Annotated in this window: 42 protein-coding genes, 3 tRNA genes, 1 pseudogene and 1 other annotated feature (2 of these 47 only partly in view); of the genes and pseudogenes, 17 read left to right on the top strand and 29 right to left on the bottom strand. The window is 35.2% G+C overall.

All coding sequences use genetic code 11. The features are described from left to right. On the top strand, nucleotides 1-1,231 hold the 3' portion of the coding sequence (locus Bccel_RS10965) for a peptide chain release factor 3 (RefSeq protein WP_036941842.1). It extends 374 nt beyond the left edge of the window; 1,231 of the gene's 1,605 nt are visible here — the last part of the coding sequence; the start codon falls outside the window, past its left edge; it ends in the stop codon at nucleotides 1,229-1,231. A gap of 121 nt (nucleotides 1,232-1,352) precedes the next feature. Here Bccel_RS10965 and Bccel_RS10970 read toward each other — a convergent pair whose 3' ends face one another. The 5 genes from Bccel_RS10970 to Bccel_RS10995 form a co-directional block, all read right to left on the bottom strand. After that, on the bottom strand, nucleotides 1,353-2,255 hold the full coding sequence (locus tag Bccel_RS10970; protein WP_036941839.1) for a DUF1186 domain-containing protein: 903 nt from the start codon (nucleotides 2,253-2,255) through the stop codon (nucleotides 1,353-1,355). Nucleotides 2,256-2,363: 108 nt separating this feature from the next. After that, nucleotides 2,364-2,436: transfer RNA gene (locus Bccel_RS10975), tRNA-Lys, on the bottom strand. Between the two features lie 3 nt (nucleotides 2,437-2,439). After that, nucleotides 2,440-2,516, bottom strand: a tRNA-Gln gene (locus Bccel_RS10980). A gap of 61 nt (nucleotides 2,517-2,577) precedes the next feature. Next, nucleotides 2,578-2,654, bottom strand: a tRNA-His gene (locus Bccel_RS10985). A gap of 765 nt (nucleotides 2,655-3,419) precedes the next feature. Then, nucleotides 3,420-5,345: an NAD(+) synthase gene (locus Bccel_RS10995; RefSeq protein ID WP_036941833.1), complete on the bottom strand. Its 1,926-nt coding sequence runs from the start codon at nucleotides 5,343-5,345 to the stop codon at nucleotides 3,420-3,422. Between the two features lie 447 nt (nucleotides 5,346-5,792). Between Bccel_RS10995 and Bccel_RS11000 the strand changes: the two genes are divergently transcribed. The 5 genes from Bccel_RS11000 to Bccel_RS11020 all read left to right on the top strand — a co-directional run bounded on the left by Bccel_RS11000 (nucleotide 5,793) and on the right by Bccel_RS11020 (nucleotide 14,364). Beyond that, on the top strand, nucleotides 5,793-7,400 hold the full coding sequence (locus Bccel_RS11000; protein WP_036941830.1) for a peptide ABC transporter substrate-binding protein: 1,608 nt from the start codon (nucleotides 5,793-5,795) through the stop codon (nucleotides 7,398-7,400). A 22-nt stretch (nucleotides 7,401-7,422) separates the two neighbouring features. Then, nucleotides 7,423-9,033 (top strand): sensor histidine kinase, encoded by a 1,611-nt coding sequence (locus tag Bccel_RS11005; RefSeq protein WP_036941827.1) that lies wholly within the window; start codon nucleotides 7,423-7,425, stop codon nucleotides 9,031-9,033. Next, nucleotides 9,026-9,673 carry a response regulator gene (locus tag Bccel_RS11010; protein ID WP_036941824.1) on the top strand — a complete coding sequence of 216 codons (648 nt, stop codon included), beginning with the start codon at nucleotides 9,026-9,028 and terminating at the stop codon, nucleotides 9,671-9,673. Before Bccel_RS11005 ends, Bccel_RS11010 begins: the two co-directional genes overlap by 8 nt. A 260-nt stretch (nucleotides 9,674-9,933) precedes the next feature. After that, on the top strand, nucleotides 9,934-11,343 hold the full coding sequence (locus tag Bccel_RS30920) for a peptidoglycan DD-metalloendopeptidase family protein (RefSeq protein ID WP_036941820.1): 1,410 nt from the start codon (nucleotides 9,934-9,936) through the stop codon (nucleotides 11,341-11,343). A 198-nt stretch (nucleotides 11,344-11,541) separates the two neighbouring features. Beyond that, nucleotides 11,542-14,364 (top strand): hypothetical protein, encoded by a 2,823-nt coding sequence (locus Bccel_RS11020; protein WP_036941818.1) that lies wholly within the window; start codon nucleotides 11,542-11,544, stop codon nucleotides 14,362-14,364. A 164-nt stretch (nucleotides 14,365-14,528) separates the two neighbouring features. Here the strand turns inward: Bccel_RS11020 and Bccel_RS11025 are convergent, their stop codons facing one another. From Bccel_RS11025 to Bccel_RS28850, 5 genes and pseudogenes are all read right to left on the bottom strand, one after another. Next, entirely contained in the window at nucleotides 14,529-15,311 is a 783-nt protein-coding gene (locus Bccel_RS11025) for a radical SAM protein (protein WP_036941815.1), read from the bottom strand. Between the two features lie 325 nt (nucleotides 15,312-15,636). Then, entirely contained in the window at nucleotides 15,637-17,400 is a 1,764-nt protein-coding gene (locus Bccel_RS11030; protein WP_420848044.1) for an MMPL/RND family transporter, read from the bottom strand. Between the two features lie 186 nt (nucleotides 17,401-17,586). Beyond that, a pseudogene (locus tag Bccel_RS32550) lies at nucleotides 17,587-18,686 on the bottom strand (MMPL family transporter); the annotation flags it as partial. A gap of 233 nt (nucleotides 18,687-18,919) precedes the next feature. Beyond that, nucleotides 18,920-21,574, bottom strand: coding sequence for a valine--tRNA ligase (locus Bccel_RS11040; protein WP_036941810.1), 2,655 nt, complete (start codon nucleotides 21,572-21,574; stop codon nucleotides 18,920-18,922). An 88-nt stretch (nucleotides 21,575-21,662) separates the two neighbouring features. Beyond that, nucleotides 21,663-21,908, bottom strand: coding sequence for a hypothetical protein (locus tag Bccel_RS28850; protein WP_036941917.1), 246 nt, complete (start codon nucleotides 21,906-21,908; stop codon nucleotides 21,663-21,665). Nucleotides 21,909-21,996: 88 nt separating this feature from the next. Then, nucleotides 21,997-22,222 (bottom strand) — a binding site (T-box leader). A gap of 534 nt (nucleotides 22,223-22,756) precedes the next feature. Here Bccel_RS28850 and Bccel_RS11050 point away from each other — a divergent pair. Then, nucleotides 22,757-22,969 carry a hypothetical protein gene (locus Bccel_RS11050; protein WP_036941808.1) on the top strand — a complete coding sequence of 71 codons (213 nt, stop codon included), beginning with the start codon at nucleotides 22,757-22,759 and terminating at the stop codon, nucleotides 22,967-22,969. Between the two features lie 9 nt (nucleotides 22,970-22,978). Beyond that, on the top strand, nucleotides 22,979-25,117 hold the full coding sequence (locus Bccel_RS11055) for a serine/threonine-protein kinase (RefSeq protein ID WP_050753377.1): 2,139 nt from the start codon (nucleotides 22,979-22,981) through the stop codon (nucleotides 25,115-25,117). 10 nt (nucleotides 25,118-25,127) lie between these two features. On the opposite strand, the gene Bccel_RS11060 is transcribed toward Bccel_RS11055, so the two are convergent. Beyond that, the gene (locus Bccel_RS11060; protein WP_036941805.1) at nucleotides 25,128-25,859 is read right to left on the bottom strand and encodes an FHA domain-containing protein; all 732 of its coding nucleotides are present in this window, start codon (nucleotides 25,857-25,859) and stop codon (nucleotides 25,128-25,130) included. Nucleotides 25,860-26,115: 256 nt separating this feature from the next. Here Bccel_RS11060 and Bccel_RS11065 point away from each other — a divergent pair, with 256 nt between their 5' ends. From Bccel_RS11065 to Bccel_RS11075, 3 genes are all read left to right on the top strand, one after another. Further along, on the top strand, nucleotides 26,116-26,775 hold the full coding sequence (locus tag Bccel_RS11065) for a hypothetical protein (protein WP_036941802.1): 660 nt from the start codon (nucleotides 26,116-26,118) through the stop codon (nucleotides 26,773-26,775). 175 nt (nucleotides 26,776-26,950) lie between these two features. Continuing rightward, nucleotides 26,951-28,156, top strand: a complete 1,206-nt coding sequence (gene argJ / locus Bccel_RS11070; protein WP_036941799.1) for a bifunctional glutamate N-acetyltransferase/amino-acid acetyltransferase ArgJ — start codon at nucleotides 26,951-26,953, stop codon at nucleotides 28,154-28,156. Nucleotides 28,157-28,442: 286 nt separating this feature from the next. Continuing rightward, a complete protein-coding gene (locus Bccel_RS11075; RefSeq protein WP_036941794.1) occupies nucleotides 28,443-28,904 on the top strand; it encodes a chemotaxis protein CheW in 462 nt (153 codons plus the stop codon). A gap of 15 nt (nucleotides 28,905-28,919) precedes the next feature. On the opposite strand, the gene Bccel_RS11080 is transcribed toward Bccel_RS11075, so the two are convergent. Beyond that, nucleotides 28,920-29,438: an amidase domain-containing protein gene (locus Bccel_RS11080; RefSeq protein ID WP_036941792.1), complete on the bottom strand. Its 519-nt coding sequence runs from the start codon at nucleotides 29,436-29,438 to the stop codon at nucleotides 28,920-28,922. 290 nt (nucleotides 29,439-29,728) lie between these two features. On the opposite strand from Bccel_RS11080, the gene Bccel_RS11085 reads away from it, so the two are divergent. Both Bccel_RS11085 and pnpS read left to right on the top strand, forming a co-directional pair. Continuing rightward, the gene (locus Bccel_RS11085) at nucleotides 29,729-30,442 is read left to right on the top strand and encodes a winged helix-turn-helix domain-containing protein (RefSeq protein WP_036941789.1); all 714 of its coding nucleotides are present in this window, start codon (nucleotides 29,729-29,731) and stop codon (nucleotides 30,440-30,442) included. After that, nucleotides 30,439-32,229 (top strand): two-component system histidine kinase PnpS, encoded by a 1,791-nt coding sequence (gene pnpS, locus Bccel_RS11090; protein WP_036941786.1) that lies wholly within the window; start codon nucleotides 30,439-30,441, stop codon nucleotides 32,227-32,229. Before Bccel_RS11085 ends, pnpS begins: the two co-directional genes overlap by 4 nt. A gap of 87 nt (nucleotides 32,230-32,316) precedes the next feature. On the opposite strand, the gene Bccel_RS11095 is transcribed toward pnpS, so the two are convergent. The 4 genes from Bccel_RS11095 to Bccel_RS11105 form a co-directional block, all read right to left on the bottom strand. Next, nucleotides 32,317-32,754 carry a hypothetical protein gene (locus Bccel_RS11095; protein ID WP_036941783.1) on the bottom strand — a complete coding sequence of 146 codons (438 nt, stop codon included), beginning with the start codon at nucleotides 32,752-32,754 and terminating at the stop codon, nucleotides 32,317-32,319. Beyond that, entirely contained in the window at nucleotides 32,744-32,956 is a 213-nt protein-coding gene (locus tag Bccel_RS11100; protein WP_036941781.1) for a helix-turn-helix transcriptional regulator, read from the bottom strand. Before Bccel_RS11100 ends, Bccel_RS11095 begins: the two co-directional genes overlap by 11 nt. A 463-nt stretch (nucleotides 32,957-33,419) precedes the next feature. After that, on the bottom strand, nucleotides 33,420-33,542 hold the full coding sequence (locus Bccel_RS32075; RefSeq protein ID WP_276326150.1) for a hypothetical protein: 123 nt from the start codon (nucleotides 33,540-33,542) through the stop codon (nucleotides 33,420-33,422). A gap of 187 nt (nucleotides 33,543-33,729) precedes the next feature. Further along, nucleotides 33,730-34,113 carry a response regulator gene (locus tag Bccel_RS11105; RefSeq protein WP_036941778.1) on the bottom strand — a complete coding sequence of 128 codons (384 nt, stop codon included), beginning with the start codon at nucleotides 34,111-34,113 and terminating at the stop codon, nucleotides 33,730-33,732. Nucleotides 34,114-34,327: 214 nt separating this feature from the next. On the opposite strand from Bccel_RS11105, the gene Bccel_RS11110 reads away from it, so the two are divergent. The 4 genes from Bccel_RS11110 to Bccel_RS11125 all read left to right on the top strand — a co-directional run bounded on the left by Bccel_RS11110 (nucleotide 34,328) and on the right by Bccel_RS11125 (nucleotide 38,863). After that, nucleotides 34,328-35,152 (top strand): endonuclease I family protein, encoded by an 825-nt coding sequence (locus Bccel_RS11110; protein WP_036941775.1) that lies wholly within the window; start codon nucleotides 34,328-34,330, stop codon nucleotides 35,150-35,152. 154 nt (nucleotides 35,153-35,306) lie between these two features. After that, complete coding sequence (locus tag Bccel_RS11115) at nucleotides 35,307-37,739, top strand: fibronectin type III domain-containing protein (RefSeq protein ID WP_036941772.1); 2,433 nt, start codon at nucleotides 35,307-35,309, stop codon at nucleotides 37,737-37,739. A 209-nt stretch (nucleotides 37,740-37,948) separates the two neighbouring features. Beyond that, nucleotides 37,949-38,134, top strand: coding sequence for a hypothetical protein (locus tag Bccel_RS11120; protein WP_036941770.1), 186 nt, complete (start codon nucleotides 37,949-37,951; stop codon nucleotides 38,132-38,134). A 111-nt stretch (nucleotides 38,135-38,245) separates the two neighbouring features. After that, a complete protein-coding gene (locus Bccel_RS11125) occupies nucleotides 38,246-38,863 on the top strand; it encodes a zinc dependent phospholipase C family protein (protein WP_036941767.1) in 618 nt (205 codons plus the stop codon). A gap of 433 nt (nucleotides 38,864-39,296) precedes the next feature. Here the strand turns inward: Bccel_RS11125 and Bccel_RS11130 are convergent, their stop codons facing one another. The 13 genes from Bccel_RS11130 to Bccel_RS11190 form a co-directional block, all read right to left on the bottom strand. Further along, the gene (locus Bccel_RS11130; protein ID WP_036941764.1) at nucleotides 39,297-40,514 is read right to left on the bottom strand and encodes an agmatine deiminase family protein; all 1,218 of its coding nucleotides are present in this window, start codon (nucleotides 40,512-40,514) and stop codon (nucleotides 39,297-39,299) included. A gap of 158 nt (nucleotides 40,515-40,672) precedes the next feature. Next, nucleotides 40,673-43,000 carry an ATP-dependent Clp protease ATP-binding subunit gene (locus Bccel_RS11135; RefSeq protein ID WP_036941761.1) on the bottom strand — a complete coding sequence of 776 codons (2,328 nt, stop codon included), beginning with the start codon at nucleotides 42,998-43,000 and terminating at the stop codon, nucleotides 40,673-40,675. A gap of 339 nt (nucleotides 43,001-43,339) precedes the next feature. Then, on the bottom strand, nucleotides 43,340-44,362 hold the full coding sequence (locus Bccel_RS11140) for an inorganic phosphate transporter (RefSeq protein ID WP_036941759.1): 1,023 nt from the start codon (nucleotides 44,360-44,362) through the stop codon (nucleotides 43,340-43,342). Further along, complete coding sequence (locus Bccel_RS11145) at nucleotides 44,355-44,978, bottom strand: DUF47 domain-containing protein (RefSeq protein WP_036941755.1); 624 nt, start codon at nucleotides 44,976-44,978, stop codon at nucleotides 44,355-44,357. The genes Bccel_RS11140 and Bccel_RS11145 overlap by 8 nt, the downstream gene beginning before the upstream one ends. A 237-nt stretch (nucleotides 44,979-45,215) precedes the next feature. After that, nucleotides 45,216-48,050, bottom strand: coding sequence for an excinuclease ABC subunit UvrA (gene uvrA, locus Bccel_RS11150; RefSeq protein ID WP_036941752.1), 2,835 nt, complete (start codon nucleotides 48,048-48,050; stop codon nucleotides 45,216-45,218). A 199-nt stretch (nucleotides 48,051-48,249) separates the two neighbouring features. Further along, nucleotides 48,250-50,244, bottom strand: a complete 1,995-nt coding sequence (locus Bccel_RS11155) for a hypothetical protein (RefSeq protein WP_036941748.1) — start codon at nucleotides 50,242-50,244, stop codon at nucleotides 48,250-48,252. 34 nt (nucleotides 50,245-50,278) lie between these two features. After that, complete coding sequence (locus Bccel_RS11160; protein WP_050753378.1) at nucleotides 50,279-50,923, bottom strand: copper amine oxidase N-terminal domain-containing protein; 645 nt, start codon at nucleotides 50,921-50,923, stop codon at nucleotides 50,279-50,281. A 74-nt stretch (nucleotides 50,924-50,997) separates the two neighbouring features. Continuing rightward, nucleotides 50,998-51,879 carry a hypothetical protein gene (locus Bccel_RS11165; protein WP_036941743.1) on the bottom strand — a complete coding sequence of 294 codons (882 nt, stop codon included), beginning with the start codon at nucleotides 51,877-51,879 and terminating at the stop codon, nucleotides 50,998-51,000. Between the two features lie 325 nt (nucleotides 51,880-52,204). Beyond that, nucleotides 52,205-53,485 carry a beta/gamma crystallin-related protein gene (locus tag Bccel_RS11170; RefSeq protein ID WP_050753379.1) on the bottom strand — a complete coding sequence of 427 codons (1,281 nt, stop codon included), beginning with the start codon at nucleotides 53,483-53,485 and terminating at the stop codon, nucleotides 52,205-52,207. Between the two features lie 204 nt (nucleotides 53,486-53,689). After that, the gene (locus Bccel_RS11175) at nucleotides 53,690-54,772 is read right to left on the bottom strand and encodes a hypothetical protein (protein ID WP_036941741.1); all 1,083 of its coding nucleotides are present in this window, start codon (nucleotides 54,770-54,772) and stop codon (nucleotides 53,690-53,692) included. Between the two features lie 123 nt (nucleotides 54,773-54,895). After that, complete coding sequence (locus tag Bccel_RS11180; RefSeq protein WP_036941736.1) at nucleotides 54,896-56,293, bottom strand: HAMP domain-containing sensor histidine kinase; 1,398 nt, start codon at nucleotides 56,291-56,293, stop codon at nucleotides 54,896-54,898. 6 nt (nucleotides 56,294-56,299) lie between these two features. After that, nucleotides 56,300-56,989 carry a response regulator transcription factor gene (locus Bccel_RS11185; protein WP_036941732.1) on the bottom strand — a complete coding sequence of 230 codons (690 nt, stop codon included), beginning with the start codon at nucleotides 56,987-56,989 and terminating at the stop codon, nucleotides 56,300-56,302. 41 nt (nucleotides 56,990-57,030) lie between these two features. Further along, nucleotides 57,031-57,671, bottom strand: partial view of a hypothetical protein gene (locus Bccel_RS11190; protein ID WP_152965984.1) — the 3' portion only. It continues 148 nt past the right edge of the window; only the last 641 of its 789 coding nucleotides appear in the window; its start codon lies beyond the right edge, outside the window; the stop codon is at nucleotides 57,031-57,033.

Genomic DNA, 57,671 nt, shown 5'->3' on the forward strand with positions numbered 1-57,671 from the left:
AATCAAGCTTTTCCATGTATGCAAAATGAGGGGAATACCTATTTTTACCTTCGTTAACAAAATGGACAGGGCCAGCAAAGATCCATTTGAATTGATGGAGGAAATTGAAAACGTCCTTGGAATACGTTCATATCCAATGAATTGGCCTATAGGTACCGAGGGAGATTTCAAAGGAGTATATAACAGAAGCAAAGCTCAGATAGAGCTGTTTGATGGAGGAAATCACGGACAGTCAACAGTATCATCCACAATAGGTAGTGTAAATGATAAAGTTTTCGCCGACCTTTTAGGAGAACACCATTATAATAAATTATGCGAAGAAATTGAACTTTTGAATCTTGCAGGAGACGAGTTTGATAAAAAGAAAATAATGAGTGGTGAATTGACCCCTATATTTTTCGGAAGTGCAATGACCAATTTCGGTGTACAACCATTCCTGGAAGAGTTCCTTAACCTTGCACCAAAGCCTGGCTTCAAAAAGTCTTCAATTGGTGATGTTGATCCTGAAAGCGATAAACTTACAGGATTTATTTTCAAGATTCAGGCAAACATGAATCCCACTCACAGAGACAGAATAGCATTCCTCAGAATTTGTTCCGGCAAATTTACAAAGGGAATGGGCGTTTACCATGTTCAGAGCAAAAAGGAAATACGTCTTGCACAGCCTACTCAATTTATGGCGCAGGAAAGAACCATTGTAGAAGAGGCTTATCCAGGAGATATAATCGGCCTTTTCGATCCTGGTATTTTTAATATTGGTGATACCTTGAGCGAAGGAAATTCCCAACTTAAATTCGACGGTATTCCAATATTCCCTGCAGAACATTTTGCAAGAGTCACTGCTTCCGACTCTATGAAAAGAAAACAATTCCAAAAAGGAATAATGCAGCTTTCAGAAGAAGGAGCCATTCAGACTTTCAAGCAGATTGATATAGGTATTGAAGCACTTATTATTGGTGCTGTCGGTGCATTACAGTTTGAGGTTCTTGAATACAGACTGAAATATGAGTATGGTGTTGATATAAAAATACAACATCTGCCTTTCAAACACGCAAGGTGGATAATAGGTGAAAATATTGATCCTAGGAAGCTTAACCTCACAAGCTCTACAATGATCGTAGAGGACAATGAAAAACATCATGTACTGCTATTTGAAAATGAATGGTCAATACGCTGGGCTGAGGAAAGAAATAAGGACATCAGCCTTGTTGATATAGCCACAAACTTTTAAAACGAAATTCAAAAGTATACGCTATAATTTCCAAGACATTATAAAGGAGTGCTGCCATCCTACTTTAAGTAGTATTACAGCACTCCCTTTATTTTCATCAACAAATAATGTTCATCAATAATTATCCGCAGCACTTTTTATACTTTTTCCCGCTCCCACAAGGACACAGCTGATTTGGTCCGACTTTCCCAGAATTTGCAGCCTTATCCCCTGCCTCATTGCCATCCTCGTCAAAACAGCTCCAATCCTTTATTTCTTCAATAGTATCCTCTATAAAGTTGTAATATCTATCACTTTTGGTAGCTTCAATTACTTCATCCTTGCTCTTCTTTAAGTTTTTTTCAACTGATTCAAGTTCAATAACCGATTCATCTACAAACTCTTTTTCATATGCAGCCCTGATCTCATCTATTACCTCTGCAGGATACAAATCATTACAAGCAGATACCACTTCTGCCATTACTGCCTCATTCTTATCCCAGCTATCAGAAACCAATAAGTCCTTGTAATAATTCAAAACCTCTCCCCTGTCACTGGTTCCCTGAGCAGCAAGTATTGCAATAGCTGCAACACCATGGCTTCTTATTATATCATCAATATTGTTGTCCGTAATTATAGTCTTTATTGGCTCATAATCATTCCCACACAACGACGCAAGCAATCTTCCTGTAGATTCACATAATGAATCACCAAACAATTTGTACGGTAAATCATCCGGAAGCTTTAACAGCTCAACATACATGCGATATGCTTCTGTCACTTTGAATTGTGCTAAAAGATATATGGAATAAATATGTCCAAAATAGTCTTCATCATTGGCATATCTCTTATAATTGTCATAAACCTTCTTCAAAACATCCAGCAATACCGGTACAGCTTCTTCTTTTCTTTCTATCAGATTTCTTAATACCGGTTCAGGAAAACCAACTTTATTGAATTCGATAAACTTTATAAGATCCGAAATGGAATATTTACTATAATCAACATTATTAGGCATTTTGTTTTTATTTTTATCATTTACCATAACTTATCCCCTTCGCTAATATCTTATTATCACGGATTATCATCAGTTAAAATTCCTGGACATTTAAAAATTCCGGGATCGTATAATCCCGGAATTTTTAGTTTTTAGTGAGCCATCCGCGATTCGAACGCGGGACACCATGATTAAAAGTCATGTGCTCTGCCAACTGAGCTAATGGCCCTAATGGCTGGGATGGCAGGATTCGAACCTACGAAATGCCAGAGTCAAAGTCTGGTGCCTTACCGGCTTGGCGACATCCCAATATTGAGAAGTGTGAAGTCGATTATAAACAATTGCAACTTCTCACCTCTATATGTATAAGTGGGGTGGATGATGGGAGTCGAACCCATGACCTCCAGAGCCACAATCTGGCACTCTAACCAACTGAGCTACACCCACCACATCAGTGCCTCACAGAAGGCACAAAGATATCTTAAGGCAAAAAGACCAATCTGTCAATAGAATTTTTTAAATTTTTATCATTTTTATTATTTCGACATTTTTCTTAGTATAATTAATATAAAATATATAAAAAATTTACAATAAAAGTATTTCTCTTTTTGTTGAATAATGTTAAAATATAAATGCAGCTGGCAATATTAATAGTGATAAATCTATTACATTTATCTTAAGCAAATCGCATTGAACACACATTATTTGCTACACCAAATGTAAGATTATCAACACTTTTAATATAACAAAATATATAACATAATTTTAAATACTTTAAAGCTTTGTGATTAGTCACCTTTGATTTGGCAAAAAACAAAAATTTTATACTTAAGATAAATGGTGAAAAAAATGTTACTAGCTTTTTTTGAGGGAATTACCATAGGAATTGTTACAGGGATTGTTTTAACGATTCTTTTTCTTCGCTATTTATGTATTATTAGAATAAGCGTTGTAAAAAAATCGCAGAAAAATAATCCTAAAGAAATTAAATCGCCATACAGCGACATAAATTTAATGGATACCAAATATAAAGATTGCGGTTAAAAACAATATCTAACCTATATGGTATTGTTATTGCATGCAGATTTCTATGAAATGCTTGGCTTAATAATATTTTTCATTAAAAACAACGGTATACCCTAAGAAAACATATCTTAAGGCATACTGTTGTTTTTTGATACGCCCTTAATCTATTGATCAATTAATTACCGGTTAACAACTAATGTTTTTAAGCCACAGATTTGCTTCCGCATCACTTGGCATACGCCAGTCTCCCCTTGGAGATAAGCTGATAGTTCCAACTTTAGGTCCATCAGGGAGGCATGACCGTTTAAACTGCTGAGTAAAAAATCTCTTTAAAAATGTTTTCAGCCATTTTACAATTACTTCGTCTTCATACCTTCCATTAAAGGCTTTCCTGCATAAAAACAGGATTTTGTCAGGTGATGCTCCGTATCTTATCATGTGATAAAGGAAGAAATCATGTAATTCATACGGCCCTATTATATCTTCCGTTTTCTGATTTATCTTACCCTTTTCATCAGGCGGCAGCAATTCGGGGCTTATAGGAGTACTGAGAATCTTTTTAAGGACCGTTCTGGTATTTTGCTGCGACATGTTGTCGGCAACCCATCCTACAAGGAATTTTACAAGGGTCTTTGGTATACTGCAGTTTACAGAATACATGGACATGTGGTCACCATTATATGTACACCACCCCAAAGCCAATTCCGATAAATCACCTGTTCCAATTACCACGCCGCCTATCTTGTTGGAAATATCCATAAGTATTTGGGTCCGTTCCCTTGCCTGTACATTCTCATACGTAACGTCATGAATTGCCATATCATGCCCGATATCCTTAAAATGCTGAATACATGCAGGCTTAATATCGACCTCACTTATGGTGACATTCAACGATTTCATCAAATTCAATGCATTATAATAAGTTTCATCGGTTGTACCAAATCCTGGCATAGTTATGGCATGAATATTCTCTGTAGGAATACCCAGCATATCAAATGTTTTCCATGTTACCAGCAAAGCCAGCGTTGAATCAAGTCCACCCGATATTCCAATCACTGCATTCTTCATACCCGTATGAAGAAGTCTCTTTGCGAGCCCTGCCGTTTGTATTGCAAATATCTCCTTGCACCTTTTATCAAGGCTTCCCGGATCTGAAGGAACAAACGGATGGGGATCAACAAACCTGCATAGATCATTTAGCTTTGTTTTTTTGATATTAAAGCCTATTTTCCTTGCTTTATTCTTAACATCAGCTTCCATAAAGCTGGTGTTTTTCATCCTGTCATTGTTTAACTTTGCCACATCTATTTCGCAGCACAGGAGTTGCCCCTCCATAGAAAACCTTTCGCTTTCAGAAAGCACCCCTCCGTTTTCGGCAATAAGTGCATGTCCGCCAAAAACAACATCTGTTGTTGATTCATAAATACCGCTTGATGCATATACATAGCCGGCAATACACTTTGCAGACTGCTGTTTTATAAGCTCCCTCCGGTATTCGCTCTTTCCAATAATTTCATTGCTTGCTGAAAGATTAAAAAGCATTGTTGCTCCCAACATTGCTTGATACGAGCTTGGAGGAACAGGTACCCACAGATCCTCGCATATTTCTATCCCAAAACATGCACCGTTAAAATTAGCAGCATCAAATAAAAGATCTATTCCAAAGGGAACACTTTTACCGCATAGATTTACAGAATCACTTAATGCCTTTACTCCTGATGCAAACCAGCGTTCTTCATAGAACTCCTTATAACCCGGTATATAGGTTTTGGGAACTACCCCAAGGATTTCACCTGATTGTATAACGACACCCGAATTGAAAAGCTGTGCATCAACTTTAACGGGCATTCCCAAAATTGCTACTATATCGGTATCCCTGGTATTTTCCAGTATACTGTTTAAATAGGTCATGGACTGCTCCAATAATATTTCCTGGTGAAATAAATCTCCGCATGTATATGCTGTAATAGAAAGCTCCGGAAACAGTATTATCTGACAATCCTCTTTATCAGCCTTATTTATAAATTCCACTATTTTGCCGGAATTGAATTCACAATCAGCAACTTTCAGTTCCGGAACTGCAGCCCCAACTTTTACAAAACCATAATTCATAAATATCACCCAACTTATAAAATAATTAAAATAAGTGTACCACACTTTTAATTATTAAATAAAGTTATGAATGATAATTTTTCAGGTTTTTATATTTTCAACTTTCAATATTTTATAGAAGTATGGATTTACCCCGAAATTTTTATTATGCAGCCCTTCATTTACAAAGCCTTTGAAAATTTACCTATATATGTTGCGGAAAAGATTCTACATTAGCAAATGCCAGTTGAATCGTATGCATTTGCATTATAAAAATGAATTTTTCGCAACATATGAACCAATGAAAATGCTTTGCAATAATTAAGAACGTAAAATGATTATTGCAAAACATATATAGATAAATTTATTAATACAACTACATGGGTATGTATGATAAAATTGTGGTGTTATGCTATTGATTGTATGTAAAAAACACTATTAATTATTTCTGTAAGTCATGGAGATTTTATGATATTTAGAAAAAAAGCCAGTATAATTATTATTATTTTAATAATAATAACAGCTATTTCTGGTTGTGCATATGAGCAAAGAAAAAAACAAAATCTGGTAGCAGCTTTGGAATTCGGGGTTACAACTTTAGATCCGGCATATCTCAGGCTATTAAATGAACAGTACCTCGCATGCAATCTATGGGAGGGTCTTATCAGGAAAAATGTCGATGGCTCTATTGAGCCCGGTATTGCAGAAAGGTATGATGTATCGGAAGATGGATTAAAATATACATTTTATCTGCGTAAAGGTGCAAAATGGAGCGATGGTAAACCTGTTACAGCAGGACAGTTTGAATATGCATGGAAACGTGCTTTAAATCCCAGTGTGGATTCATCTGTCGTTTTTATGATGTACTTTTTAAAAAATGGTGAGGCATACAATAAAAACAAGGCAAAAATAAATGATGTAGGCGTGAAAGCAATAGATGACCATACACTTGAAGTCACATTGGAGAAGCCTGCCCCATATTTTCTGGAAATACTCAGTTACCATACATATTACCCAGTCAGGCAGGATATCGTTGAAAAAGATCATGCTTCATGGCATAGAAAACCATATATGCTTGTAAGCAACGGTCCCTTTTATGTAGAAATGTGGAATTACAATGAGGAAATTAAAACAGTAAAAAATCCATATTATTGGGATAAGGAAAATGTAAAGCTCGATTCAATTACTTTTTTATTGGAAAAAGACGGCAACGAAATATGGCCTAAGTATTTAGCTGGAGAAATAGACTTTGGATACGTATTTGCAGACAACAGGAATAATCTGATGAACGAGATCACTACCAGAAAAAACAACGTAATTTCGGAGGTTTCCCTATCTACCTACTATTTGTACTTTAATTCAAGAAATAAGCCTTTTGATAACATAAAGGTGAGACAAGCATTCGAACTGGCACTTGACAGAAAAGGACTGGTAAAAGTGCGGCAAAAAGCAGAGAACGTTGCCACCGGCTTCGTACCTCCAGGCATGCCGGATGTAGAACCAGGTTCGGATTTTAGACTAGCCGGCGGAGAATTTATGCATAAGGAATTCTCCATTGAAAATATCAGCAAGGCCAAAATCTTGCTAAAAGAAGCAGGATACCAAAGCATGAACAACTTTCCTTCTATTGTAGTCCTTACAAAGGATACAACCGGAGTAGAATTTATAGAAAAGGAGTGGGAAAAAAATCTCGGTGTAGATATAATACTTAATAAGTGCAAAAGCGAACTTTTTTCTCAAAAAAAGTCGGAGGGTGACTATGATATAGTCATAAATAACTGGATAGCAGATTTTGCGGATCCTATAAATTTTTTAGGATTTTTGGCCAGCGAGAATTCATTTAAGGGCATACTTCCAAATGAGTATTACTTATTAGTGGAAAAATCAAATGCCGTTGCTGATAATGCTCAAAGGCTGATATTACTTCATGAAGCGGAAAAATTATTATTGGATTCCTATAGTTTGATACCTTTATTTTTTAGGAAAGATGTATATTATATAAAACCCTGTGTAAAAAACTATCTGAAAACTCCATTAGCTGAAATCTATTTTAGAAATGCATACATAGAGGAATAATGACATATTGGGGAGAGGAATTGTGCAAATAATCAGAAAGATAACCGGAAACAATTTACTGGTAAAAGTTCTGGCATTGATACTGGCGATTATACTTGTAACTATTATCTCATACAATATTTCCAGCATATCAATTGATAAGAATTATGACGCTTTGTTAACCCAAACTATAGACTACCAAGAGCTCGATGCTATTAATAATTTTTTCAGGTATCCTGAAAATATAATAAATATTTTATCTAAAAATAAGGATCTGCCAGAATACAGCGAAAATAACAGGCTATTAAAAATTAGCATACTTTCATTATTCGAATCGATTATTATTGGAGATCCCCGTATTAGTAATATTTATTATGTTTCAAACAGCGGAGAAGTTATTTGCTATAAATCTAAAGATGATATCAGTGCCAATTGCACCGGAAAGGTTTGGTATAAAACTGTTGTTGAAGCTAAACCAAAAATTAACTGGTTATCACATAAAAGTGATTTTACCGGTTCTGATGTTGTTAGCTGTTTGCATCAGGTAGCAGACACTGATGGCTCTGTCAAAGGGGTTATAGGTTTGGATATTGAACTGTTTAAGCTGTCTGAGAATATAAAGATTGGAGAAAAAGGCTATTCCATGGTATTGGATGCTGACAACAAGATAATTGCACACCCGGACTATAACTATCTTGGTCAATATATTTCCAGCGACCAGCGTATTAATATGAACAATGCATATGGCAAAAGCTTTATCATGAACATAAATAACGAAAAGTATAAATGCAAAGTATTGCCGGTTGATAAACTTCCTTCCTGGAAGTTTGTTAATGCTATTCCAGTCAGCGAAATCACCCATGACAAAATAACCTCTGTTATTTGGCCAATCCTTCTTAGTCTTGTATGTTTAACAATAGTTATTGTTATTTATTTAAGGCATAAAGAAACTCAGCTTTTAAACCAAAAGCTTACGGATGCCAATGAAAAGTTACTGCAGTATTCTTCTACTATAGAAGAGCTTGCCGTTTCAAGGGAACGGAACCGTCTGGCAAGGGATGTGCATGATACCCTCGGTCAAACACTTAGTTTACTGATTACACTATTGCAAGTATGCATTGTATCTTGTAAGAGGGACAGTGAAGAAACTGAAGCACACCTTAATAAAGCTGTAAATATTACTAAGGAAGGTTTGAAAGAAGTAAGACGTTCAATTTCAGGTTTAGTCCCGGAAAAACTGGAAAACAATAACCTATTTGATGCATTAAATGGGCTGGTCACTGATTTTGAGAGCTTGGGAATGAATATTGAGCTATCGGTAAACAAGTTTGACCAAAGCTTAGATTCCATATATTCAGAAGCAATATACAGAATTTGTCAGGAAGCTCTTACAAACTCAGTAAAACATGGTAAGGCCACAGAAGTTAGTATCATAATTAAGTTTACGGATAATGCTATTAAGCTCTTTATTTTTGATAATGGCCTTGGCTGCAAAAACATGGGCTCCGGAAGCGGATTCGGACTAAAAGGAATGAAACAAAGGATTGAAAAGTTACACGGAGATATCAAGTTTGGTTCAAGTGGTGACCAAGGTTTTAATATTCATGTTGAATTACCGCTGCAATCTCTAAGAGGAGGTATAAAAAATGATTAAGGTTTTATTAGTGGATGATCAGTTAATAATGCGAGAGGGTATTAAAATAATACTTGAGCAGGACAAAGATATAAAAGTAGTTGGTTGTGCTGAAAACGGAAAAACAGCACTTAAACTTTGTGAACGTTTGTCACCGGATGTCGTCTTGATGGATGTTTTAATGCCCGATTGTGATGGTGTTGAAGGAACCAGATTGATAAAAACCAAATTTAAAAATACAAAAGTTGTCATGCTCACCACATTTAACGATGATGAAAATATATCAAATGCATTAAACTATGGGGCTGATGGGTATATTCTAAAAGAAATTAAACCCGATGACCTGATTCTTACTGTTAAAAGTGCAGCTGCCGGGCTAAGCATCATGCATAAGGACACATATAAAAATGTTGTTAAGAAGGTGAATTCCCAAAATAAAATATCCATTATTGAAAATAGAGATTTAAAGGTTAACCTATCCGAGAGGGAATTAAGCATCATAAGGCTCATTGTTGACGGAAAGACCAACATTGAGATATCCAATTCCATAAATCTTACTGAGGGAACCGTCAGAAATGTTATTTCAGGAATATTAAAAAAACTTAATCTTAAAGACCGAACCCAATTGGCAATTTTAGCAGTAAAAAGCGATTTGGTTTAGTTTAAATTTATTATGGTATAAAATTACATCTGTCATTTTATTTTTTAATCAGTGATAAATGTAATGATTTTGATGATATTTGACATATTGTTTTAGGGCATAAAAAAAATGATAATGGTAATGGCTGAAGAACACAAACAGCTGTTACCTTTTTTTTAATTTATTACCTAAAATAAAATTGCCGGCATTTATAATTGGGTAAAGTTAAAAGTACTGTAAAAGTGATAATAAACATTTAATTTTAATGGAGGATTTTAAAAATGATAAAAATGAGTAATAAACTAATGATATGCATCACCATCTCGGTAATCGCTTGCCTGTTTTGTATGAATTTATCTACGCTTGCAGCTACTTCCACAAGTCCGAGAATAGCTGTTCAGTTAAATGACGACACCCTTGTCACAAAGGATAATTCTCTTACCTCTGTATGGACTACTCAGATTGGTGGAGTAGAAGATTACCAAATTGAAGGAAATAGAATTGTTACTAAATCTAAAGATGGTAAATTAGTAGGAAAAGATGGTGCTTCTTCCCCATGGACCACTTTGATAGGCGGCGTTGAATCATTTAAATTAGAAGGCAATAGAATTATTGCAAAATGCTCAGGTGGAAAATTGATAGCCAAAGATGGATTAAACGGTACATGGATTACCCTGATAGGCGGTATAGATTCATTTGATGCAGAAGGTGACAGAATTGCTGCTAAATACTCCGATGGCAAGCTTATAGCAAAAGACGGTATAAATGGTACATGGGTTACTTTAACAGGTGGTATAGATACATTCAAATTATCAGGCAATAAAATTGTTGCTAAAGACAAAAACGGAAAGTTAATGGCAAAAGACGGAATGTATGGTGCTTGGATTACTTTAGCAGGCGGTATAGATACATTCGACATGCAAGGGGACAGAATTATTGCTAAATACCCTAACGGTAAGCTAGTAGGAAAAGATGGAATAAATGGTACATGGGTTACTTTGATAGGCGGTATAGATACCTTCCAACTTGAAGGTGACAGAATTGCTGCTAAATGCTTAGACGGTAAATTGATAGCTAAAGACGGACTGTATGGTACATGGATTACTTTGATAGGTGGAGTAAAATCCTTTGCTCTAAACAAAAATATCATAGCAGCAATAATAACAGATGACATTTTAGTAGCTAAAGACGGTATTCAGGGTACATGGCTTACTTTAACCGGCAACGTCAAAAACGTTAAGCTTACTTCAATTACAGCTGAAATACCAGATCCACAAAATGAAAATATAACAGCGTTTAAATGGCCGGTTCCAGGAACAGACACATCTGATATTACATCAGGTTTTGGAATCCGTGTACATCCTGTAACAAAAGCAGCCGGATCAATGCATTACGGAATAGACATAGCAGCACCTGAAGGATCAGATATTGTGGCTGCCGAATCAGGAAAAGTTGTTTTTGCGGAGTCTAGCGGAAGCTATGGAAACCGAGTAATAATTGATCATGGAAACAATATAAAAACAACTTATAACCATTGCAGCCAGTTCCTAGTTCAAGTTGGATATCAAGTAAGCAAGGGCCAGGTTATAGCAAAAGTTGGATCCACAGGAAGAAGTACCGGCAATCATCTTCACTTCGAAGTAGTTAAGAACGGCAGTTGTGTCAATCCATTAGATTACAAATATAACTAATTTACATAATTATCTACGAACAAGAAGGTATAAGTCAAACAGATTTAATGTTTGATCTTATACCTTTTTAATTATACCTTGTTGACAAAATCATTCATTATTTTGTTCTATACATGCTAAATATTTCATTATATAATTAAAGCGTAAACATTGGTTAACACTAATCAAATCAATTTTATTCTAGGGGGGGTATTCATATTGAAAAAATTTTTTTGCAATTTGAGTTGTTTAATCTTATTTGTATCATTACTGGCTCTGTTATTGCCGTGTGTTTCCTATGGAGCCGGCAGCACTGCAGAAAATGCTGTAAAGCTTTTATTAAAGGATACAAGTAGTAGTCCATGTACTGTAAAGATTTTTAGTAAATACAGCATGGATAGAATGTGGCCTGTGAGTGAAAGTTTATATGAAAAAACATTGGAGAAGATGGGTAATGACACATTATTAACTGTAAAAAATCTTGATTGGAAGGATAACGATACATACGAGATATGGGTTATAGATGGCAAGTGCATGTATTCCACATTAGTTAAGGAAGAAGATTTAAATGTTACTAAAACTATGTCAACCGAATCATATGCACCATTCAAAATCAACTGCTCAGATTTAGGAAATAACATCATCATTGATGCTGTAAATATATATTATACTAATTTATCAGGATATGGCCTTAATATTGCAAATATTTTTAATGTCACAGATGGACAGATTCTTCTTCCTCCAGGAATTTATAATATCCAATTAAGTTTATATGATAACACTACAGGCGATAAATACTTAGCATTAAAGAGAAACTATGACACAGTAAAATCAAACAATAATGTTACTCTTATAAAAAGCGAATTCGCTAAAATGGGAATTCAGTTTGATAATCCAAAAAACATACCTATTAAGAGTGCAAGCTTAAAGTTACTTGATTGGGATCTATATGAAGGTGATGCGTTTCCAGTTAATTTTTCAGATATTGCAAACGCTAGCCTATATGTCACTAATCAAGGCTATCGTGGTTACTCTGTAGAACTTGATACCGGAAATAATTGTGTTATTAAATATTCGAAGCCTTCCTCCTACCTTTCTCCAAGTGATATTATCCGCATAAGTGCAAAAATAAATGCAGAATTTTCTCTTCCCTACCATTCCTTTTTACCCAACGAATATATATATAATAGACAATTTAAATTAACGGATAAATACTACAATACGGTGGAGATAATTAAGGGGAATTATATTTTGAAAGTTTCCAACGAAAGCGAATCCCATGATTTTCTATTTTCAGATAAATTTATGTTACCTGATATTTCCGGAGTCTTTGACATGAGCATTGCAATAGAGAATGTACCCTTTGAAATTACTTTAGAGAATAAGAAAATATACATAGGTTCGCCCATTCCATCCGATATTTTTGGTGAAAATAAAGTTAGTTTTCTTTTAAAAAACTGCCCACAGAATATACAAGCTGTTAAAGTTAGTTATAATCAATACGGTACTGATTCCTTCTATTGGGAAAACATACCTGCAATAGAAGAGAAAATTGGAGATGATATTCTTTATACAGTTGGGAATGTTTTTGGTGGCAAAGATAAAAAATATTTTACTGTCTGGCTCACAACTGGAAACTCACTCTATAAGTATACTCTGACACAATCTGATCTTAATAAAACAATTTCCCTGTCAAAGGAAGATAATCTAATACCATTTACAATCGATACTTCAAAGTTGGGGCAAGATGTAAGGGTCAAGTCATTAAGCCTATTAGTCAACCCTACTTCAGACTTTGACGAAGTGGGTAATTTAACAGATATACCCTATAATTCAGAGTTACCAGGCCAAAATATTTGTTTTTTACCTGAAGGCTCATACACACTTAAGCTTAATATGATTGATGCGTCTGGCAACATCTATAAAGCTGCAATACCGGATTTCCAAATTTCCAAAAGCAACAGCGTTTTAAATTTCACTCCAAAAGATTTTACAAAAATGAGCTTTGAAATAAACAATACATCATCAAACAAAATGCTTTCATATACTTATAGACTGTACGTAAAGTCTGCTGGAAGATCAGACATGGATATAGCTTATTCTTCTACAGAAACTGCAAGAGATGTTTACTTTTTAAAAACAAAAAACTATGGTTATGAGATGTACCTGGCATTTGCTGAGTACGGCGGGGAGCAGAAAATTCATTATAAAAAGCGTACACCAGCTATCATGGAGCAAAATCTTGTTATTAAGGCAGATACAAATTTCCAGGCAAAATTCAATTTGGACAAGAATATATATAAACCCGGCGAAAAGATGTTTGTCGGATTATATGATATTTATAATATATTAGTCTTTGATAGTTTCGGAAATCCTTTAGACATTCAGCCAAACCTTATTAATAACGTAATTGAGCTAGATAACGGAAATACTAGTCATAAGTATTATTTTACCCCTAACGACTGTGAAGTAATATTTCCAAATGATCCAGATGAGTATAAAATGAAATATTATATTGATGGTTTTCCACTCCCCTTTATCCCTTGTGAAACAACAGTATATATAAATAATGGCAATGCCATTTCCGGGTATATAAAGCCTGATTTTATTACGGGTAAAATAGATCCAAGAGCTATAAACGGTTTTAAAGTTGAGATTCCCGACGCACAATTCTTCACACACACTGACGATAGAGGGTATTTCGAAATAGTAACCACATCTTTAAATATCGCAAGCAAACTAAAAATAAGTAAGCCTGGATATTTGGCAAGAGAAATACCATTAACTCCATCTGAAGGAAATATTTCTGTAAGTACGGCACAATCACCAATTAGCATTTTCGCAGGTGACCTTAATATTAACGGCAAACAGGACGGCTCAATAAACATGGCAGATATAGTTAAGATGGCAACACGCTTTAATACCGTTTCAGGTAATGAAGGTTACAGTGTTGAATGCGATTTCAATATGGATAACTCCATAAATATGGCGGATGTTATCATAATAGCAAAACATTTTAACTGTACTTCATTGGACTATTAAGAACAAAACCGCTTGCGATTTTGCAACCTTGATCGTTGTCGTGAGAGATTGTGGTGTAAATACACCATAACTTCCTAGACATGAGGCAGATTAGTACGATCCATACGGATTATAGATACCGAACTGTAAAGTTATATATTAGTTCGGTATCTATATATATTTCATCAAACAAAGCTCTTTACCTCTACCCTCTTTATGATTTTTTTCAGTTCTTCCCTCATAAATGCAATCTCTGTGGGATTCGGTATTCTCAACCCCTTGAACTTTCCTCTAGGATTAAAGATAATAAGGCACATGGATTTCACGCCTAATTCCTTACACCGTGATGCTACACTAAGCAATTCCCTGTCATTTATTCCAGGAAAGTATATGGTATTTACCTTAACAGACATATCACTGTCCATACATTTTTTCATTCCATTAAACTGGCTTTCTATTATTCTTGTTGCCATAGCTTCAGAATTTACTATAATCTCATTATTAACTATAATTCTCGAGTAAAGCTTCATCAAAGCTAAATTTGATACAGCATTCAAGGAAACATTCACCTTCTGTACATTTAACTCTTTCAGCTCTTTAACCAATTCATCAAGAAGCAAACCATTAGTGCTTATACCGTATATATAATCAGGCATGCAGGAGTTAAGCCTCTTTAGCACTTCAAATGTCTGACTGTTATAAAGCGGCTCTCCCGGCCCGGAAATCCTTATTGTTTTTATCCTGCTGTTTCTCTTCGCTGAAGCATAGGCCCAGTTAACTGCCTGTCTCGGAGTCATTGCTCTGCTTAGATGTGCAGGATTGTTTCCATTATTAATACAATCTTTTTCTTTTGTACAATAATTGCACATCATATTACACAGCGGTGCTACAGGAAGCGATAATTCCTCAAACCATGTGCTCAGCTTTTCATCAGCATAACATACTTTTTGATCTGATTGGCTCAACATAAAAAAACACCCTCTTTGCAATTTTATAAATAGAATATTCAAAATACCAACAAAACCTAAAATAAAAAGCTTCCCTTTCAACAGAATAAATCTGTATCAAGAAAAGCTTCTACGCTATTTAACAACTACTTACAAGGTAGTATATAAATTTTTAATTTCTTAAGCTAAATATTAACACACACCAATTATTATTGCAAGTGCAACTTATAAAATTTCATTTTTCCATTTATTTGATTCATTAGACGAATCAATGGAAAGTTATATATCAGTTCGCCTGGAATAGCCCTTTTTCGGCGATTCCGCTCACTGTATATAACTATTCCATTTATTCATCTCTAGGCAGTATCTTTACCTTTCTTCCTGGCCACCAATTAAGCTCTCCTACCTTAACAGCTATTGCAGGCACAAACAAGGTCCTTACTATAAATGTGTCCATTAGAAGGCCTATTACCGCGGCAAAACCTATTTCAAACAAAGGCTTTATAGGGGAAGCCAGAAGTGCTCCAAAGGTACCTGCCATAATAATTCCGCAGGAGGTAATTATTCCACCCGTAGAAGCCAGTGCTCTTGCTACTCCTCCTGTCACATCTCCAGGCTTATATTCCTCCTTTACCCTTGATATCAAGAATATGTTATAATCTACACCGAGAGCAACAAGCAGACAGAAAGCAAAAAATGTAGTGGACCAACTTAGGCCCTCATACCCCATAATCAGCTGAAATACAACATAACTTACGCCCATTGTTGTTGCATAACTTATAACAATTGTAAGAAGCAAATATATAGGTGCAATTACGCTTCTTAAAAGCAGGCAAAGAACTACAAATATTCCAATCAACACAAATAACATAAGTTTTACAAAATCGTCCGCAGTAATATCTCTTACATGGTCAAAAGTTGCTGATATTCCTCCTACATGCATTTCGGAACCATCGAGATATGATTTTTTCAAGGTCTCTTCCGCTACCCTTTTTATAACCTTTGATGTATCCAACGCTTCTATTTTATACGGCGGAATAGACAGTACAACATCAATTACCATACCCTTTGAATCTTCCGAAATATATTGATTCATAGCATTTTTTAAATCCTTGAATGCAGGATCTATTTCTTCTGCATTGGCAGGTATGAAGAATGTGCTGTCGCTATCCTTGTGTGCCGCATAATATTCATCAGCGTAAAGCTTTATTTTATCGAGGCCTTGTGTTAGCTTATTAAGGTCAACCTTGCTGTTGCTTAAACTTGAAAACGCATCCTTCAAGCTGTTCATGGCATTAGTTATCTCGTCCTGTGCCAGCTTCTGTCCATCTTTTATTTGTTCTAAAGCAACCTGAACCTGATTGAGTGCCGACGATGATTTATTTAAGCCCTCACTTACCTTTGAAAGCCCATCTTTTGCAGATGATATACCAGCACTTGAAGCTGACATACCCTTTTTGATATCCTTAAGCCCAACTGATATTTTCCCCATGTTATCTGATACACCCTTAACAGTACCCAAAGCAGTCTGATAGTTTATATCCTGTATAATTTCTGGTTTATCCTTAGCCATTCCTTCAAGGCTTTTTGCTGCGTTTCCCAGTGCGGCATTTACCTTTTCTATCCCCTGAACTGTATTATCTACCCCTGAAGTTAGTTTTACAAGTCCTCCGCTTATACCTGTAAGTCCGTTCACAGCACCATTGGTACCTTCTCCCAGGCTCTCAAGCCCGTCATTAACATGGGATATACCCTGTATAGTTTGCCCAGTGGCATCAACCAGCTTGCCAAAGTCACCTTTTCCAGACATATCATCTGCCATTTTACCCAGCTCTTCCAGCTTTCCAAGACTATTCTTTGTATCATCCGACTTCTGGGAATTATCCATTTCCTTTGACACGCTGTTTAAGAAGTATGATACAGTAAGCTCATTCCTCTTATTCCCATCCGGTCTTGTAGCGGAACGAACCTTAGCTACATTGTCTATCTTTGATAAGTTATCGGAGATCTGCTCAACTACCTGCAGCGACCGATTATCCCATATGTCTTTATCAGACTTGATCACCACTTTTACAGGAAGTATATCCCCCTGCCCAAAATGTTCACTCATAACTTTGAAACCCTTGACGCAATCCGCAGAAGCAGGTAGTTCATTTAGCTGATCAAAAGAACGGTCCAAATATTTTACTGAAACAATAAATGGAATAAATACAATGAGGCATACTACAATAAACCTGCCCGGCTTTCCAGTAACCAAAATTGAAAGCTTGTGCCAGAACGTGCTTTGCTTTTTAATTTCATGTACTCTAGAAGGATGTGCTGGCCAGAATATTCTCTCGCCAAGGACTGAAACGATGGAGGGGGTCAAAGTCATTACCGCAAGCAATGTTATTGCAACCCCTATTGCCACACTAGGACCTGTTGTCTTGTAAAGCCCAAAATTAGCAAAGAACATCATTGAAAATCCTATTATTACGGTACCTGCACTGGAAATTATAGCTTCTCCTGTACTGGGAATTGAGCATTTTAAAGCTTCCACCTTATCTTTTCCCTGGGATATTTCTTCTCTGAATCTTGAAATTATGAGGAGGCAATAATCTGTTCCTGCACCAAACAGGACAGCGATGAGGAACGTCTCGGTAAAGGATGATACATTAAGGCCTAAATCTGCCAACCATGCTACAACCCCTCTGGATATAAGGAACGAAATTCCAATAGTCACCAAGGGAACCAATGGGCAATGGGTGATCTATATATGAGCAAAAGCACCACAATAAGGAGCACTATGGTAATCATAGCTGTAATTTCCATGCTCTTATTGACGATCTGGTGTTCTTCCTGCACAATTGCAGCATCACCTGTTACACTAACCGAAAGCTCATTTGAACGGACGGGCATATCCTTAATATTTTGATCTCCACTTTTTTTAAGCCCATCCCTTATAGATACGATAAGCTCATTTGACTCTTCAGTATACATTTTAACATCAAGGTTTATGATCATTAATGCTGCCATTTTATCCTTGCTGTACATAATGCTTTCATACTCTTTTTTAGATGCAGGAGATACTATGTCTGATATCTTATATTCTTTTTCATTCTTTTTAAAATAATCCTCAAGGCTTAACATATACTTCTTATCCTGATCCGATAACCCCTTTTTATTTTCAAATATAAGGGTAAGGCTGCATTTACCTCCCTCATCAGGAAATAATTCATTATAAAGTTTATTGGCCTTAATAGGATCGCTATTTTCAGGTAAAAAGCTCTCCTGATTGCTGCTTGCAACTTTGGAAAGAGAAGGTGCAAAAAGTTGTACAGCTATCACAAATACAATCCAAAATACTATGAACACCCATCTGAATTTTAAAACCAGCTCGCTCAATTTCCTTAGCATATATTAGCTCCTCCAAACATTTTGCATAGATAAAAAGTAATTATAGATAAAACACTTTAAACCTCAATTCGTTCCAACTGCTCATATGGCTAAAAGCCGGTAATATGGCAGTTGGTTATAACAATGTTTAAAGTGTTTTAACAGTAAATTTATTTTGCAGTAAATCAAAATACTGCTGTTTTTTATTTAGTAATGCCTTAGAAATAACTTTGTATCCTAGAGGTTGTTATTTCTTAGCCATTACTCAATCCCTTAATTCTCTCAACAACTTTATCGTACATTTCTTGATATTTCATTAGCTTGGACTTTTCTTCTTCTATAACCTTTTCAGGTGCCTTAGCCACAAAGCCTTGATTTGAAAGCTTTCCTTTAACTCTTTCCAATTCTTTCTCAAGGTTTATTTTTTCCTTTTCAAGCCTTTCAATTTCCTTTTCAATATCTACAAGGGCATCTAGAGGAATAAATATTTCTGCCCCGGCAATGACTGAAGATACAGCATCTTCAGAAATACCGTTTTTATCCTGCTGAACCACAACATCTGATGCACTTGCCAACTTCTCAAAGTACATTTTTCCTTCTTCAAGTATCTTCACTTCTTTAACCCCTGAAGCTACGAAGATTATTTTAGCCTTTCTTGATGGCGGAACATTCATTTCTGCCCTGATATTTCTTACACTGCGTACAGCTTCCATAATAAGCTGCATTTTAGCTTCGTCTTCCGAATAGTTATATTTTTCAATATATTCCGGCCATTTTGATACCATTATGCTCTCATCATCATTGATAAGGTGGCAGTATATCTCTTCAGTTATAAACGGCATAAATGGATGAAGCAGCTTTAATGCATTGCCCAAGGTGTAATTTAAAACATACTGGGCTTCAAGCCTGGATTCGTGTTCCTTATCGTATAGCCTTGGTTTAACCAACTCAATATACCAGTCACAGAATTCTTCCCATATAAACTCATAAACCTTTTGAAGGGCAATTCCCGCTTCAAACCTTTCCATATTTTCTGTAATTTCTTTAGAAAGGTTGTTAATTCTTGTAAGTATCCACTTGTCGGCAACTGTAAATCTCCCTTCTTTTACTTTGGAGAAATCAATATTTTCATCAAAATTCATAAGAACAAATCTTGATGCATTCCATACCTTATTTGTGAAGTTTCTGCTGGACTCAACCTTTTTATCCGAGAACCTTAAATCACTTCCCGGTGATACACCTATGGTAAGTGCAAACCTCAATGAATCAGTACCGTATTTATCTATTACCTCTAAAGGATCAATACCATTACCTAATGATTTGCTCATCTTACGGCCTTGCTCATCCCTAACTATTCCATGGATAAATACATATTTGAAAGGCTCTTTTCCCATTTGTTCCAGACCGGAGAATATCATTCTTGCAACCCAGAAGAATATTATATCATAGCCTGTAACAAGTACACTCGTTGGATAGAAGTATGCCAGTTCCTCTGTATTTTCAGGCCATCCTAATGTTGAGAAAGGCCATAATGCAGAGCTGAACCATGTATCGAGAGTGTCGGGATCCTGCAGGAATTCTGTACCGCCACAGTCAGGACATACATCGGGCATATCCGCTGCAACTATTACCTTTCCGCATTTTTTACAGTAATAAGCGGGAATTCTATGCCCCCACCACAGCTGTCTTGAAATACACCAATCCTGGATGTTTTCCATCCAGTTAAAATATATTTTGGCAAATCTCTCAGGTACAAACTTGATTGTGCCGTTTTTAACTGTTTCTATAGCAGGTTCAGCCAAAGGCTTCATATGAACAAACCACTGTTTTGATATCATAGGTTCAATAACAGTGCTGCATCTGTAGCATGTTCCAACATTGTGATTATGAGGCTGTATCTTAAGAAGCAAGTCCATATTCCTAAGATCTTCAATCATCTGCTTTCTTGCTTCATATCTATCCATTCCCTGGTATTGTCTTGCATTTTCATTCATGGTTGCATCATCGTTCATAACCTTTATCTGTGGAAGATTATGTCTTAATCCAACCTCAAAGTCATTAGGATCATGAGCTGGAGTTATCTTAACCGCACCTGTTCCGAAATCCTTATCAACATAACTGTCGGCAATAATGGGTATTTCCCTGTTAACAAGGGGCAGGATAACCATTTTACCCAAAAGGTGCTTATACCTTTCATCATCAGGATTAACTGCTACAGCAGTATCTCCCAGCATTGTCTCTGGTCTTGTTGTTGCAACAACTATAAACTCATTGGAATCTTTAACAGGATATTTAATATGCCAGAAGCTTCCTTCCTTTTCCTCATACTCAACCTCTGCATCAGAAATTGAGGTATTACACTTAGGGCACCAGTTTATAATCCTTTCACCCCTGTAAATAAGCTTCTTGTTATAAAGCCTTATGAATACTTCCTTAACCGCCTCTGAAAGGCCCTCATCCATTGTGAATCTTTCTCTTTTCCAGTCACAGGAGCTGCCGAGTTTTTTAAGCTGTTCAACAATCCTGCCTCCATAGAGTTTTTTCCATTCCCATGCTCTTTCCAAAAACTTCTCACGGCCAATAGCTTCCTTTGTAATTCCTTCTTTAGCCATAGCCTCAACAATTTTAGCCTCGGTAGCTATACTTGCATGGTCTGTGCCGGGAAGCCACAATGTGCTGTAACCCTGCATCCTCTTCCACCTTATAAGTATATCCTGAAGGGTGTTGTCAAGAGCATGACCCATATGAAGCTGACCGGTAATGTTAGGCGGAGGTATAACAATGGTGTAAGGATCTTTTTCTTTATCTATTACTGCATGAAAATAGTCATTATCCATCCACTTTTTATAAAGTCTTTCTTCAACCTGCTTTGGGTCATATGTTTTTTCAAGGTTCTTATTTTCTTCCATACTATTCGACCTGCCTCTCTTATTTATTGATTCTTATTTTTCTTTTCTTAAATTTTTATTGCTTCTGGAATTCCCAAATAGTTTTTTGTCACCCTCTTGAGATTGCCAAAAACATTATAAACCCAGGTAACGCAATAATCATCCCTAACATCTTGCACCTTACAACTGCTTTATTAAACAAATATTCTTCCAGCTCTTCCTCGCTCATTTCATTTTCAAAATCGCAAGTCATTCGGTTATTGAGTTCTAATTTCTTTACAATGGCTTTAGCACCAAAAGTGGTTATCGCTCCCATTGCGATAAAAAAAATTGCTACAATATCAATATAATTCAACCAATCATCTCCTACAAAATGTTTAAAGAACTTACTTCCCCTTATGAGCTTTAAAATTATTAAATATAATAAAAGCCCTTCATCCAAACAAATGGACGAAAGGCATATTTCCGCGGTACCACCATAATTCCCAACAAGGGCTCTTTCGCGAAGTAACGGTCCGCTGCCGTAATAACCTACTAAAGATACAAACCAATTTCGATTACTAAACTCATAAGCTACCTTCATCGATCCTATCCCGGTAAGGCTTTCAGCCGCTGACCTTTCCTCTCTTAGGGCTTATACCGACTACTCCTCTTAATCATTGTTTTTATCATTATGCTATTAAATAATGATATAACAATCACCCTAGACTGTCAAGGCACTTTTTGCTGCTTCAAAATTTAATTTTCCCAACTGATAACTAACTATTTGTCAAACCTCCACTAAGGCACTAAATTTGTGATAATTCATAATTTTCTCTAAAAGTGTCTCCCCAAAAATCTAATATAAGAAACTTTATACCACAACCGTTAACAAGGGGTACTCCCTAGTGAAGGTTTTCCAAATAGTTAGATGCTAATGAATGATTGATATATATAATACTCCCCTATGCAATTAAAAGTGTTATTTTATTAAAAGTGACAATAATTCAATTAATTTTCCACTTTTAATATCAAGCACCTTTAATAAAATAAAATTAAACCCATACTCTCTATCTTTAACTAATTTTATTATAAACCAAAAACTTTTGTATATGTTTTGTAGGATGTTTGTATAAAGCATTTATACATATTGATAAATGCATACATTTGCTGATAAAATAAATTAATATATAATGAGTTTTTTGTAAATGGAGGTGTTCTTTTTTGGGCATACATTATGTTTATATATCTATAGGTATTGGTACGCTCATATTAAATGCAGTACTGATTTACTTCTACATAAGAACCAACAAGCCAAGTGTTGACAATCATATCGCAAAGCCTAAAAACGGACCCCAATCATTTGAAATGGATCAAAGCACCGCCTTCGATGAGGACGATTTTACTATGGATATTGACGGTTCCAAAGACGAATAGGAGATTACAATGGTTGATATAGGCGAAATACTGAAGGGCAAATATAAAATTGAAAAACTCCTCGGTCAGGGTGCAACAGGCAAGGTTTACTTGTGTAGAAATATAGAACTCGGCAACCTATGGGCAGTTAAGTACATTTACAAAAAGCACACTAAAATCAAGCTCCTTGCAGAAATAGATATCCTAAAAAAGCTCAATCATGTAAGCCTTCCCAAAATCATTGATGTCATAGAGGATGACAGTGGATTTTACATGGTAGAAAGCTATATTGAAGGAACACCCCTTGATAAATTGCTTAAAGATGCGGAAAGTTTTGATGAAGAAACAGTAATCGAATGGGCCAAGCAGCTTTGTGATGCCCTTTCCTACCTGCACAGCATGAAGCCATTTCCAATAATTTATCGCGATATGAAGCCTCAAAATATAATAATTACAACGGACAATAAGGCAGTTATAGTAGATTTTGGAATTGCAAGGGAATATAAGGGGCAAAACACCAAAGATACAATAATTGCCGGAACCCCATATTATGCAGCACCAGAACAATTGACTGCCGAAGGTGCAACCGACAACAGGACTGATATTTACAGTCTTGGAGTAACCCTGCACCATTTACTGACAGGTGCACTTCCTAAATTCGAGGAAACAAGCCTATTGGAATATGACAAAAATATATCCCCCCAGATGGATTACATAATTCTAAAATGCATAAAGAAAAACCTTTCAGAAAGGTATCAGAGTATTGATGAGCTAAAAAAAGATTTAAACAATATTAAGCTCTTAAAAATTAATAGTTTTGAGCTCAGGATACGAAATAGATTAATTATTTCTGCCAGCATTTTAATGTCTATAATATCGCTGTCAATGGTCTATTTAGGTATATCGGCAATTTCAAAGGAAAAATCAGCTGTGCTGGATATTTCTCCCGAGGTTCTTGCTCTTTCTCAAAAACAGGAAAGACCCATTAAGGTTAAAAAGAAATACACAGACGGCTCTACAGCACCCGTCAGAAGTAATGAGATCAAATGGAAATCTTCAAATCAGGATGTTGCGGTGGTAAAGAACGACCGTGTATATGCTACGGGAGAAGGAACTGCTGACCTGGAGGGTTTTTATGAAGACAAAAGATTAAAAATGACAGTTCTTGTCAACAAGGCTGCTGATGAAGTCAAACATGTGGACATAAACCTGAAATATTTAAGGAACTACCAGGTTTCTTCCTTCGCCGGAAACGGCAACCATACCGATATTAACGGTGATATACCCGATGGTGATTTGAAAAATGCAATTATATCAGATCCCTGCAGTATATCTTTCATACCAAACGGTGATCTGTTAGTTACCGATCAGAGAAAATTAAGGCTTATTAATAAAAACACCGTAAAAACTATTGATTTGGAAACCAATGCAGAAATTGCCAGGATATCTTCCAATGGTACTATCTATTTTTCATTTGAGCCTTATGAAAATGAAAATCAGGAAATGATCTACGGAATATGCAGCTATAAGAATGGAATTACCGATTTTATTTACAAAAACAGCGGCACATTAAAGGTCATTGAGGATTTTGCCTTTGACAGCCATGATAATATTTATCTTCTTGAGCACGAATTCATAAGCACTGATGAAGAAGTTACATCTTTGGTATATTTAAATACCAAAACAAAGGAACATAAAATACTCAAGGAACTGCCTGGATTTATTGACAGCATTACACTTGATGTATATGACAACTTATTCATCAGCTCCAAAGAGAACTATTCCATATACAAATTGGACAAAACCTCACAGAATTTCATGTTGTTTGCCGGCAACGAAAAGGAGCAGCAATTTGTCGATGGAATAAACTGCAGATTTTTTGCTCCGAAAAGAATAAAGGCTGTGGGCAATAATCTATATATTCTCGACAAGAATGTATTAAGAAGAATTTCCCTTGACAGTAATGGAGATATATCAGATGTGGAATCTATCGCCGGGCAGCCCGGTAAAGTCCCCCAGAATAATAACACAGGAATCTCCCAACATAATACCTATCCTGGTTATTATGCATTATTTAAGGATCCCAGCGATTTTGCCATTGACAAACAGGGAAATATTTTTGTTACTGACAAAAAAGGCTATGTGATATGGAAAATATCAAGCATGTAAGCCTATATATTTAATGCTCTGGAATAACAAATATATATTCCCAGTCAGCAAACTTTATTCTATCATTATTATTTATTTCAATATCAATAAGTTTATCAACCCTCATACCATTTACAAAAGTACCATTGGTAGATCCAAGATCCTTCAAAAAATACCGGCCTTCTCTGGATATTATCTCTGCATGGCTTTTACTTACGAAATTATTCCTGCACACATAATCAGCACCCTTATTCTTTCTGCCTATTATAAAGCTCTTCTTGTCAATCATTATTTTTTCCACATAATCCTTAACATTTGTTTCCTTGCCGTCGATTATTTTTCTTTCAAGGTAAGGGTATATGGAAGAATCAAATTCCATTGTAACAGTAAAATCATCTTCACTTCTGATCTTCTCATATTCATAGGAAGCCTTAATGATTCTGCCTGGAAAATCGACACTATCAACGTATTCGTAAAGTTTATCCTTCGCCTGCTGAGGCAAACCGGATTTAATCATAATGTCAAGTATAACATCCGATTTTACTGTTCCATTTTCAAGAAGCTTGAAATACCTATCGTTTATATGTTTAATAACTTCACTGATGGTACACCTTTTAGAACTGAAACCATCACTAGGCATGTACTTTCCTTTTTTCCAATTATCAAGAGTATCCTGACTTATCATAAGCTTTCTGGTAAATTCAGCACCGCTATAGAACAATGCCTCTATCATATTAGCTAAAATTTTTCCAAAAACATTCATATAAACCACCCATTAGCCTTATTAACAAAATCACAAGTATTTTGCAACCTCAACAACTTCGGTAAAAACTTCGGTAATTTCCTCGTGTTTAATTTCCTATTTTACCTCTTTAAAAAAAGTAGTATTTTATTGTTATAAAGAAGAAAAGTGTTATTTTTTCCTTTTCTCAAGCAATCAACAAATTTATACAAATATTTTATTTTACTTTGATTAAAATGTCAAAATTCATATAAGGGGATTTAAAGGAGGTTTACTTATGGACAGGCAGATTCTTGCAACAGTATTAGATACATTGAATATAAAAAAATCCTTTGCTGCAAAAGTAATAGGTGTAAATAATTCAACATTCAGCCTGAAACTTAAAAATTACAAAATGAGATACAGGCTGTTTGATGATGACATAGCCCTGTTGATCGAAAAAGTAATAAAAGAAAACCTTTTTATAAAGGAAAATGATGAATCGGTAAAATCAATAAGAAAAATAGCCAAAGCCAAGGAAATAGCAGATGCCCTTTATCATTTGATACAATCGGGTTATATGAAATATGACAGTAATTTACCTGCTCTAGCGGATGATAACTATCCTGAATATATTATAAGCATGATATGGCTTGAGCAAGTAAAAAATAATGACATGTACTCTTTAAATAGGGATAAAGCTAAAAATAACAGAAATAATATGTTAAAGGCAAATAGTAACCCAAGTGTGACGAAAACTGCATATAGCCATATGCATCAAGAATCCGGTCATAATACTATGACATATGACAACATTTTTTCCCGGGAAATAATACCTGAAACAGAAATTGACATCAATAGATTAATTGAAGATAATTACATACTTACATCGATCATAAAAAGACTCCTTAGTGAAATGGCAAGCGACAGCTTCAGCTCTTATACTCCTTTGAACTGAGTTATCGCAGCCATAAGTGATGATATCCTCTTATACAAACAATAGAGGATATCATCTTTTTTGTTTTCCCTAAATTTAGGATTTAACATAAAAACAACCCTAATTTTATTGAATAAAAATAGCACATACTGTATAATTTAAATATTCAAAACAAATATAACTTGAGGTGAACATATTGAATACTATTTTTGAAGGCGGGATTACTTCCCCCAAAGGATTTTTAGCTGCCGGAGAAGCTTGTGGAATAAAGAAAAACGGCAAAAAAGACATCGCAATTATTTCCTCAATAGATACTGCAGTTGCTGCAGGTGTTTTTACAACAAATAAGGTAAAAGGACATTCCCTCCAGGTCACTATGGAACATATAAAAAGCGGTTATTCCAGAGCCCTTGTCATAAATAGCGGCAATGCCAATGCTTGTATTGGCGAACAAGGATATAAGGATGCCGTTGAGATGGCCGGACTTACTGCAAACCTTCTGCAGTGCGAGCCCGAAGAAATTCTTATAGGTTCAACCGGTGTAATAGGTGTTCCTCTAAATATGCCATCGGTTCGTTCAGGTATTCGTTTAGCAGTACAAAGGCTTTCGGAAAACGGAGGTCATGATGCTGAAGAAGCAATTATGACTACAGATTTAAGGCCAAAAGAAATAGCTGTAGAAATTGAAATACAGGACGCAAAGGTTATAATAGGCGGAATGGCAAAGGGATCGGGAATGATTCATCCCAATATGGCTACAATGATAGGAGTTATTACCACTGATGCAAATATATCTCGCGGTCTTCTCGATAAAGCTTTAAAGGAGGCAGTGAAAAAAACCTTCAACAGGGTGTCTGTTGACGGAGATACCAGCGTTTGTGATATGGTTGTGGCTTTTGCCAATGGTGAAGCTAATAACTCAGGAATTGTAAAAGAAAGTGTTGATTTTGAAGCCTTTAAAAAAGGAGTTGAATATGTTTGCACATTCCTTGCAAGAGAGATTGCCAAGGATGGAGAAGGTGCAACAAAATTGGTAGAAATAGCTGTAAACGGTGCTTCATCTGAAGTTGATGCCTATAACGCAGTATGTTCAGTTGCCAAATCACCTCTTGTAAAAACAGCAATTTTTGGAGAAGATGCAAACTGGGGAAGAATATTGACAGCAGTTGGTTATTCAGGTGCAGATTTCGACCCTAACCTTGTAGACATTTCTATAGGCAGCTTAATGGTATGCAGGAATGGCTGTGCATTGGATTTTGACGAAGCTGCAGCAAAAAAAATACTGAAGGAAAAAGAAATAAAAATTGCTATAAATCTAAAAAAAGGACAATATTCAGATAGAATGTGGACTTGTGATTTCTCATATGATTACGTAAAAATAAACGGAAGTTACAGATCATAATTAATGAATATTAACTTCATAAATATTTAAGAAATCAAACTTCACAAAAATGTGGAGTTTTTTCTTTTTCGACAAAAGTCAGGCCAATTTATTCGAGTCAATATCACTCTATATTTGTATAAACAATTCATACCGGATTTCCGATATATATATAAATAAGGAGATTTCAAAAATTTCCTTGGTCAATTTTTAATGTTGAGAAGTAGTAAAATCAATATTTTTGAAATCTCCAGTTGACCAGTTATTTTTTGGGAATCACCTAAGCCATTTTACAGGAGGTAATGACATGGCTAACCAACAAATAGTAATTTTCAAAGTAGATGATGAAATGTTTGGTATTAACATCGACCAAGTTAAGGAAATAATTGCTCCAATGGAAATATTTAAGATACCTAATACTCCTAGTTTTGTTCAGGGTCTTATTAACCTCAGAGGTAAAATCTATACCATTTTAAACTTAAGAAAAAAATTCAACCTAGCTGCAAAAGAAAGTGATGAGCATACAAAAATTGTCATACTAAATTCCGATAGTCTCGCAGTGGGATTTATAATTGATGTAGTAAACGAAATTATATGGATTGATGACAAAGATATCGAAAACCCTCCAGAGACCATCAAATCTCTTAATAGGAGATATATTACGGGGGTAGCCAAGCTTGGCGAAAAAGCAGTTCTCCTGCTTGACCTGAGGCTGGCAAGCGAAATCACTGATGATAGCTGCCAGCCTATAGGTCTAAATGTGCCCTGATCTTATTATCACTTTTCATCTGTATTGCTTAACGCCCATAATATGCAGGAACCTTATCTTTACCCACTCATAACCTGTTAAAGGATAATTATCCTGATCATCAGTATGTGCTGCTACCAGTATATTATTGTATGATACAGGATTTTTTATTTGCACTATTACAGGTGAATGATTAAACATGTCTCCACCCGAAAATGAGAGCTGTACAATGTCGCCCAGTCTTGCATCTTTCATATCAACCTCCTGGGCAAAAGGTCCTGGCCCACCATCTCGCTTGACTAGAAAGTTATATAAGTAATTTACCCCTGTCCACGAAGGAGTCCTATCATATGAGCTTGTGTAATACCATCCATACACCGGCTTATAATTCATAACCCTGCTTCCGCTATATATCACCTGTGAGGCAAAATTTGTACAATCTCCCCCAAGATTTTCAAAATTCAAGTATCTTGGATTTCTCGAATATGCCCACTTATGAGCATATTGAACCGCCTTATCCCTGTTATATGGTAATATAATTAAATCCCTGTTCATATATTATATTCACATCCAGCTAACAATGCCTTTTTTATATTATGACTATGGCATATAACATGTTCCTACAGTGTAGAGTACATGGTACTTGCAACATGTAGAGATATATAACAGAATATTTGAATCTTTATTAACAATTTGATATAGTAGACTTACTGAATAACAAAAATAATACTTCATATTTTAGGCAGGTGTTGACGAGTTAAGTCATGACATGAGCCAAATTATAGGGTAGGTTATATTTTAATTATTACCAACTTATTCAATATTATCCGGAGGCATGCACAAATATGACAAAACAACTAATCTTTGCCGTTGAAGACGAAGCCAACATACAGCAGCTAATTAAATACAATCTGGAGGCCAATGGCTATAAAGTGATCACATTTGATACGGGAGAACAACTACTGGAAGAATGCAAAAGCAATGTTCCCAACTTATTTATACTCGACATTATGCTTCCTGGAGTAGATGGTCTGGAGGTTTGCAGACTATTGCGTCAAAACCCACGCACTAAAGCAATACCTGTAATAATCCTTACTGCAAAAAGTGATGAATTTGACAAGGTTTTAGGCCTTGAGCTTGGAGCAGATGATTATGTTACCAAGCCATTTAGCGTTAGAGAACTGGTAGCTAGAGTAAAGGCATTATTCAGAAGAGTTCATATTTCTACAGAAAGCAATCCTGAAGTCATACAGTTTGGAAATATATCCTTAGATTGCACACGCCGTGAGGTTTACAAGGATGATAAATTACTTGACCTTCCCCTTAAAGAGTTTGAACTGTTAAAGCTTTTAATTTCCAATAAAGGCAAAGTTCTTTCAAGAGAAACATTACTGGAAAAAGTTTGGGGCTTTGATTACTATGGCGAAACCAGGACTGTTGACGTTCATATTCGATATCTCAGGCAAAAGATTGAAGATGATGACAGCACCCCTGTCTTCATAGAAACCATACGTGGTATCGGTTATCGATTTAATGATAAAGGAGCATCTGGTAAATGAAACAAAAAATATTTCTGTACTATTTAGTACTAACTGTTATTGGTGTCTTTATAACAGGACTTCTAATATCTGAAATTTCACAAAAATACTATAAATATGAATTAGAAGAAAAACTTATAAGTACAGCACGGCTTATACAATTTCAGTTATCGGAAAACAAGAAGTCAGGTGTTTCTATAGACTACAATAAAATTGCTCAACAATATGCAGATATATTATATCCAAAGGATGATTCCAATAAAATTAAAGAAAATGAAAATTACTTAAGAATAACATTTATTGATAAAAGAGGTATCGTTATCGGTGAATCGGAGATGAATTATCTTTCAATGGATAATCATAGCAATAGAAAGGAAGTCAAGGAAGCATTAAAGGGACAAATCGGCAAAGATATCCGATTCAGTAAAGACATGCAAATAAGCCTCCTTTATATAGCTGTGCCTATGACTTCTGAAGGAATAATAATAAGGGTTTCAGTACCTTTGATTCAACTTGAGACCATTGATGAGATAATACTGATATATACAGGAATAGGCATCCTGGCAGGCACCCTCTTGACCACAATACTGGCATTTCGTTTCTCCAATATGATCATAAAACCGGTAAACGAGCTTATAGATGTAACAAAAGATATATCAGAAGGAAATTTTTCACGAAGATCAAATATAATATGTGACAATGAGATAGAAGAACTTTCAAATACATTCAACTTAATGGCTGAAAAACTTGAATCCACATTAGCCGAAATGAACGACAAAAATATCAAGATAGATTCCATAATAAACAGTATGATCAGCGGTGTTGTAGCCGTTGATAACAATTTTAGAATAATGCTTATAAATACGGTATCCTGCCAGATATTCGGAATCAAATATGGACCTGGTATTATTGGAATGAATTTAATGGAGCTAATTGGTGATAATAAGATAAACAATCTTATTAAAGAAAGTATTGATAAAAACACCCCCCTTTTGAATGAGGTTATCGTTGATCCAAAAACAGACAAAATTTACAGGGTCTATACCAGCCCAATAAATTCAAACAATACGAAGCAACCGAATTCTGGAGGTATCGCATCAATACATGATATAACCAACATCAAAAAGCTGGAGCAAATAAGGACGGAGTTTGTATCTAATGTAACCCATGAACTAAAAACTCCGCTCACCTCAATAAGGGGATTTATTGAAACATTAAAAAGCGGTGCTATTGATGATAAAACAGTTGCTGTTAAGTTTCTGGATATAATTGATATAGAATCAGAAAGGTTATCAAACCTAATAAATGATATTTTACAGCTTTCAGAAATTGAAAACACTATGACTGACTCAGACATCTCCTGCCATAACATAAATGACACTTTTAAAGAAATATATGATATATTGGAAGGTGTTGCCGAAAAAAAAGGAATAAAGCTGCATTTTGAAATAGAAAATTATATAACAATAGATGCTAATAAAAATAGGATTAAGCAAATGCTTATAAACTTGGTTGACAATGCAATAAAATATAACAAAGATAATGGTACTGTAACTATAAAAGCAATCAAAAAAGAAGGTACAATTACTTTTACAATTAAAGACACTGGAATTGGAATCGACGAGGAACATATTCCCCGTATTTTCGAAAGGTTTTATAGAGTTGATAAGGGCAGATCCAGAAACATGGGTGGTACAGGACTCGGATTATCCATAGTAAAGCACATTGTAAACCTGTATAACGGAAGTATAAATGTAACCAGCAAGCCCGGATCAGGCACAGAGTTTATTATACAGCTGCCTATATAAAGAGTTTATGAAAAAGTCTATAAAAACAGCTTTTATGAAAAAATCAATATATCATAGAAGCTGTTTTTTGGTCCCTACGCTCATTATTTACATTTCTTTTTGGTATCTGCTTATAAAATATACGTTTGAAAATACCACAAATAAGTACGCAATAACAATTGCCAAAACAACAACCCAATCAACCTTACTTAATGCAAATGCCACCATCAAAGCTCCAAATACCATAACCATAAGATCATACGCTTTAGCTTTGGCTTTGTTGTTTATTGCTATATTTCTCTCATCCATTTCTTCAATTTCTCTTTGCTTTGCAACCTGTGGGGCTTTTTTCATTGCATAAATATTAAACACAGTACCAAGATTTTGTCCGAAAACACCAGACCCGACCCCAATTAAAATATATGGCAAGGTCCCAATTATTCCTTGAGTATCCTTTGTGAGTTTTCCTAAAACAGCACCTGCAGCCAGAATTAGAAAGCCTATCAGTGAATATACCAAATATCTTCTAATACATTTAGTTTTCATTTTTTTCTTCCCCCTCATAGATAAATATTTCCTCAATACTCATATTAAAGTACATGGCAATCTTAAATGCTAAAATAATAGAGGGATTATATCTACCATTTTCCAGAGAACCAATGGTTTGCCTCGATACCTCTAATGCTGATGCCAACTCTTCTTGTCTTATCCCTCGTTTCTTACGAATTTCTTCTAACCTGTTTTTCATACCACAACTCCTTAACGCCCAAACGGAAAGTTAACTTTACATTTCCATGTTAACATCATTTTTTAACAATGTCAAGTTAACTTTCCGTTTATAATAAGAATATATTTAACGTGAGTTCGATATAACAAGTAACATAATTAACCATACTTATAGATTATAATTAAGTAAGGCTTTAGTAATTAATAAATGGAGTGTACATATGCAAGATAATTATTTTAAACGGAAACACTTAAATTTTGAATAATTATATTTTGTGTAAGTTAAGGTAGTTCATCAGTATTATTCGAAAATTGAAGGAATAGTTGTAAAACATTTGAATGGTCAAAAACAAAGAATGGTTTGAAGGGATTTCTATAATATTACCGCCCCTATCACCAGTTGCTATCGGCCCTAATATTTTTTAATAGGACATTATGCAACTGGTCTATTCATAATTGCGTGCACAATACTAGTTTCAAAATTATTAATCAAATGCCAAAATTTCTACGATAAAATCCAAATCATCTTCATCATATACATAATCTTCATCGTCCATTACAGTATAATTGATTTCACTGTTACTTAAGGCTCTCTTCATCTTATCCATAACCAAATCCTCCCTCTCTATAGTTTGTTAGTTATAGTTATATTTATATATTATACTCCTTTTGTTAAGTTAATATTAGCTTCATGTAAAAATACATGATATCTAGATTAAAAGATTTAATAGATATAATTTATTAAGTGTATACCCATCAAACAATTATATTTAACATCTATCTAGGAATGCTCCTTTAATGTAAAATATTTTTTTTATATCTTAATAAGCACTTCAATTTAAACAATATTTGATTTATATCAACAGGCTTTACCATATATTCGTCAGCACCTAATTCTATTGCTAAAACTTTATCGAATTCATCTTTATTTTCGGACAAAATAAATACTAATGAGTTTTTAAGCGTAGAATCAGACCTTATCTCCTTAATCATGTCAAATAGCATAAAGCTTCCCTTAAATACATAATTGATAATAAGTATATCGGGTCTTTTTGTTTTTGCCTTATCAAGGCCAGGCTTGGGTTTTGAAGAAAAAAACATCTTGAATTTTCTTTTTCTTAGTTCCTTCTTCAAAGAATTGCCAAAGTTATCATTGCTTATCAGAATTATTGAGTACATTTTTATCACCCTAAAAATATATTCAGTTATTATATTATTATATAAAAATGTTAAGGTAGTATTAAATTGATGTAAAAAACGGTATAAATTACTGCAGTGGTGTCTTGATCAGCAGTATGTAAAACCTGTCTTTTTGTAACGTAATTCCAATATAAAATTAATACATTTGTTTATATTATCATTATGTCCACTTAAATAATATGGGAGGAATTCTATGTTTTCAAAAAGCCTAAAACTGACAAGCCTTTTACTAATTTTTGCTCTGCTTTTTACCTCCAATGTACCATTTTCATCAAATGATGCACAAGCCGTTGACGATGGAATATTAGCAAGTCCATTGACTTCATCCACTTACAATGATTATTATAAATATGCCGTAGGTAAACGTGGAACCGAATTAAAAAAAGCACTGCATGATATAATTGACGATCATACAGAAATATCCTACAGCGATGTGTGGGATGCACTTAGAGAAACAGACGAAGATCCAAAGAACAGTTCCAATGTAATTTTAATATACTCCGGCCGGTCACAAGGCAAATATACAAACGGCTCCAGTGTGGACAACTGGAACAGGGAGCATGTATGGGCTAAATCCCATGGAAAGTTCGGTACACAAATGGGTCCTGGAACCGACCTTCACCATTTAAGACCGGAGGATGTTTCTATAAACAGTGACAGGGGTAATAAAGAATTTGACGATGGTGGAATTTACCATACCGAAGCAACCCAATGTAAAACCGATAATGACTCATGGGAACCCAGGGATAGTGTAAAGGGAGATGTTGCAAGGATGTTGTTCTATATGACTGTCCGATATGAAGGTGACAGTGGGGAAATTGATTTGGAACTCAATAATTCTGTTAATAACGGCTATGCTCCATATCACGGTAAATTATCAACACTTCTTCAATGGCATGCACAGGATCCTGTAGATACTTTTGAAATAAGAAGAAACAATATAATATACAACAAATGGCAGCATAATAGAAATCCATTTATTGATCACCCTGAATGGGTTCAATTAATTTGGAAATAAAGCTATATCTTTCGTATCTTTTATTAAACAATTCTCATTTTACGCTAATTTAACCTGCTTTTTATACAATCTTAAACTTAATAAATTACAGTAATGCATAGAAAACAAAAGTTTTCTATGCATTACAAAATAAATTTAAAATGGAGGTTTAATCATGAGGAATTATTTTAAAAGAATGATGGCTTTGTTTATCATGCTAATGCAGGTATCTATTTTATTTCCAAATGCAGTACATGCAGCAGAAACGCCCGTTTTGACTGTTGCCCCAACATCTACAACCAATATCAATGACAAAATTCCTTCGCAAGTAGCACTGTCCATGACAACTGATCCACAGACCAGCATTAGCATAAACTGGACAACCACTGATACGAGCTTAACCGATTCACAAGTCAGCGTTTGGGAAAAAACCTACAATGAAGACGCTGCTGTACACTATCCAGCCAAAATTGAAAAGAGAGCTGTTTCATCCTCTACTTTAAAAGATGTAAACAACAATGCTGTAATAAGCAAAAACTTTTATTCAGCAACATTAACAGGCTTGAAGCCCGATACTGAGTATTTTTACAGATGTGGTGCTTCGGGTATGATGAGTGAGATTAAAAGTTTCAAGACAGCAAAGGAAAGCGATGATCCCTATACATATATTTATATATCCGATTCTCAGGTATCAGGTAATGACTCAAAAGGATGGAATGCAAACCTTGATATAATAAAGAAAATGTATCCCGATGCAAAATTTATATACATTGCAGGAGATCTTACCAATACTGCTGCCAATGAAGGTCAATGGGAATCATTCTTTAACCAGCCCGGGAATTCACAGTATAACCAAACCTTCAGCGGCAGCTTGATCTCAGAGATCCCAGTTGCTGCAACCATGGGAAATCATGATTCGTCAAATGGGGGATCAGGGGGTATGGGCAGCCACTTTACATGGGCAAGTCAAGTAAATGGTGTTCCCGTATCCTATGCATTTACTTATGGTGCTGCACGATTTATCATGCTCAATATTGAAAATGCTTACTCAATGAATAATTCCGCTCTGCGTTCTTCGCAGACTGAATTTTTACGCAATGAAGTAGCAAAAGCCAAAAAGGCGTGTTTATGGACAATAGTTGGTTTCCATAAGTCTATTTACTCCGGTGGTAACCATATGGATGATGCAGATGTAATAGATAATAGAAAATATTGGGGGCCCATTTTTGCACAATTAAGTGTTGATGCTGTATTACAGGGACATGATCACATTTTAAGCAGAGGTTTTGTAAAAGCTGATGGAAGAAAAGCTGATGTTACTAAAAAAGTTGAAGATAGGGTATATACTGCAAAACAGCCGGATAATGCACCACTTTATTATGTAGGGAATTGCGGCAGCACTTTAAAATTCTATGCAATGCTAACCGATAATAATTGGATAAAACCAGGTGACCCCGTTGCTCCAAACTATGAATTCCTGGATTTGAATTCAGCAGCACCTGCCGGTAGTGCCCTTAACCCCCTTGGACCAATTACAGATGATGATTACGAAGGTAAAGACCATAATTTTGTAAGATTACCTACATTCACTGCAGTTACTGTTTCAAAGAGGAGTATAAAATACGAAACATATATGACTGCATTTGACAGAAATACTAATGCAATAATAAAAGATACCTTTCTTTATGACAGCTTTACTGTAACAAAAGATGTCAAGGTATCTGCCGGCTCTGCTACAACAAGCCCAAGTAAAAATGTAACAGTAAAAGTAAGAATGAACCAAATGGAAAATATAGGGGGTCTGCAAATGAAACTTACCTTTGATGCTAATAACCTTGCTGTAGAAAATGTCTTATTGGCTCCTGAGTTTTCTTCAACAGCAGTAAATTCCAACATACCTGGAGAAATATTGTTTAATGGAATAAACAGTGAGGGTTTAACAAATTCAAGCATGGAAATTGCAGCCATTACATTCAAGGTAAATTCCAATCTGGATGTTAATATATTACCAATGAACTTTACTATCAAGGTTGACAGTGCTGAAGCATGCAATTTGGAATTCCAGAAGATTGAGCCAATCTACCTCCAGGATGGAACGATAACAATTGTTCGGCCAGTGCTACCTGTTGCATCAGATGTCAAATTTAAAGGTGAATGCGTTACAGGACAAACCTTGACGGCAAGTTATACATATATAGACCAGAACAATAGACCTGAGTCCGGAACAAAATTCAGATGGCTGATTGCAGATACAGTTACCGGTACATACAGCCCTATAGATAGTGCTGCCAATAAAACACTAAAAGTAACAAAAGAAATGATAGGTAAAGCAATAAAGGTAGAAGTAATACCTGCTAATTTAGAGGATACGGGAATAGCAGTTTGTGGAGACAACGGCAGAAATATTGTCATCAAAACCGGTGATGTAAATAGAGACAATAAAGTCAATTATATTGATGGACTAAAAACCCTTCAGCACATAACAGGAAAAACCAAGCTTGATCCGCAAGCAATGATAGCTGCTGATGTATTAGATATGGATGGAGTAAATATTAATGATGCGGTTACAATGCTTAAAGCAGATATTGGACTAATTACTATAGAATAAATCATAAAAATAATTAAAAGTACAATAAATCCCATCATGTTATAAGAAACACGGTGGGATTTATTGTAAATATTATCAAAATTAAAATAAGTCATTTTTATTCTTTTAATCAATACTTCAAAAATTTACTTTGTTTTAAGAATTGTTTAATAACAATCTAACAAATATATATTAAAATTATTTTGAAAACATATAGAAAGGAGAATTTTATGTTTAATTTTAAAACTATAAAATGCACAAATTGCGGGTCGGTTGTATTCAATCTTCCTGAAATGGAAGCAAAAAAACTTCATAATTTTGATCTTAAGTGCGAAGATTGCAATTTTGAAGTTATTAAGAACATTTTTGAAAGTGATTATGTTTACGATTTGAAAGAAGTCAAATGCACTGCGTAATAATGAATAATTTTACACAAACATAAAATCCTTTTATTATCAGTCTGCTATAGATATTGGAAATACGTAAAATCAAATTTGTAAACCTTATTTTTTGAAAGGAGAATTCCTATGCTTTGTGAAACTCATGAACTCATTGCAAAACAACTTTACAAACTTACAAATACAATTATCAATGCTCCTATAGATTATAAAAGTCTTATCTTTGGAAGTGTTGCTCCAGATAAAAATCCATCAATGGTTATAGTACCACACACTAAATTTCATTCAGGTTATCTATTGAATAAGAACCTTGAATACTTCACAGATAAAAAGTTTACTTACAATAATAATTCTATAAATATGTTATCCTATAAACTAGGAATAGTAATTCATCTTATATCGGATTATTTTTGCAGTGCTCACAATCATATAAAATATTTAAATCCCATTACTCACTTTCTATACGAAAACCGCCTTAAGTATTTTTTCAGGAATAATATAGGTAATATAGAAATAGATATTAAAGGCTCTCTAGTGGAAATAAACAATAATTTATATTATTACATAAATAAAAAGCACCTGGAATATTTAAATACTGAATCAAGCATGCTAAATGATTTTAACTTTACCATAAGTACTGTATCATCAGTTTTTGTATATATTGCATATCAATTGATCAATATAGCAATTAATAGCAACTTATCCAGATTAAATGGTGATGTTTGTGTTGAATCTTGCTGCTCTTAGCATTATGGATGTACAAAAGGGCATACTTTTTTATTCAATATAGATTTAGACATGATCAAAAATAACTTCCGATATAAATTTGGCTCATGTGTTGACTTAACTCGTAAACACCCACTCAAAAACTTAAGTAATTTTTAATTATACCTTAACATAACCTTAATAGTGAATTAACAAACAAGCTGTAAATTATTTGTAAATACATTTTTAATTATGAGGTAAAATATGGATACAGAATTATATATATGCTGTAAAAACATGATAATACTGCTAGAAAAATTGCTCGCTGAAAAAAAAATAACCCTTCACGAGTATGAAAGAGAATCAAGATTAAAGAGGTTGTTTGTAGATCAATATATGAAAAACCATATTATCAAAATAATCCACTTTTAACTCTACAGCTTGCTTCCCTGATTTTGTAGAAGAACCCAGCAGCTTAATAAGCCGGCATGTGCTGGGTTATGCAGTGTATGCCACCACCCCATAGGTTAAGACTTTCAGTATCTATACCAATAACTTTACGTCCTGGGTATACTCCCTTCAAAATTTCCTTAACCCCATCTTCAGTTTCCTTTAATGCACTTGAGCGTCCTTGCCTCCAGTAGGTTTGCATAATTACTGCACCATTGGTTACTGCATAGTTCAGATAGCTCCGGATAGGCAATCTTCCTGCACTGTCTGTGACATTATAAAGCGTAGGCGGAACAGGGACTCTGATTATTCTAAAGGGTTTTCCATCCTGATCAGTAGAATTTTTAAGTATGTTATAGTTTTCTTCCATGCGAAGGTATGATTCCTTTGAATAGTTGTTCAAATACCTGTCCCCCGCCTTGACATATGCAAGAAGTATAGTGTTGGGACTTGCAAACCTTGCTATTTCATTAATATGTCCACTGGTTATGTTGTCATCCTCTGCCAAGCCTTTTTTGAGCCATACGACTTTTTTAATACCCAAAACCCTTTTAAACTCATTTTCAATCTGCTGCTTGGTTAAGTCTGGATTGCGTTTTAATAAGACCGATTCAGTCAGCATTATAGTGCCTCTGCCATTTGTCTCTACAGCACCGCCTTCCGAAATCAGGCTTGATTTGATTACAGGAAAACCGTAAAGTTTTGCAGTAAGCGTATCCACTTGATTTTCCACATCAATATAATATTGGCTTCCTCCTCTGCTGTAGTTATTGAACTTAAAATCTACAACCCTCAGCTTGTTTTGAACATCCTTAACAAAAATAGGCCCCACATCTCTTGCCCAAATGGACATGTGATTTATTACATAAAAGTGGACATTTTGTCCTGTATAGCCGCTTTGTTTAAGAAGCTTCCTTCCTGTAACAATCTCATCAACACTCCTCGAAGCAATATTTACCCTTACGTGAGAAGCTAATGCCTTTATAATTTTTAACATAACAGGAATTACAGGGCGACTTGCCTGATTGTACACCTCCGAAGGCCACTGCATCCAGATGGCCTGCTGCTTATCGAATTCAGCGGGAAATCTGTATTGAGTAGAAGTGCTAACACTGACATCTTCCGTATTTTGTTTCTGTCCTTTCTTTATTTTATTGTTTTCATTTATGTTCCAGATGCCGCCAGATATGAATACAGCTATACCTGTGAAAACAAGTAAAACATTCATTATCCTTCTTTTCATTAGTATCCCTACCTTTTAATCGTTATATTAGTTATAAAGGTAGGGTTCCCAACAAAGGAGTAAAATATATCTAAAAATCGATATTAAAAGGGATAGATTGCTAATCAACAATCTATCCCTTTTGTATTAGTATTAACTAAATATATTTAACTCAAAGCTTAGCAATCTCTAAGCTTAATCTCACCTTGCTCTACATCAACACATATTCTGCTTCCCTCTTTAAAAACACCTTTTAAGAATGCTTCCGCCAGCTCGTCTTCAATATATTTTTGAATAGTCCTTCTAAGAGGCCTTGCACCATATTTAACATCATAACCTTTTTCCAGAATTAAATCTTTAGCTTCATCACTAACAGTAATTGTCATATTGTTAGCTTTTACATCTTCTTCTACTTCCATAAGCATCAGGTCTATGATTTTCTTGAGCTCATCCTTGCTGAGCTCTGTAAATACAATAATTTCATCAACCCTGTTTAAAAATTCAGGCCTGAAAGTTTCTTTCAATACACTTCTAACCGTTGTCTCAAGTGCTTTATAGCCTTCATTAGAAAACCCAATTCCATTTGATTTCATATTTGTTCCAGCGTTGGATGTCATTATTATAACAGTATTTTCAAAGCTAATCACTTTGCCATGGCTGTCTGTAAGTCTTCCATCCTCCAACACCTGTAGAAGCATATTGAAAACATCCGGATGAGCTTTTTCTATTTCATCTAAAAGGATAACTGAATACGGTTTCCTTCTAATCTTTTCCGTAAGCTGTCCTGCATCATCATACCCTATATATCCGGGAGGTGCACCAATCAGCTTTGATACGGTATGCTTCTCCATATACTCAGACATATCAAGCCTTATCAACGCTTCCTCACTTCCAAAAAGTTCAACAGCAAGGGTTCTGACAAGCTCTGTTTTACCTACGCCTGTAGGGCCTATGAAAATAAATGAAGCAGGTTTCCTTTTTCTCTTAAACCCAGCTCGAGTCCTTCTTATAGTTTTTGCTATGCTGCTTACAGCTTGATTTTGACCTATTACTCTATTATGAAGCCTTTCTTCCAGGTTTAAAAGTCTTGCTGTTTCAATTTCTGTAAGCTTCTGCACAGGAATCTTTGTCCAAGCCTCAATAACATATGCAATGTCATCTACAGTAATCTCTACATCCTTGTTCTTTTCCTGAATTTCCCTTATATTTTCCAGCAGCTTGCATTCTCTTACCTTTAAATCTGCCGCTTTTTGGTAATCTTCGATAGAATCAGCAGATACCGCATTTTCTTTTTCTTCCTGAACTTTTTTCAATTCCTCTTTTAGTGCTGTAAGCTCAACTAAACCCACATTCTTCAGGTTTGCCCTTGAACCAGCTTCATCAATTACATCAATTGCCTTGTCTGGCAAGAACCTTTCGGTTATATATCTTTCCGATAATTTTGCTGCTGCTTCCAAAACTTCATCGGATATCTTTACCATATGATAATCTTCATAATAATTCCTGATTCCCTTTAATATCTCAATAGTTTCATCAACTGAAGGTTCATCTACAATAACAGGCTGAAATCTTCTCTCTAAAGCAGAGTCCTTTTCTATATGCTTCCTGTATTCTTTGAGGGTTGTAGCACCTATTACCTGTATCTCACCTCTTGCTAATGCAGGCTTTAATATATTGGCAGCATTCATGGCTCCTTCAGCTTCCCCTGCTCCCATTATATTATGAAGCTCGTCAATAACTAGAATAATGTTACCTAATGATCTAACCTCGTCGAGAATACCCTTCATACGGCTTTCAAACTGGCCTCTGAACTGAGTACCCGCTACAATACCTGTTAAGTCAAGGAGATACACTTCAACGTTAAAAAGCTTTGCAGGAACCTGCTTTTCAGCAATCCTGACAGCCAAACCTTCTGCAATGGCTGTTTTACCAACACCAGGCTCTCCAATTAACACAGGGTTGTTTTTTGTTCTTCTGTTAAGTATCTGAACCACCCTGTCAATTTCCCTAAATCTACCGATCACTCTATCCAGCTTGTTTTCTTTTGCAAGCTCCGTCAGGTTTGTTCCATATAAGTCCAGGTATTTCTTTTTCTTAAGATTTTTCTTTTCCTGAGTTTTTGTTTTTGTATTGTTTTTGCTTTCCTTATCTTCAAAGGGCTCTTTTATATGCTCTTTACCGCTGTCTGTTCCATCCTCATTCTTGCTGAAAGCCTTATTTATAAAGTTGAAAAAGGGATTTGATTGTCCCGTCGATTTTTCCTGTGAATCCTGGATTGAATTCAAATCGGTAAACTCCATGTTCTCAAAAAGGTTTCCTACCTGTTTATTTAAATTGTCGATATCTTCCTCTGTCATTCCTGTTTGATCCAATAACTGATTTATAGGCTGTACACCCTGCTTTTTTGCACATGTCAGACAAAGGCCTTCTTGAACCTGCTTTCCATCTATCAACTTAGTCATGTAGACAACCGCGAAATTTTCTTTACAAATCGAACACATCATCATTTTAACCATCTCCTATCTAAAGCAGCGAAAACACAACATAATAAGCGTTCATATTTTCTCGAATATGTGTAATAAATAATATATATTATGATAAGTATACCACACAATTCGTTTCCGGTCTAATTTATATCCAATTAACTATATTTACATATGAATAATAAAACAATTTAACTCTGTATATATAAAAAAACCTATGTTATTATCGATAATGCTATATCTTTTGATTACATAGGTTCTTTTTTTATTATATTATATGTATGAAAATATTGTTTGTATTGTTTTTAAAAGTATGTATTTCCAAATAAAATTTTTAACATCCCCATAAAATAAAATTATGTACTATATTCCGAATGCAAGTTTTAATACCAGTATAACGACGGCACCTAATACAGCGGTTATCGGTATTGTCAATACCCATGCACCAACAATGCTTTTTGCTAATGTCCATCTAACTGCTTTCAATCTCTTAGCTGCTCCAACCCCCATAATTGATGTTGAAATTATATGTGTGGTACTTACAGGAGCACCTAATCGGGTCATGGTTTCAATAACAACTGCAGCACCGGTCTGAGCAGCAAACCCATTTATCGGTGAAAGTTTAATCATATTGACCCCCATAGTCTTTATGATTTTCCAACCTCCGATTGAGGTGCCAAGTCCCATTGCCAGAGCACAGCCGAAAATAACAAAAATATTTACATCGGTACTGCCTCCATTCATGTCTGCTGCAATAAGAGCTATAGTAATAATACCCATTGATTTCTGGGCATCATTTCCCCCATGTGCAAACGCCATGAAAGCAGCTGAAACAATCTGAAGTTTGGAGAATACTGTATTTACAATATGAGGTGTTAATCTTCGTAGTGCAAAATAGAGAAATTTCATTACTAAGAATCCTAGAAAGAAACCTATGACAGGTGATGTGAAGAGTGGTATTATGACTTTATAAAGAATTCCCTTTCCCTGTAAAACATCCATTGTACCTAAATACGCGACCGAAGATCCGATCATACCTCCAAACAATGCATGGGAAGAACTGCTTGGGATTCCGAAATACCAGGTTAAAAGATTCCACACTATGGCGGATGCCAGGGATGCCATAATCACAAACATTATTCCCTTATCGCCGCCAAATCCTTTTATCATTTCATCTTTGAATATGCCTTGAGATACGGTCTGTGCAACTTTACTGCTGGTTAATGCTCCTGCTGTGTTTAGCACTGCCGCCATAATAATTGCTGTCTTAGGAGCTAAGGCTCTTGTTGATATTGAAGTTGCAACTGAGGTTGCCGTATCATGAAAACCATTTATGAAGTCGAAGCTTAATGCAAGAATAATTATTACGATAACCATACTAAGCATGTTTCATAACAACCCCTTCAACTATATTTGCTACATCCTCACAAACATCAAGGGCGTTTTCAAGAAAATCATAAATTTCCTTCCATTTGATAACTTCAAAGCAATCCTTTTCTATTAAGAACAATTTAGTTACAGCTGCCCTGAATATATCATCTGCTTCATTTTCCAATCTGTTTATCTCAATAATTTTTTCGGATATTTTTTTACTTTTTTTCATATTTTTAAGTTCAACCATAAGGTCTTTTACTTCTTTTGTACTTATAGTGATCAATTTAGCGAGTTTCTTTGCATCTTCAGGTATGGATTGCACATTGAACATACTAAATCTATGAGCCGTAGATTCTATGCTGTCTGTGATATTGTCCAATTCTTTTGCAATCAAATTGATGTCCTCTCTGTCGATTGGTGTAATAAATGATCTGTTAAGCTGTTGAAGAATTTTATGTACCTGCTTGTCGCCTTCATGTTCAGTCTCTTCGATGGCTTTTACTTTGTCCTGAACATTAACGTAATTATTCATTAGCTCTTCAAGCAATTCAGCAGCCTTGCATGCATTCTCAGCAGTTGCGACAAAATAGTCAAAAAAAATCTCATCTCTTTGCGAAACCCTAAACATAGTATTACCTTCTTCCGTATAAATAAAATCTGTTGTACTGTGTCGATTATATATTATTGTTAATTCCAATACAACAATACTTAACATAAATTTAACAATTCAATTGCTAAATTTTAATATTGACATTTCAAGGTTTCCGGTAACAAATTGTTTTTATAAAGGCATTTCAAAAAATACATTATTCAAGGATTTTTTGAAATGCCTCATTGACCATCTAATTATTTATTTATACCTAATTTATTTCATATTATTAATGACTTTTGAAAGAAAATGCCCTGTGTACGACTCTTCATTCTTTATAATTTCCTCCGGAGTTCCTTCACCAACTATATATCCACCCCTATGTCCTCCTTCAGGGCCAAGATCAATTATATGGTCAGCAGTTTTTATTACATCCAGATTGTGTTCGATGACAACAACAGTGTTTCCTAGATCAACAAGCTTTTGAAGCATTTCAATCAATTTGTGGACATCAGCAATATGAAGACCTGTTGTAGGCTCGTCCAGGATATACATAGTGCTTCCATTACTCCTTTTTGATAACTCAGTTGCCAATTTGATCCTCTGAGCTTCTCCTCCTGAAAGAGTTGTCGATGGCTGTCCTAATTTGATATATCCCAGTCCTACCTCATATAAAGTCTGGATTTTCTTGTGAATTCTCGGAATATTTTTAAAGAACTCAAGAGCATCTTCTACGGTCATATCCAAAACATCAGCAATATTTTTACCCTTATACCTTACATCAAGGGTCTCCCTGTTATATCTCTTTCCTTTACACACTTCACACGGTACATAAACATCAGGTAAAAAGTGCATTTCAATCTTTATAATACCATCACCGCTGCATGCTTCACATCTTCCGCCTTTTGTATTGAAGCTGAAGCGACCTGTCTTGTAGCCTCTCATTTTAGCTTCAGTGGTTTCACTGAAAACTTCCCTTATAATGTCAAAGACACCCGTATATGTTGCAGGGTTTGATCTTGGAGTCCTACCAATAGGTGATTGATCAATATCTATAACCTTTTCAAGATGTTCAAGACCGTTAACAAAATCATGGTCACCTGGCTTCACCTTAGCCCTGTTAAGCTCAGATGCACATTTTTTATATAATATTTCATTTATAAGAGAGCTCTTCCCCGAACCAGAAACTCCTGTTATGCAGGTAAAAACACCAAGAGGAAACTTTACATTTATATTTTTAAGGTTATTTTCCCTTGCACCGACAATTTCCACATACTTGCCATTTGAAACTCTACGCTTATCGGGTGTTTCGATTCTTTTTCTTCCGCTTAAATACATCCCTGTTAAAGAGCCTTCAACCTCTTTTATCTCCTCAACAGACCCCTGTGCAACAATATTTCCGCCGTGGACACCAGCACCGGGACCAATATCTATTATATGATCCGCTGCATACATTGTATCTTCATCATGCTCAACTACAATGAGGGTATTACCCATGTCTTTTAGCCTTTTTAGTGTCTTTAGAAGCCTGTCGTTGTCTCTCTGATGAAGTCCTATACTGGGTTCATCCAAAATATACAATACCCCCATAAGGCCAGCTCCTATTTGAGTAGCAAGTCTTATTCGCTGTGCCTCACCGCCCGAAAGGGTCCCTGCCGATCTGGACAGTGTAAGATAATCCAGACCTACGTCAACCAAAAAGCCAATCCTAGCATTTATCTCTTTTAATATCTGGTTTGCTATAATCTTATGTTTCTCAGATAGCTCCAACTGGTTAAAAAACTTCTTTGCATCGGAAATAGCTATTTTACTGATCTCATCAATATTTTTGCCTCCAACAGTAACTGCCAGTGCTTCTTTTTTGAGTCTGGCCCCTTTACACGCATGGCAGTGATTATTGCTCATAAAAGCTTCATAATGCTGCTTCATGCTTTCCGACTGGGTCTCCTTATAACGCCTTTCCATGCTCCTTATTATTCCTTCAAAAGCAGCCATAAAAGACCCGCTTCCATATTCTCTTGAATACTCTATCTTAATCTTTTCGCCTTTTGTTCCATATAGTATCAACTCAACAATACGGTCGGGAAGATCGCATATGGGAGTGTCAATGCTGAACTTGTAATGCTTTGCCAAAGCATCTATATACATTCTTGAATAACCGTCCTCATTCTCCACATTCCATCCGCCGACGCTAATAGCACCATCTGCTAATGATTTTGATCTGTCAGGTATGACAAGCTCAGGATCAATCTTTAGAATAGTACCTAAGCCGCTACATTCAGGACATGCACCATATGGTGTATTGAATGAGAACATCCTTGGTTCAAGTTCCTCAATACTGATTCCACAATCACTGCATGAGAAATTCTGACTAAACAGCATCTCTTCCTTTCCAATTACGTCAACAAGCAAAATTCCTCCTGCCAAATTAAGTACAGTTTCTATAGACTCAGACAACCTTTTTTGAATATCAGGTCTTATAACAAGTCTGTCAACAACTATTTCTATAGTATGCTTTTTATTCTTGTCCATTTTTATTTCATCATTGATATCCATCACTTCTCCGTCAATTCTTACCCTGACAAAACCGCTTTTCTTAGCATCTTCAATAAGCTTGTGGTACTCTCCCTTTCTTCCTCTTACCACAGGCGCTAAAAGCTGGATTTTCGTTCCCTCTTCGAGAGTCATGATATGATCCACCATCTGGTCAACTGTTTGCTGGGCAATTTCCTTACCGCATTCCGGGCAGTGGGGCACACCAATCCTGGCATATAAAAGCCTTAGATAATCGTGTATCTCTGTAACAGTACCTACAGTTGAACGGGGATTCCTGCTGGTAGTTTTCTGGTCTATGGATATGGCAGGAGACAAACCGTCAATATAGTCAATATCAGGCTTTTCCATCTGCCCAAGAAACTGTCTTGCATAAGCAGAAAGGGACTCAACATACCGTCTCTGTCCCTCGGCATATATTGTATCAAAGGCCAGGGATGACTTACCCGAACCGCTTATACCTGTGATGACAACAAACTTGTCCCTGGGAATAACAACATCTATATTCTTTAAATTATGTTCTCTTGCACCCTTTATAAAAATATTATCTCTAATCATTAGCTCACCTCATCATTTACAGCAATTAAAAACCAAATACCATTATATCAGATATATTAAAAATTGCAAACATCAGTTCGTAAGAACCGATAAGAACCAATGAACGAAAAACTGTAAACAGAAAAACTCCGCTTCTATATACAATAACGGAGTTTTGCCTTTCAATTCATATTTTAATCATTAATTATTGGTCAATCCCTTATTTTATACTCCTGAAAAAACTTTTCACTGCTTCATAAACATCCTCGGTAAAAAACTCGTCCCTTGTACCTGCATAAAACGCTACTGGTGTTTCTTTGTTTAGTGAAGAAAAAGCTTTAACATACTCGGAGTATCTTTCCTGGTATCCTTTATAGACATTATCTCCCATAGTATTATACCGGGCATCTATCTCCATCTCAGCACCAACCAAAGTTTTAGAGTTTTTAATTCCGCCGACGATATCATTATTAATATCCAAAACCATATTGCTTTTTGATGAATTCTGAACAAACGGTATATTCTTCTGATCGGCCTTAAAATAATATGAAGGCTGAATTATTATATAGTCAAACAGGTTTGTCCTGTTGGCAATATATCCTATTCGAACAGCTTGGTCTTTGTTATAATACTCTTTGGACTTCAAAGAATTACCATAATAAGGTATCCAACTAAACTCTTTATTATAAACCTGATGAATCTCATTTGAGAAACTCAGCATGGTCTTAACAATAGAATTGCTAAAATCGATGGTCTTATCAGGATTAAACCATGTGTAATAATAAGGTAAACCCTCTGTTGAGAAATAATAGCCTCTTATGTTATTCTTCCAATATTCAGGGTTTTCCTGATCCAATCTTTCTTTTATTCCCTTAATAAGTATATTTTTAACAGGCTCAATGAATTCCTCACTAAGGGCATGGAATTCTGTCCCAGGAATAGCGATTGTAATCTTTACACCAGGATCGGTTTTAATAAGCCTCAATGCCAAATCAAACACTTCATTGGAGAAATAGTCCAGTGAATTATTCCTGTTTATTTTATTGTAGAGTTTTTTATAATCTTCCTTAATAGAGTCCAGTATTCCTGTTGAATCAATCTTATCCTTTGTCAATGCATCAATTTTTGATGGTGTAACAATATCTAGTATTTCTCCAAAAGAATCCATATATGTATTGTATTGTGCACCGTTATCCACTATAAAAAATTCCTTTGTGTTGACAGGGTCATCTATAAGCATCTTCTTTAGATCTTCATCAGTAAACGGAGGCAGGTCTTGGCCAACATACAACAGTAAAGCTTTAGGAACATTTTTTGAAGTTTGACTTATGGGAGTAGATTCCTTTATAACAGAAGAATCGTCCACTATATCTTTGCCATCTACCCCTGTATTGTTGGGTTTTAAGGCCGATTTAGCTGATTTCAAACTAAGAATAAAAGTTTCTGACGAAAAGGCGTAATTATGCCCATAAACCTTTAAGTAATATGTACCTGGAAGCAGCTTTCTTTTGCTTATAGCCTCAACACCATCTTTATTTGTTGAACTTCCCGCTTCCAATCCGCATGCGTTATACAGCTTGATATCCAGATCTGTGCTTTTAGGCGGGATCATTGATATATCAAGATCTGATACATTACCAAGTACAAATTTATAATATCTGTTCTCATTCAAACGGCTCACTTTTGCCTTAAATGATGTATTGTTATTAACTTCTAAAGCATTAGCCATAGTTGTATTTATATTATTAGCTTCGGAAATACCTGTATTAGATTTACTGGCAGCATTTGAATCATTGATTTTAATTGACAAATTATATGGAGCATCTGAATACGTCTTCTTAAAGCTGTAAACCTTAATGGAATACATACCTTCAGAAAGTGAACTTTTATTTATTAAATCAACATTTTCACCCGGCAGTTTGGAGCCTGCAACCTCTTTATAGTTTTCATTGTACATCTTTATATCATAATCCAACCCCTGAGGTGATGTTAAAGATATATTTATGTCTGCAATTCCATTAATATAAAATTTATAATAATCAACATCACTTTTGCTTGATATTGTAGACACTACTTCGGAATTATTATAAACTTCATATGAAGTATCAGGTGAATTGTTTGGTTCGTAGTCAATGGCTGGCTCTGCTGCAAATGCCTGTGACACCAACATTATTATGGATATTAAAAAAAATAAATTTAAAACTATTTTTTTCATTATAAAACCTCCTCTTTTGTGCATATCAAATGCTCTATATTATTGCAAGTACATTTAGTTTTTCATTATATGGATGCCATTCAACCGTCCTGGAAAACGACTCGCTTATAAACCTTACAGGCACTAAAGTTCTGCCGCTAATTACCTTTGCAGGTACATCCAGATTTATTTTCTGGCCATTCTTTAAGGCAGTTTTTGAATCAAGAACCAATTCTACAACTTTATCATATAATTTAATTCTGATTAATTTATCACTTGCAATCCACTCAACCGTTGCCCCTAAGCTCTCAGCTATTGCACGGAGGGGTACAAGTACACGTCCGTCAATAATTGCAGGATTAACATTCTCATACTTTGAAAATTCGATCAGCTGACCATCAACAAACATTTTAATTCCGGTAATATTGCTCTTTTCAAACAAAGGACATATTTTATTATAGTTGTCGCTGACTGCAGGCTCCATGAAAATTGTCATCAATGAGTTATCCAATGTATCCATATTGTCATCAATTATATTGGTATTACTGGTAATGATAGAACTCTCTATAGGGTTGTCCTCATCCTGAAACTCCTTCAACAGTTGTGTAATATCTGTGTTCTGATCTGCACTAACTGTATTTGAAAGCATAACAACCGAAATAAAAAGCAAAATAATCAATTTAAAAAACCTTTTATGCATTTTCCTTTAACTCCTTATTATTTAATATTGGGCAATCCCGCTCAAATAGTATAACTAGTTTGGTATCTATTAAATTATACCGATAATAACAAATCTTCAATCTTATCTTTAAGATTTAATATTTCTTTATAGTTTTTTACAATACGTTCCTTGAATACAATAACATTTCCATATGTGGAAAGTGCTGATTTTACGTCCTTACTATCCATATATATACAAAAATTTTCCCATTCAATTTCCTTAGTAATTTTATCTTCAATGACCATTCTATTCAAACTTTCTATACTTGCATTAATATCATTAATCTTCTTCTGAACTGCGTTTAGTTTCTGATTGTAGGCCGCATTTTCAATACTTATATACTTCATTGATTCACGCATTCCTTTTATTGCAAGGTTTAGGCTGGAAATTTTATTACTGTAAAGCTCCAGCTTTTTATTCAGATTAGCTGTACCATCTGCATCTGTATTACCACCACTTTGAGCCAATCCTGCAAGATCAAGGGCTGTCTGCTGTTTAGTAGGATTTAATAACAATTTGATATCGTCAATAATCTTCCTGTATGGCTCATTGTACGACCTTGATCTATCAATAATGCTTAAGGCTATTTTTCTGTTTAGTGCCTCCTGCTCTCTGATATCTTTGCATACTTGATTTTCTTCCTCAGTCAATTTATTCTTGATATTCCTTTTAGCCAATAGCTCAGTATATAAAGGATTATCGGTTATACCAGATATTGATAAAGAATCAACACTGACAGTTGGTTGCACATAAGTCGGGGTAACAATTGGTGTTGGTGTTGCAACCGATGTTGGCATCTCACTTGACATTGGTGTCTCAACTGGTGCTGGTGTAGTAATCGGCGTTGCGGACGCCTGCTCATCAGCATAAATAAATTTTGCAGAAAATAATAAAATAACGGTAATTAGAATAAAAAACACTTTAAACTTTCTCATTGCTTGAACTCCTAACTTTTTTGATAATTTTCATAATTTATTATATTAGATTATGCAAAAACACATCAAAAGAAACACCCCGCTTATTTGGGTTTTCCTGCGTTCTTCTGCATCATGCTCTATTTTTCTACATTATTCTATAATATTTTATTGAATCAATTTATTTATTATAGCCCATACCTAATACATACAAATTTCCCAAAAATAAAAAATCTCCTCCTTGGCACAATCATTACAATCGTTGCCAAGGAGGAGATTTCAGTTTTGTATATAGATATCGAACTGTATAACTAATTATACCAGTTGGGTATTTATATAACTAATGTTATCTAACTACCAATATTGAAGATACTTCATCGTTAAAGCTTAAGTTTCTGAAATCTGCTTCATCATCTATAAGGGTCTTGACTTCTCCTCCGAAGTTATCATGCTGGTAAAGGTATACAGTATAGCCATCCGGAACTTCTATTGAGCTTAAGTCGTCATTTGATATTCCTAAATTTTCAAGCTGTGCTAATGTATATTTGCCAGGAGCAAGGGTAACAGCATAACCATCATGGTTTATGTCCTGATACACTGTTGGTAACTCTGAAACAATTTCCAAAGATGATAACTTATCATTAAAATCAATGCTTGCCAAACTATTAACATCACTTGTAAGTGTTTTTACTGTGCCTCCGAAATTATCATCCTCATATAGATATGCAGTGTACCCGCTTGGAATTACGATTGAACTTATATCATCATTTTCTACTCCTATATTATTAAGCTGAGTTAATGTATATTTACCTGGAGCCAGAGCAACGTTGTATCCTTGATAGTCGCCATGTTTATATATTTTGGGAAATTGTGAAGCGGTTTCAAATACAAAAAGTGCAACATTATTATTAGCTGCCTTCATTTCACCAAATGTGTATTTACCATATCCTTGGTCTTCAAAAGTTGTGTCCCAACTATTTCTGTAAAGGAAATAACCACCTCCGTCATAGCTTGAGTTTCTTTCATAGCCAACTATGGCTGTAGCATGTCCGGCATGTGCCTGTGCAACAGGTATTCCCCTGTTAAGATAGCCTATTACTTCATCAATTTGTTCATCTGTAACTGGTCCTTCACCACCTTCTCTAAGGCACTTTCCTGCCAGTCTATAGCCATCTTGAAGCAGGCTTTGTCCTGCACCTATAAAGTTAGAGAATACTGCATCCCAGCTATTATAATTGTAGTCAGCATTACCGTCATATGACCAGCTTGAATCAGTTATTGCTCCAAATTCGTTATAACCCCTGTAAAACTTATTAAAAGAACTTGATTCATCCTGCTGCTCCCCGATTACCCTGTTACCAGCCTGGATTCCATAGTCAATAGACATATGATTGTAGGAAGTGCCGTATGTACCTGTTAATGCATACTCTTCAAGAAATGTTAATGCCTGCAGGACGCATGTCCCTCTACTCCCCTGATTTCTTACGGAAATACCACGATTGTTTATCTCATCTCTCAAATCAACTTTTTGTGGACCGGCAGCAAAAGCTGCTGTTGATAATATTGCTGAAACTGTTAACACAGAAACAAAACCGCTAAACCCCTTAATAATCTTATTGCTTTTCATAAGTATACCTCCAATTAGTATTAATTAATTTGTTTTGATTGTTGCTACTACTAAACCTTCTAGTCCTATTAGATTCGCGCGTTATCTTTAATAAGAGTAAAGGGTATTACAAAATTTATTATATATTTTAATGAATATTTATCTCACATTTTTATTATATTTATAAAGCATGAGATAAATAGTACATCCACAAGAACAAAAGCTTTACTTTTGTGTAACCTCTTCTATATGGCCGGTTTTTACATCTACAATAAACTCTCTGGCCCCCTCGTTATAAGGGTCATTGCTGCCATCCGGGTAAGCAGATATGGATAGTATAACTTTATACCTTCCTTTATCATCGGTCCCCTGGCAATAGAGTTGTATCTCACCTATAGATGATTTATAGATTGTGACCCCCGATTCAGCTTGATAATCCGCGTTAGCCTTGAATTTTGCGGCAACCAAGTCAATAGCTTTTTGCTCCATATTAGCTGAATAGTCTGCTCCTCTTAGATCCAGCATAGTTTTATTATTATCAGGGTTTTTTATTTCCAGATTGTCATTTAATAATTTATATGAATAACGAGCTGTTTCTTTTCCCTTGTCATCATAAGCCACAATATGAGGAGATGAATTCCTGTCCTGCTTTGAAATTGAGAATTTGAAGGTTTTATTATCAGGCCATATGGCAACCCCTCCATCTTTGAAGGAATATGCCTTGTTTTGAGCGTCCAGATAATCACCTGCCAGACATTTAAGCTCTATACTTTCTTCCAGCTCTCTGGAATACCTGATAAACTTAACATCCTTTTCAGAAGTATCGGGGTAAACGTTTGAAGTAGCTATCATACTTTTATAATCATTACTTAAATCGATGATAAATTCCATAGGTGATTGTGTATTCTCACCCATACCTTTAATTCTATACTTGTTCCCACCTTTTTCCTTAATCACTTCAGTTATCCCACCACCTACCCCTGTATCCGGGTAGTTTCTGTAGATTTGAAACTTATTATTTTCTTTTATTATAACAATCATATCCCGAACACCAATTGCTTTGATAGTCTCCATATCGTTCAGGTTGTACCAGCAGCCCTCGATTTGGGATAAAAGGCTATTTGCCTCAGCAGTTGACAACTTATATGGTTTACCTGTATCCGGCATTGGTGTGTTTCTTTGACTTGGAGTACTCACAACAGCTGAAGAAACAGGTTTTGAATTATCCTCTATGTCTCTATCCGAGCAGGCAGTAAGCGATATTATTTGAGAAGCAGTCAAAAGTACCATTAAAATCATTTTTTTCATATATATTCCTCCGTAAAATTCCTTCTTCTGTAATTATAATACTTAATTATCCAATAAATCTTTTCATTAACATTAAAAAATGGTAACAATATGGTAACAATAGCATATATATCCGAACAATATTTAATTTGTACTTACTGGCAGTATAATAGTCACAGTGGTACCTTTTCCCTTTTGGCTTGCTATTTCCAGCCCTCCGCCGTGCAGCTTTAAAATCTCTTCACAAACAGCAAGCCCGATTCCGCTTCCTGCTTTTTTTGAGTGTCCTTTATAAAATTTATCCTTTACCCTTGGCAGGTCTTCTTTTGGTATTCCGCATCCATGGTCTGCTACTTTAATTATAATTTGGCCGTTGGAATGAAAGAGCTTAAAAATGATGGAAGATTGAGGAGGTGAAAATTTAATGGCATTGTCCAGAATATTGATAATAACCTGTCTTATTCTGTTTTTATCAACCAATGTTTGAGGAATGTTGTCAGTAGCCTCAAAACAAATAGATATTCTCTCCTTTAATGCACGAGGAGTTGTAAAACCTATAATCTCATCCAGTTCCTGCTTTAAGTCCGTTTTTTCCGGTGAGAGAATCAATTTTCCGCTTTCCAATCTGGAAAAGTCCAATAAATCGTCAACCATATTCTTTAAGCGGTCTGCTTCCTTCAATATCACCTTAAGTCCTTTTTCAGTTTCTTCTCTTGACTGGAAATCACCTGTTAAAATTGTTTCTGTCCAACCCTTTATTGATGTCAAAGGCGTTCTTAGTTCATGGGAAATAGAGGAGATAAACTCGTTTTTGAGTTCTTGGGCTTTGATTGTTTCTGTAGCCATAAAATTTAACGTATCAGCTAATTCTCCCAATTCATCATTGTAATGCTTTTGAATACTTTCAGAAAATTGCCCTTTCGCCATTTTTCGTGCAACCGTAGTCATTTCTTTTACAGGTCTTATAATGGTTTTGCCCAGGTGCATGACAGAAACCCATATAAATATTAAAATAAATAATCCTATTACAATTAAAATCAACGATAATTCCAGAATCAGTTGGTCTATTGTTTCTAATGATGCAACAAACCTCAACACTGCACATGAATTGGATTGATAATCTGTCAGTAAACCTGATGCAGCCATGACTTTTTCATTTGTATCCGGATTGAATCCAACCCATGTAGATATGTCACCCTTAACTGCCTTTTTATAATCCGAAGTTGTTATTTTTTTCTCAGTTACAACACTGCTGCTTAAAAGCATACTTCCGGTTTTATCTATAATTTGAAGCTCAATTCGTCCCCCATCAGGATAGTTTTTTAATAACTGCAAAATACAATTATTGAAGTCCCCATGGTTTTTATTCAGATACTCGTTAAAAAAAGAAGAATTTGACTCGACTTTCTCCATAAGCTTTTGCTGAAAGGAACTGTAATAGTAGTTCTTTAGTAAAAGTATAACTACAATCTCAAGGCATAGCATAACCAAAAAAGTGCTTGTAAAATAATTTATGATGAGCCTTCTTCTTATCCCGGTCATAAGCTGCTATCCCTTTCCCCACCGATAACCAAACCCGTGTATTGTATTTATAAACTCCGGATTTGAAGGATTATTCTCTACTTTTTTTCGCAGACGGCTTATATTCACATCTACAGTTTTCCAATCACCAAAAAAGTTTTTTCCCCAAACCTTATTTAATATTTCGTCCCTGCCTAAGGCCTTATGATGATTTTCTAGAAAAAGCTTAATGATTGAAAATTCTACTTGTGTCAATTCAATCTCAATGTCTTTTTTGTAAAACCTTCTGGTCTCAAGATCCAGCTTGAAACCATCTGAACTTAAAATCTTCTGGGGTGAATGAATATTATTGTTTATCCTTCGTAGTAATGCATCAATTCTGGCTATAAGCTCCGATGGACTAAAGGGCTTAACCACATAGTCATCCGCACCTAGAGTCAAGCCGTGGACTTTATCAATTTCCTGGCTTCTAGCCGTTAACATTATGATTCCAGCGGACACTTCAAGTTCTCTCATTCTTTTAAGGACAGTGAAACCATTAATGTCAGGAAGCATAACATCTAAAAGTATAATATCATAACTTAATCCGCTCTGGATCATTTCTATTGATTCCATGCCTTTCCCAGCTTCTGTTGAATCGAAACCTGCTCTTTTTAAGTTTATCACCAGAAACTCCCTTATATCCGCTTCATCTTCAACAATTAATACTTTTGCCATCTCAAAATCCCTTTTAACCCTTCCATGTTACGCAAGTTTTATTATTTGCCATATATCAAAAGTTTGTTATTAACCACTTCAATCATGGTGGAACCGCCATTTACACTTAAAAGCTTTTTTTTATTTGATTTGTGTTCCGGAACTATATTTACATTAAAATTATAAGTTGTCTCTTTAAAACTTATTTCATCAGTTTTATCTAATTTATTATCCTGGAATTTATAAAGGCTGCATTTCAATAGCGGGCTTGAAAAATCAAATTCATTAAAAACAGCCAGTTCAAGTTTACTATCACCATAAATATCATCCAAAACAAATCCAACGTATGTACCTGTCATCAGTTCATTGTATTTTGCACCATCATCCTTGTAAACCGCTATATTTTTTATTGTTGATCCTTCAATATTATAGAACAGAATAATTTCCTTATTTCCATCATTATCAAAGTCACTAAAAAGTATTTTTATAAAAGAAGTACCATAAAGATTGATAGTATCATACTTGTACCACCTAGAGGCATTTTGTTTTAATATCATGCACCCTATACTCAAATCGTATAAACCATCCATATCCTTCTTGTAAAAAACTACAGCTTCATCATTTTTATCTCCATTTAAATCAATGTATTGGATTGATCTTTGATTTTCTCCTGATACAGGATTGATTAATATATTATCTAGAG

The organism is Pseudobacteroides cellulosolvens ATCC 35603 = DSM 2933, assembly GCF_001262605.1.
Taxonomy (GTDB): Bacteria; Bacillota; Clostridia; order Acetivibrionales; family DSM-2933; genus Pseudobacteroides; species Pseudobacteroides cellulosolvens.

Excerpts from the sequence above, each read along its gene's own strand:
- Bccel_RS11105 (WP_036941778.1), bottom strand. The coding sequence starts at position 34,113 with ATGTACTCAATAATTCTGATAAGCAATGATAACTTTGGCAATTCTTTG.
- Bccel_RS11185 (WP_036941732.1), bottom strand. The coding sequence starts at position 56,989 with ATGGCAAAAGTATTAATTGTTGAAGATGAAGCGGATATAAGGGAGTTT.
- Bccel_RS10970 (WP_036941839.1), bottom strand. The coding sequence starts at position 2,255 with ATGGTAAATGATAAAAATAAAAACAAAATGCCTAATAATGTTGATTAT.
- Bccel_RS11040 (WP_036941810.1), bottom strand. The coding sequence starts at position 21,574 with ATGGAAGAAAATAAGAACCTTGAAAAAACATATGACCCAAAGCAGGTT.
- Bccel_RS11170 (WP_050753379.1), bottom strand. The coding sequence starts at position 53,485 with ATGAAAAGCAATAAGATTATTAAGGGGTTTAGCGGTTTTGTTTCTGTG.
- Bccel_RS11125 (WP_036941767.1), top strand. The coding sequence starts at position 38,246 with ATGCTTTGTGAAACTCATGAACTCATTGCAAAACAACTTTACAAACTT.
- Bccel_RS11145 (WP_036941755.1), bottom strand. The coding sequence starts at position 44,978 with ATGTTTAGGGTTTCGCAAAGAGATGAGATTTTTTTTGACTATTTTGTC.
- Bccel_RS11155 (WP_036941748.1), bottom strand. The coding sequence starts at position 50,244 with ATGAAAAAAATAGTTTTAAATTTATTTTTTTTAATATCCATAATAATG.
- Bccel_RS11000 (WP_036941830.1), top strand. The coding sequence starts at position 5,793 with ATGATATTTAGAAAAAAAGCCAGTATAATTATTATTATTTTAATAATA.
- Bccel_RS11175 (WP_036941741.1), bottom strand. The coding sequence starts at position 54,772 with ATGAAAAAAATGATTTTAATGGTACTTTTGACTGCTTCTCAAATAATA.
- Bccel_RS11055 (WP_050753377.1), top strand. The coding sequence starts at position 22,979 with ATGGTTGATATAGGCGAAATACTGAAGGGCAAATATAAAATTGAAAAA.
- Bccel_RS11025 (WP_036941815.1), bottom strand. The coding sequence starts at position 15,311 with ATGTTGAGCCAATCAGATCAAAAAGTATGTTATGCTGATGAAAAGCTG.
- Bccel_RS32075 (WP_276326150.1), bottom strand. The coding sequence starts at position 33,542 with ATGGATAAGATGAAGAGAGCCTTAAGTAACAGTGAAATCAATTATACT.
- Bccel_RS11030 (WP_420848044.1), bottom strand. The coding sequence starts at position 17,400 with ATGAGTGAACATTTTGGGCAGGGGGATATACTTCCTGTAAAAGTGGTG.
- Bccel_RS11160 (WP_050753378.1), bottom strand. The coding sequence starts at position 50,923 with ATGCATAAAAGGTTTTTTAAATTGATTATTTTGCTTTTTATTTCGGTT.
- Bccel_RS30920 (WP_036941820.1), top strand. The coding sequence starts at position 9,934 with ATGATAAAAATGAGTAATAAACTAATGATATGCATCACCATCTCGGTA.
- Bccel_RS11180 (WP_036941736.1), bottom strand. The coding sequence starts at position 56,293 with ATGACCGGGATAAGAAGAAGGCTCATCATAAATTATTTTACAAGCACT.
- Bccel_RS11075 (WP_036941794.1), top strand. The coding sequence starts at position 28,443 with ATGGCTAACCAACAAATAGTAATTTTCAAAGTAGATGATGAAATGTTT.
- uvrA (WP_036941752.1), bottom strand. The coding sequence starts at position 48,050 with ATGATTAGAGATAATATTTTTATAAAGGGTGCAAGAGAACATAATTTA.
- Bccel_RS11085 (WP_036941789.1), top strand. The coding sequence starts at position 29,729 with ATGACAAAACAACTAATCTTTGCCGTTGAAGACGAAGCCAACATACAG.
- Bccel_RS11010 (WP_036941824.1), top strand. The coding sequence starts at position 9,026 with ATGATTAAGGTTTTATTAGTGGATGATCAGTTAATAATGCGAGAGGGT.
- Bccel_RS11060 (WP_036941805.1), bottom strand. The coding sequence starts at position 25,859 with ATGAATGTTTTTGGAAAAATTTTAGCTAATATGATAGAGGCATTGTTC.
- Bccel_RS11120 (WP_036941770.1), top strand. The coding sequence starts at position 37,949 with ATGTTTAATTTTAAAACTATAAAATGCACAAATTGCGGGTCGGTTGTA.
- Bccel_RS11095 (WP_036941783.1), bottom strand. The coding sequence starts at position 32,754 with ATGAAAACTAAATGTATTAGAAGATATTTGGTATATTCACTGATAGGC.
- Bccel_RS10995 (WP_036941833.1), bottom strand. The coding sequence starts at position 5,345 with ATGAATTATGGTTTTGTAAAAGTTGGGGCTGCAGTTCCGGAACTGAAA.
- Bccel_RS11065 (WP_036941802.1), top strand. The coding sequence starts at position 26,116 with ATGGACAGGCAGATTCTTGCAACAGTATTAGATACATTGAATATAAAA.
- Bccel_RS11110 (WP_036941775.1), top strand. The coding sequence starts at position 34,328 with ATGTTTTCAAAAAGCCTAAAACTGACAAGCCTTTTACTAATTTTTGCT.
- Bccel_RS11080 (WP_036941792.1), bottom strand. The coding sequence starts at position 29,438 with ATGAACAGGGATTTAATTATATTACCATATAACAGGGATAAGGCGGTT.
- Bccel_RS11130 (WP_036941764.1), bottom strand. The coding sequence starts at position 40,514 with ATGAAAAGAAGGATAATGAATGTTTTACTTGTTTTCACAGGTATAGCT.
- Bccel_RS11165 (WP_036941743.1), bottom strand. The coding sequence starts at position 51,879 with ATGAGAAAGTTTAAAGTGTTTTTTATTCTAATTACCGTTATTTTATTA.
- Bccel_RS11115 (WP_036941772.1), top strand. The coding sequence starts at position 35,307 with ATGAGGAATTATTTTAAAAGAATGATGGCTTTGTTTATCATGCTAATG.
- pnpS (WP_036941786.1), top strand. The coding sequence starts at position 30,439 with ATGAAACAAAAAATATTTCTGTACTATTTAGTACTAACTGTTATTGGT.
- Bccel_RS11135 (WP_036941761.1), bottom strand. The coding sequence starts at position 43,000 with ATGATGATGTGTTCGATTTGTAAAGAAAATTTCGCGGTTGTCTACATG.
- Bccel_RS11100 (WP_036941781.1), bottom strand. The coding sequence starts at position 32,956 with ATGAAAAACAGGTTAGAAGAAATTCGTAAGAAACGAGGGATAAGACAA.
- Bccel_RS11140 (WP_036941759.1), bottom strand. The coding sequence starts at position 44,362 with ATGCTTAGTATGGTTATCGTAATAATTATTCTTGCATTAAGCTTCGAC.